This window comes from Brachyspira murdochii DSM 12563 (genome assembly GCF_000092845.1).
Taxonomy (GTDB): Bacteria; Spirochaetota; Brachyspiria; order Brachyspirales; family Brachyspiraceae; genus Brachyspira; species Brachyspira murdochii.
In genome coordinates, this window is record NC_014150.1 from 1,787,815 (window position 1) to 1,845,485 (window position 57,671).

Annotated in this window: 46 protein-coding genes and 1 tRNA gene (2 of these 47 only partly in view); 17 read left to right on the forward strand and 30 right to left on the reverse strand. The window is 27.6% G+C overall.

Features of this window, described 5'->3' with window-relative positions; genetic code table 11:
• On the forward strand, positions 1-1,863 hold the 3' portion of the coding sequence (locus BMUR_RS07830; RefSeq protein WP_013114062.1) for a PD-(D/E)XK nuclease family protein. The gene continues 1,239 nt to the left of window position 1, outside the view; 1,863 of the gene's 3,102 nt are visible here — the last part of the coding sequence; its start codon lies off the left edge, out of view; the stop codon is at positions 1,861-1,863.
• 9 nt (positions 1,864-1,872) lie between these two features.
• Here the strand turns inward: BMUR_RS07830 and BMUR_RS07835 are convergent, their stop codons facing one another.
• From BMUR_RS07835 to BMUR_RS07850, 4 genes are all read right to left on the reverse strand, one after another.
• A complete protein-coding gene (locus BMUR_RS07835; protein WP_013114063.1) occupies positions 1,873-3,228 on the reverse strand; it encodes an McrC family protein in 1,356 nt (451 codons plus the stop codon).
• Positions 3,229-3,270: 42 nt separating this feature from the next.
• Complete coding sequence (locus tag BMUR_RS14980) at positions 3,271-5,082, reverse strand: McrB family protein (protein WP_013114064.1); 1,812 nt, start codon at positions 5,080-5,082, stop codon at positions 3,271-3,273.
• A gap of 133 nt (positions 5,083-5,215) precedes the next feature.
• Entirely contained in the window at positions 5,216-7,027 is a 1,812-nt protein-coding gene (gene lepA / locus BMUR_RS07845) for a translation elongation factor 4 (RefSeq protein WP_013114065.1), read from the reverse strand.
• A gap of 100 nt (positions 7,028-7,127) precedes the next feature.
• Positions 7,128-10,532, reverse strand: a complete 3,405-nt coding sequence (locus tag BMUR_RS07850; protein WP_013114066.1) for an N-6 DNA methylase — start codon at positions 10,530-10,532, stop codon at positions 7,128-7,130.
• A gap of 184 nt (positions 10,533-10,716) precedes the next feature.
• Here BMUR_RS07850 and BMUR_RS07855 point away from each other — a divergent pair, with 184 nt between their 5' ends.
• Positions 10,717-11,481, forward strand: coding sequence for a transporter substrate-binding domain-containing protein (locus BMUR_RS07855; RefSeq protein WP_041749995.1), 765 nt, complete (start codon positions 10,717-10,719; stop codon positions 11,479-11,481).
• 105 nt (positions 11,482-11,586) lie between these two features.
• The gene (locus BMUR_RS07860; protein ID WP_041750098.1) at positions 11,587-12,345 is read left to right on the forward strand and encodes a transporter substrate-binding domain-containing protein; all 759 of its coding nucleotides are present in this window, start codon (positions 11,587-11,589) and stop codon (positions 12,343-12,345) included.
• Here the strand turns inward: BMUR_RS07860 and BMUR_RS07865 are convergent.
• The 9 genes from BMUR_RS07865 to BMUR_RS07905 form a co-directional block, all read right to left on the reverse strand.
• On the reverse strand, positions 12,342-14,135 hold the full coding sequence (locus BMUR_RS07865; protein ID WP_013114069.1) for an SWIM zinc finger family protein: 1,794 nt from the start codon (positions 14,133-14,135) through the stop codon (positions 12,342-12,344). The genes BMUR_RS07860 and BMUR_RS07865 overlap by 4 nt on opposite strands.
• 16 nt (positions 14,136-14,151) lie before the next feature.
• Positions 14,152-14,811, reverse strand: a complete 660-nt coding sequence (locus tag BMUR_RS07870) for a DUF3226 domain-containing protein (protein ID WP_013114070.1) — start codon at positions 14,809-14,811, stop codon at positions 14,152-14,154.
• Positions 14,812-14,815: 4 nt separating this feature from the next.
• The gene (locus BMUR_RS07875; RefSeq protein ID WP_013114071.1) at positions 14,816-15,880 is read right to left on the reverse strand and encodes an AAA family ATPase; all 1,065 of its coding nucleotides are present in this window, start codon (positions 15,878-15,880) and stop codon (positions 14,816-14,818) included.
• A gap of 153 nt (positions 15,881-16,033) precedes the next feature.
• Positions 16,034-16,972, reverse strand: a complete 939-nt coding sequence (gene secF / locus BMUR_RS07880) for a protein translocase subunit SecF (RefSeq protein ID WP_013114072.1) — start codon at positions 16,970-16,972, stop codon at positions 16,034-16,036.
• A 72-nt stretch (positions 16,973-17,044) separates the two neighbouring features.
• On the reverse strand, positions 17,045-18,556 hold the full coding sequence (gene secD, locus BMUR_RS07885) for a protein translocase subunit SecD (RefSeq protein ID WP_013114073.1): 1,512 nt from the start codon (positions 18,554-18,556) through the stop codon (positions 17,045-17,047).
• Positions 18,557-18,586: 30 nt separating this feature from the next.
• Positions 18,587-19,015, reverse strand: a complete 429-nt coding sequence (yajC, locus tag BMUR_RS07890) for a preprotein translocase subunit YajC (protein ID WP_013114074.1) — start codon at positions 19,013-19,015, stop codon at positions 18,587-18,589.
• Between the two features lie 171 nt (positions 19,016-19,186).
• The gene (locus BMUR_RS07895; RefSeq protein WP_013114075.1) at positions 19,187-20,164 is read right to left on the reverse strand and encodes an ABC transporter substrate-binding protein; all 978 of its coding nucleotides are present in this window, start codon (positions 20,162-20,164) and stop codon (positions 19,187-19,189) included.
• Positions 20,165-20,210: 46 nt separating this feature from the next.
• Complete coding sequence (locus BMUR_RS07900; protein ID WP_013114076.1) at positions 20,211-20,921, reverse strand: ABC transporter ATP-binding protein; 711 nt, start codon at positions 20,919-20,921, stop codon at positions 20,211-20,213.
• On the reverse strand, positions 20,911-21,666 hold the full coding sequence (locus BMUR_RS07905) for an ABC transporter permease (RefSeq protein ID WP_041749996.1): 756 nt from the start codon (positions 21,664-21,666) through the stop codon (positions 20,911-20,913). The genes BMUR_RS07900 and BMUR_RS07905 overlap by 11 nt, the downstream gene beginning before the upstream one ends.
• Before the next feature lie 190 nt (positions 21,667-21,856).
• On the opposite strand from BMUR_RS07905, the gene BMUR_RS07910 reads away from it, so the two are divergent.
• The 3 genes from BMUR_RS07910 to BMUR_RS07920 all read left to right on the forward strand — a co-directional run bounded on the left by BMUR_RS07910 (position 21,857) and on the right by BMUR_RS07920 (position 22,942).
• A complete protein-coding gene (locus BMUR_RS07910) occupies positions 21,857-22,486 on the forward strand; it encodes an NYN domain-containing protein (protein ID WP_013114078.1) in 630 nt (209 codons plus the stop codon).
• Positions 22,487-22,580: 94 nt separating this feature from the next.
• Positions 22,581-22,665: transfer RNA gene (locus BMUR_RS07915), tRNA-Leu, on the forward strand.
• A gap of 76 nt (positions 22,666-22,741) precedes the next feature.
• Positions 22,742-22,942: a hypothetical protein gene (locus BMUR_RS07920; RefSeq protein WP_181039099.1), complete on the forward strand. Its 201-nt coding sequence runs from the start codon at positions 22,742-22,744 to the stop codon at positions 22,940-22,942.
• A 3-nt stretch (positions 22,943-22,945) separates the two neighbouring features.
• Here BMUR_RS07920 and BMUR_RS07925 read toward each other — a convergent pair whose 3' ends face one another.
• From BMUR_RS07925 to BMUR_RS07940, 4 genes are all read right to left on the reverse strand, one after another.
• Positions 22,946-23,233 carry a DUF6506 family protein gene (locus BMUR_RS07925; RefSeq protein WP_013114080.1) on the reverse strand — a complete coding sequence of 96 codons (288 nt, stop codon included), beginning with the start codon at positions 23,231-23,233 and terminating at the stop codon, positions 22,946-22,948.
• A gap of 613 nt (positions 23,234-23,846) precedes the next feature.
• Entirely contained in the window at positions 23,847-26,987 is a 3,141-nt protein-coding gene (locus BMUR_RS07930; protein WP_013114081.1) for an efflux RND transporter permease subunit, read from the reverse strand.
• Positions 26,988-27,018: 31 nt separating this feature from the next.
• Positions 27,019-28,209, reverse strand: a complete 1,191-nt coding sequence (locus tag BMUR_RS07935; protein WP_013114082.1) for an efflux RND transporter periplasmic adaptor subunit — start codon at positions 28,207-28,209, stop codon at positions 27,019-27,021.
• Positions 28,210-28,219: 10 nt separating this feature from the next.
• Positions 28,220-29,584, reverse strand: coding sequence for a TolC family protein (locus tag BMUR_RS07940; protein ID WP_013114083.1), 1,365 nt, complete (start codon positions 29,582-29,584; stop codon positions 28,220-28,222).
• A gap of 505 nt (positions 29,585-30,089) precedes the next feature.
• Between BMUR_RS07940 and BMUR_RS07945 the strand changes: the two genes are divergently transcribed.
• A complete protein-coding gene (locus tag BMUR_RS07945; RefSeq protein WP_013114084.1) occupies positions 30,090-30,347 on the forward strand; it encodes a hypothetical protein in 258 nt (85 codons plus the stop codon).
• A gap of 85 nt (positions 30,348-30,432) precedes the next feature.
• Here the strand turns inward: BMUR_RS07945 and BMUR_RS07950 are convergent, their stop codons facing one another.
• Positions 30,433-31,260, reverse strand: coding sequence for a CAP domain-containing protein (locus BMUR_RS07950; RefSeq protein WP_013114085.1), 828 nt, complete (start codon positions 31,258-31,260; stop codon positions 30,433-30,435).
• A gap of 205 nt (positions 31,261-31,465) precedes the next feature.
• Between BMUR_RS07950 and BMUR_RS07955 the strand changes: the two genes are divergently transcribed.
• From BMUR_RS07955 to BMUR_RS07965, 3 genes are all read left to right on the forward strand, one after another.
• Positions 31,466-33,025, forward strand: coding sequence for an NAD-dependent epimerase/dehydratase family protein (locus BMUR_RS07955; RefSeq protein ID WP_013114086.1), 1,560 nt, complete (start codon positions 31,466-31,468; stop codon positions 33,023-33,025).
• A gap of 27 nt (positions 33,026-33,052) precedes the next feature.
• Positions 33,053-34,000, forward strand: a complete 948-nt coding sequence (locus BMUR_RS07960; protein WP_013114087.1) for an EFR1 family ferrodoxin — start codon at positions 33,053-33,055, stop codon at positions 33,998-34,000.
• Between the two features lie 92 nt (positions 34,001-34,092).
• A complete protein-coding gene (locus tag BMUR_RS07965; RefSeq protein WP_013114088.1) occupies positions 34,093-35,025 on the forward strand; it encodes a tetratricopeptide repeat protein in 933 nt (310 codons plus the stop codon).
• Between the two features lie 361 nt (positions 35,026-35,386).
• Here the strand turns inward: BMUR_RS07965 and BMUR_RS07970 are convergent, their stop codons facing one another.
• Positions 35,387-36,625 (reverse strand): RsiV family protein, encoded by a 1,239-nt coding sequence (locus BMUR_RS07970; protein WP_013114089.1) that lies wholly within the window; start codon positions 36,623-36,625, stop codon positions 35,387-35,389.
• A 168-nt stretch (positions 36,626-36,793) separates the two neighbouring features.
• Here BMUR_RS07970 and BMUR_RS07975 point away from each other — a divergent pair, with 168 nt between their 5' ends.
• The gene (locus tag BMUR_RS07975) at positions 36,794-38,395 is read left to right on the forward strand and encodes a peptide ABC transporter substrate-binding protein (RefSeq protein ID WP_013114090.1); all 1,602 of its coding nucleotides are present in this window, start codon (positions 36,794-36,796) and stop codon (positions 38,393-38,395) included.
• A gap of 341 nt (positions 38,396-38,736) precedes the next feature.
• Here the strand turns inward: BMUR_RS07975 and BMUR_RS07980 are convergent, their stop codons facing one another.
• Positions 38,737-39,387, reverse strand: coding sequence for a hypothetical protein (locus tag BMUR_RS07980; protein ID WP_013114091.1), 651 nt, complete (start codon positions 39,385-39,387; stop codon positions 38,737-38,739).
• A gap of 167 nt (positions 39,388-39,554) precedes the next feature.
• On the opposite strand from BMUR_RS07980, the gene BMUR_RS07985 reads away from it, so the two are divergent.
• Positions 39,555-41,147, forward strand: a complete 1,593-nt coding sequence (locus BMUR_RS07985) for a peptide ABC transporter substrate-binding protein (protein ID WP_013114092.1) — start codon at positions 39,555-39,557, stop codon at positions 41,145-41,147.
• A 270-nt stretch (positions 41,148-41,417) separates the two neighbouring features.
• On the opposite strand, the gene scpB is transcribed toward BMUR_RS07985, so the two are convergent.
• The gene (gene scpB, locus BMUR_RS07990; RefSeq protein ID WP_013114093.1) at positions 41,418-42,020 is read right to left on the reverse strand and encodes an SMC-Scp complex subunit ScpB; all 603 of its coding nucleotides are present in this window, start codon (positions 42,018-42,020) and stop codon (positions 41,418-41,420) included.
• A 667-nt stretch (positions 42,021-42,687) separates the two neighbouring features.
• Here scpB and smpB point away from each other — a divergent pair.
• Positions 42,688-43,167 carry an SsrA-binding protein SmpB gene (gene smpB, locus BMUR_RS07995; protein ID WP_013114094.1) on the forward strand — a complete coding sequence of 160 codons (480 nt, stop codon included), beginning with the start codon at positions 42,688-42,690 and terminating at the stop codon, positions 43,165-43,167.
• Between the two features lie 5 nt (positions 43,168-43,172).
• Here the strand turns inward: smpB and BMUR_RS08000 are convergent, their stop codons facing one another.
• The 5 genes from BMUR_RS08000 to BMUR_RS08020 form a co-directional block, all read right to left on the reverse strand.
• Entirely contained in the window at positions 43,173-43,451 is a 279-nt protein-coding gene (locus tag BMUR_RS08000; protein WP_013114095.1) for a hypothetical protein, read from the reverse strand.
• A gap of 12 nt (positions 43,452-43,463) precedes the next feature.
• A complete protein-coding gene (locus tag BMUR_RS08005; RefSeq protein ID WP_013114096.1) occupies positions 43,464-44,642 on the reverse strand; it encodes a hypothetical protein in 1,179 nt (392 codons plus the stop codon).
• A 246-nt stretch (positions 44,643-44,888) separates the two neighbouring features.
• Positions 44,889-45,155, reverse strand: coding sequence for a co-chaperone GroES (locus tag BMUR_RS08010; RefSeq protein ID WP_013114097.1), 267 nt, complete (start codon positions 45,153-45,155; stop codon positions 44,889-44,891).
• Between the two features lie 98 nt (positions 45,156-45,253).
• Positions 45,254-45,766, reverse strand: coding sequence for an adenine phosphoribosyltransferase (locus tag BMUR_RS08015; protein ID WP_013114098.1), 513 nt, complete (start codon positions 45,764-45,766; stop codon positions 45,254-45,256).
• A gap of 92 nt (positions 45,767-45,858) precedes the next feature.
• On the reverse strand, positions 45,859-47,241 hold the full coding sequence (locus BMUR_RS08020) for an MATE family efflux transporter (protein WP_013114099.1): 1,383 nt from the start codon (positions 47,239-47,241) through the stop codon (positions 45,859-45,861).
• A gap of 342 nt (positions 47,242-47,583) precedes the next feature.
• On the opposite strand from BMUR_RS08020, the gene BMUR_RS08025 reads away from it, so the two are divergent.
• Positions 47,584-48,033: an RrF2 family transcriptional regulator gene (locus tag BMUR_RS08025; RefSeq protein ID WP_013114100.1), complete on the forward strand. Its 450-nt coding sequence runs from the start codon at positions 47,584-47,586 to the stop codon at positions 48,031-48,033.
• Between the two features lie 12 nt (positions 48,034-48,045).
• On the forward strand, positions 48,046-49,695 hold the full coding sequence (gene hcp / locus BMUR_RS08030) for a hydroxylamine reductase (RefSeq protein ID WP_013114101.1): 1,650 nt from the start codon (positions 48,046-48,048) through the stop codon (positions 49,693-49,695).
• Between the two features lie 603 nt (positions 49,696-50,298).
• Here hcp and BMUR_RS08035 read toward each other — a convergent pair.
• From BMUR_RS08035 to BMUR_RS08050, 4 genes are all read right to left on the reverse strand, one after another.
• On the reverse strand, positions 50,299-51,222 hold the full coding sequence (locus BMUR_RS08035) for a thermonuclease family protein (RefSeq protein ID WP_013114102.1): 924 nt from the start codon (positions 51,220-51,222) through the stop codon (positions 50,299-50,301).
• Positions 51,186-51,890, reverse strand: a complete 705-nt coding sequence (thiE, locus tag BMUR_RS08040; RefSeq protein ID WP_013114103.1) for a thiamine phosphate synthase — start codon at positions 51,888-51,890, stop codon at positions 51,186-51,188. The genes BMUR_RS08035 and thiE overlap by 37 nt, the downstream gene beginning before the upstream one ends.
• Before the next feature lie 206 nt (positions 51,891-52,096).
• Positions 52,097-53,701 carry a peptide ABC transporter substrate-binding protein gene (locus tag BMUR_RS08045; protein WP_013114104.1) on the reverse strand — a complete coding sequence of 535 codons (1,605 nt, stop codon included), beginning with the start codon at positions 53,699-53,701 and terminating at the stop codon, positions 52,097-52,099.
• A 350-nt stretch (positions 53,702-54,051) separates the two neighbouring features.
• Positions 54,052-56,466 carry a tetratricopeptide repeat protein gene (locus BMUR_RS08050; RefSeq protein WP_013114105.1) on the reverse strand — a complete coding sequence of 805 codons (2,415 nt, stop codon included), beginning with the start codon at positions 56,464-56,466 and terminating at the stop codon, positions 54,052-54,054.
• 284 nt (positions 56,467-56,750) lie between these two features.
• Between BMUR_RS08050 and BMUR_RS08055 the strand changes: the two genes are divergently transcribed.
• A complete protein-coding gene (locus BMUR_RS08055) occupies positions 56,751-56,984 on the forward strand; it encodes a 4Fe-4S dicluster domain-containing protein (RefSeq protein WP_013114106.1) in 234 nt (77 codons plus the stop codon).
• Positions 56,985-57,671: the 5' portion of a 3-methyl-2-oxobutanoate dehydrogenase subunit VorB gene (locus tag BMUR_RS08060; RefSeq protein ID WP_013114107.1), read on the forward strand. It continues 369 nt past the right edge of the window; 687 of the gene's 1,056 nt are visible here — the first part of the coding sequence; it begins with the start codon at positions 56,985-56,987; its stop codon lies beyond the right edge, outside the window.

Consider the following 57,671-nt stretch of genomic DNA (forward strand, 5'->3'; position numbering starts at 1 on the left):
AAAACTTATAAAGAAATAGGGCTTGCTTATATAAATATTTTAAAATTTTTAAAAATTGGTTCTATGTCTTATGATGATGAATATGAAAAGGAATATTATAATAGAGATAATGAGGCATTGGCAATTTTTATTGATTTAGTGCTTACAATATCATATACTGAAGAGATAGAAACTATAGAAAATGAGAGTATAAGTCATTTTGATTTTCAAACTGCTTTGAATGTATTATTAAGAGATAAGTCTCTTATGGACAATGATGATAAAGAAATTTCTCTTACTGTAAGCAATTTATATGATGCTAGGGGACTTAGATTTAAGCATTTATTTATATTGGGCATGAATAATGATTTTATAAACAGAAGACCTAATGTATTTTTTATAAGTGAGAAATTGAGAGAAAGTATCAATAAAGATTTGAAAAAGCATGCATTTAATACTCAGCATTATTTATCAGATATTTCTTATGCTTTATTTTTGAATATATTATCTTACTGCTATGAAGAAACTCATGTTTATTTTTCTTTCAGATTAAAAGATGATAATGGTAATTTGGAAGTTCCTTTTTATTATCTGGAAGATTTATATAATGAAATGTATCATAATGATTTTAAATTTGATAATTTAAAAGAAAACGGACTTATATACAGAAAAGAATATATACAAAAAGAAAATAATATTCACACTAATAAAGAAAATTTAATGAGTTTATTTTTTAATCATGATGCGGCATATTATATAGATGATGTAAAAAGCATTATGAATAAAGTATATCATAAGAGAAATAAAAACGGATATAATAATTTTGATAATAAAAGCGAAGAGATAAAAACATTTTTCTATAATATTTTTAAAAGTCCAGTTTCAGTTACAACTCTTCAGTCTATAATGGAATGCTCTGCAAAGTTTTTTTATTCGAGTTTATATCAAAAAGATTCTGTTGAGGCTAAAGTTCAGGGAATAAATCGTGCTGATAAAGGTATTACTTATCATAGATTTTTTCAGAAGTTTTATGAAGATGTTAAAGGCAAATCAGCTATTTTTGACTGCTCGCTTAAAGAAGAAGAGTTTAATACTTACTGCAATATAGCTGATGAAGTAGTAGAAGAGCATATTAATAAAATGATAGAATCATACTCAAAAAAAGATTTGGAGGAGAGGTATTTTATTGAGTATCAGTTAGATCAAAATATTATAAAAAAGGAAGCATTAAATGTTATGCATGCCTTTATAAGAAAAGAAATTATTACAAATAAAGTTAAAGATATGAACGAGGGTTATCATTATATACCTTTTGATTTTGAAAGGAGAATAGGATTTGATGAAAAAGAATCTGTAATATATAAAAAAGGTGATTTCACATTAAAGATAAGAGGTGTAATAGACAGAATAGATTTCAGCTATAAAGATGATAAATATAAAAATATAAATGGTGTTAGGATAGCGGATTATAAAGGAAGCCCTAGAACAGAAAAAAAAGAGAAAAAAGAAAAAACAAATATAGAAATTATAAAAGAAACAATACTTACATATCTTCAGCCTATACTTTATTTGAAATTAATTTTAAGCGAATATATAAAAAATAATGTAGCAGAAAAAATAGAACACTGTGAAGTGGTATTTACTATATACAGAGAAAAAGATGTTATAGATGAGAATACTGAAATAAATGAAGTATATAATGACAGGGATTTTTTACTTTCAGTATGCGGATATATAGAAAGCGAATATAATTTGAATGATTATTTTGATGAAGTATTTGAAGATATTTTAAATGGAAAACTTAAATATAGTCCAAGTATAAGTAACTGCGATGGCTGTTATAATGCACCTTACTGCGAACATGTATATCAAAAAGAAGAGTAAATAATATTTTTAACTCTCTAAAGTTTTTAATAATTCTTCTTCGATTATACGCATATAACTTGCAAAATCTTTTATACTTTCAAAATTATTATTTTTTGCTGAGGGAATTTTTAAGGCGTATTTATATATTTTACAATTAATGTTACTGTATTTATTGTTTAAATTTCCTATATAATCATAATCTTTATAATTATTATTTTCAGTAGGATAAATAAAACCAGCCTTTTTAGCATTAAGTGTATAAGCGTATGATACTATTTGATGTTTGTCATTTCTATCTATATTTTCACTGATGTAATTATCAAGCCTTTTATATTTGGCATCAAGCACTATATTATTATTTTCTGATAATTTATAGAAGTCTGGATAAACTATCCAAGCATTATTAAGTAGGTTTATACCATTTTTTGAGGTTCTATTTTCGGCATGAATAAAATTTATTTTGCTTAAAAAAGTATTTAAATACTCTTCAAAAATCCAAGCACCATCAAATAATAATCCATATACAGTGTTATCATCACTTCCATATTTTAATTTTTCATGCCTTAATATTTGAATGCATATTTTTCTTAAAGGCTCATATTCATAATAGTAGGGGTGCGATAATTTTTTTAAGTTTTTATTTATAATGCTTTCTCTTTTATTTTTCTCATAACTAGGAGTTGAATAAAATATCTGCTGAATATAATTTTTTATTTCATTGTCATAGCCTAAAATATATCTGTTTTTCGTGTTTATATATTCTATAGTGTGCCTTATTAATTGTGTCATATTATTATCATAGCTGTATTCTCTGGTATTGTACGAAATTTTACCATTAAAAGGAATATTATTTTTGATGTATCTGTTAATATCAATAGTTCCTTTTACATGACAATCATTATGTTTTATTAATTTGTACTGCTTAAAAAGTCCCTGTCTTAATGCTTTCTTAAAAAAACTAATAAACATGTAAATCAAAAAATCAAATGAATTATCATAATCCTTACTATGCTCCAAATTAATAATATTAAGATTAAGAACTTTCATAAGTATGTAGTGCAGAAAATAATCATTATCATCATCTGCAAATCTTGAAGATATTTTTATTTGAATATTTTTATAGCTAATAAATCCCATTATATTATTGGTGCATATACTGTCATTAATAATATCAAATATTTTACTTTCTTCTTCCAAGTCTTTACTTTCTTTTCTAGAGTGAGGAAATATTATAATACTATCTCTCACACTAGAAAGAGTTTTGCCTGCAATTTCTTTAATTGAGCTTATATCTTCTTCAGAAATATTTTCCTTTATACTTATTAATTTTTCATGTTTAGTATTATCTTTTAATTTAACAATTTTATTATTTGTGTTATTCATATTATTATTTTTATTATAAACTTATAAAATTATATATAATAATTAATTATCATCATTTAAGTAATAAGCACTTTTTAATTCATCAAGTTTATTTTCAGCATCAGGCATACCCCTTAAATACTCATATAAAAGTCCTTTCAAATGATTCTCCCACGAATTATTAAATGCCTCTTCTTTATTATCTATTGAATTGTCATAATAATTTTTTAGTTTCAGAAAATAGGAAGCCCCTATATGATATGAAGAATTAAATCCTTCAATTTTCTCTATTGCCTCATTTAACTTGTTCATTCTGTCTTTAGCTTCATCTAGTATTCCATTATCTAAAACATTATCAAGCATATATTGTGTGTCTTTAGCTTTAATTTCTTTCCAAGCAAATCTCCTACGCATAGCAAAGTCCATACTCTCAACGCTTCTATCAATATCATTCATAGTTCCTATTATATAAACATTCTCTGGTACAAAGAAACCATCTTCAAATTCATCATCTGTTTCATCATTACTAATCAAATTATTATATTGTGTTTTTACTCTTCCTATTTCTCCTCTGTATCCAGTATCAATAGCAAAAAATAATTCTCCAAAAATTTTGGAAATCTCTCCTCGGTTAATCTCATCTATTATAAATACAAAATTTTTCTTTTGAACTTTTTCTATTGTTATATCATTACTATTTAATTCTTTTTCTATTTCAGAATTATATTTTTCATAGAATGCTTTTAAAAAACCATGAATATATGTATGCTTTCCTTTATATCCAAATTCATTAATGAAATCCTGATATTCCAATTTATTTTTTACTTCAAATACTTTAATAAATTTTTTATAAAAATCTATAATGGTATCTAAAGTTAATGTAATATACAATCTAGATTTTATTTGAGGTGCAAAATACACTGAATCATTATTTAATTCTATTTCTTTTAATGGAGATGCTTTCCTATCAATACCATCAATTTCGAAATATCCTTTTTCATTTATTATATTAGAAACATCGTCTATAAATTTAATTAAATTATTTTTGATAATAGTATCTTTATTTAATTCTGAAACATCTTTTTGACTATCAATTAAATTCTTCAATGCTCTTTTACAAAATTCTTTAAAAACTCCATCCTTTCTTTCAAATACCATATTGCCATTACTATCTTTAATGGGTCTTAATCCTTCAACAAAATCTGTGTAATCATAAGAAGGGTGAAACTGCACAAACTTGCATTGATTTTTGAAATTATCATCATCTTCCAAATCTTCTGTGTATTCCTTATTATTGCCAAAAATCATTTTAGCTGCAATTTGTTTAGCCAAATAGGTTTTTCCTGTACCCGGAGCTCCTGTGAGTATGAGATTATAATTTTCTTTAAGAAGTTTGATGCAGTTTTCTTTTAGGTTTTCCATATGCATATTTCCTGAATATTTTTTTAATAATTTATCTATATTATCTTTAGTGATGATGTCTTTAATATTGCAGAATCTTCTTGCCTGAGAGCCGAAATTAAATTCATCTTCCAAACTTAACTTGTATAATTCGGCTTTAACGCATAATATAGTATCATCAATATAAGAAAGATAATTTTTAATTTGCTCTTTATCTTTATTGTTATATTCTTTTATTAATTTATCTAATGTGATAGAATCTGAAATAGCTATACCTACAGCTTTTACTTTTATACCTTCAGCAATGACTATTTTTGTGCCTTTTTTGATGTATGTATTTTTTACTTTTTCTAAAGCCTTTTTATAATCTGCATCATTATCTTTAAATCCCACAAATACTATATTATATTTGAGAAATATTTCATCTAAAAGCGATTTATCTCCCCATCTGCTTCCAAAATAAACATATGACATTAAAATATCCTAACACTTAATATTTTATAAGTATATAAAAACAAACTATAAAATCAATGTTCTTGTATAGTAAATTATTTGTTATATGGTTAAAAAAACATAAGTTATATAAAAATAGTTTTGTAGTTATAAACTATTTATTATTATCATCAGTTTTAAGTACGCTTATGAATGCATCTTGAGGTATCTCCACGCTTCCGATGGCTTTCATTCGTTTTTTACCTTCTTTTTGTTTTTCAAGAAGTTTTCTTTTTCTTGTGATGTCGCCTCCGTAACATTTGGCTGTAACATTTTTTCTTAAAGCACTAATATTTTCGCGTGCTATAATTCTTCCTCCTATTGCCGCCTGTAATGGAATCTGAAACATATGTTTTGGAATGAGATGTTTTAATTTTTCTATGATTTGTCTTCCCCGGCTTTCAGCATTGCTTCTATGTGCCATAAATGATAAAGCGTCTACCACTTCTCCATGAACAAGTATGTCAATTTTTTCTATTTGGCTTTCTCTGAAGTCTGAAAAATCATAATCGAATGAAGCATACCCTCTTGATATGGATTTTAATTTATCGTAAAAGTCGTAAACTACTTCTATTAAAGGCAAGTCAAATTTAATTTCTGCTCTTTTATCATCTAAATAATTTAATGATGTCTGCGTACCTCTTCTGTCTATACAAAGAGATATAATATTACCCAAATAATCGGTAGGCACTATTATAAGAGCATTTATAAAAGGCTCATAACATTTTTCTATATACTGTGCAGTAGGAAAATCTGCAGGGTTGTCAATAATTTTCTCTTCGCCGTTTGTGAGTTTTAATTTTACCTCTACCGAAGGGCTAGTTATTACAAGATTGAGATTAAACTCTCTTTCAAGTCTTTCCTGCACAATCTCCAAATGTAAAAGTCCTAAAAATCCGCATCTGTATCCGAAGCCCAAAGCTATAGAGCGTTCTGGTTCATATACTAAAGAAGCATCATTTAATTTTAATTTTTCTAATGCCTTCTGAAGACTAGTATAATCTTCATCTTCAGCTGGAAATATGCCGGCAAATACCATAGGTAGAACTTCTTTATATCCTATTAAAGGCTCATCAGAAGGATTTTCTTCAAGCGTTATTGTATCTCCTATTTTTATATCGGATATATTTTTAATGCCTGCAATAATGTAACCTACCTCTCCGCTTTTAAGTTCATTAGCTGATTTAAGCCCAAGTAAAAGTGTGCCGCATTCTTCAACTTCGTACTCTGCTTTAGTTTCCATTAAAAGAAGTTTATCATTCTTTTTTATAGAGCCGTCAAATACTCTCACTATCATAACAGCCCCTCGGAAAGGATCATAATAAGAATCAAATATTAATGCTCTAGTTTTTTTATTAGTATTGTCTTTTGGAGCAGGTATCATCTTAACAACTGCTTCAAGTATTTCATCAATGCCTATATCATTTTTAGCACTTGCAAGTACAACATCGTCTTTATTAACGCCGAACTCTTTTTCCATCTGTTCCTTACAAAGTTCAATATTGGCAGCCGGCAAATCTATTTTATTAATAACAGGGACAATCTCCAAATTATTTTCAAAAGCAAGATAAAAGTTAGAAATAGTCTGAGCTTCCACCCCTTGAGCAGCATCCACCACTAATATAGCACCCTCGCATGCAGCAAGTGAACGGGAAACCTCATAATTAAAGTCAACGTGTCCGGGAGTATCTATCAAATTAAGAGTATATATTTCTCCGTCTTTAGCCTCATAAGAAAGTTTTACGGCTTGGCTTTTTATAGTTATTCCTCTCTCTCTTTCTATATCCATAGAGTCTAATATCTGAGCTTTCATCTCTCTGCTTGATACTGCTTTGGTATGCTCTATAATTCTATCGGCTAATGTACTTTTACCATGGTCAACATGTGCTATGATACAGAAATTTCTAATTTTTTCAGCGTATGACATTTATAAAATATATCCTTAAAAATAAAGTATAATTATATTGATGATATATTATAATATAGTGAGTGCGTTTTTGCAAATTATTTTTTACAATGAGTATTAATTATTCAACTTGAAATATATCGTCCATTATTTCTCTTTGCTTAATTTTAGCATTATCTATTTTTAATTGAGCTTGATCTATTTGTTTTTTGCAATCTAAAATAGTATTTGATATTTCATTTTGTATATTTAAATCAGGTATAGGAATTTGTAATTTTTCTATTCTATCTATAGAAGCTCTCAAATTTCTATTAAAACCGTATTCCTTTCCAACTATATTAAAAGCATAATTAAAATATATCATGTTTACAGAATTATCAATACATTTTATAACACCGCAATGATCTGTAGGATAAAAAGGATTATTTGGGAGTATATAATTTGTCATCCAATCACCATCTATGCCCCATAATACAAATGTGAAATCAAAATTATCAAATAACAATTCATCAATATATCCGAAAGGTTTATATACATTTGCACTATAAATAGGGTACTTACCATTTTCTTTGATATTCTTTTGTAATACTCTTTTACCTATAGTTATTTGAAATTTAGTTTTATCAGATAACTTACATTTATCATAATTGACAAAATCTAAACTATTAATTTTATCATTTAATTCTTTAATTATTTTTTCTTGTTCTAAAATGATATTTTCCTGTTCGTCCATAAGAGAAACTATTTCTTTCTGCTTTTCAATATTTAAATTTGGTATTTTTATTTTAGATAAATCTTTTTCATATACATGCGGTTGATTGGAACCTGTTTTTAAATCATAGATTAAATCCTGCAATTTTTTTAATGAATAATATATATATTTAGTAATATATTTTTCTTCATCAAGTGAACGTATTACATTACAATCTGATGCCCAAATTTTATAATTATGGTACCATACATATCCTGCACTTCCAGAAGCACTTACAGTTATACAATTCTCATTTTGATTATATTCTGAATGAGAATATGGAGAAGTTTTTCCGCCAGCTATAACAGGTATATTTCCATTTTTTACTTTATTTTTTGTTATAGATTTTCCTTTTACTATAGATGATATTGCCCCTAATAAAATTAATCCATATTCAGTTAATATTTTTTTTTTAATATTTAAATTAATTCTATTAACAAAATTATCAGCCTCAAAATTAAAACAATCCTTTAAATCTAAAACATATATATTTTTTTCTAATTCTTTAACTACTTTAGGATAATTATCATAAAAAGCTTGAATCATATAATAATTAGCTTTATTTATATTATTATTATTTATATCGTTTTCATCTAATAAACTACCTAAATATGTACCTTCTTTATTTCTTTCTTCTGTTATTCCTTCACTTCCCCTTCTATTACTGAAACTATATCCCAAAAATTTTTTTTCATCATCTTTTTCACCTGTATCAATTATCAAAATTTTTTTATCTTTACACATATTTATATAACTTTCTTTATTCTCTAAACGAATAGGTTTTTCCCTTTTTTGTAAAAATAATACAACAGTATTTGTGCCTGTAGCTTGAAATGCATTAGATCCTAATTTTACAATTCCTTTTAAATAAAAATTTTCAAATATGATAGTTCTTGCCTTTTCATAAAGTCCGTCATTTTGAAGTATAGAAACAGGAAGTATAATTGCAGCATACCCATTAGGTTTTAATAATTGTTTCATGCGCTCTATAAATATTACTTCTATTTCTTTACTGCTATCTGTTATATCTTTATACAAATCAAAAGCATTATTAGAACTCCTATCCATTATAGCTTTAAATCCGCTTACAGAATAAGGAGGATTTGAAACAACTATATCAAATCTTTCATTTTCTTTATTTATAGTATCTAATAATGTACCTCTGTAATCATCATGATTAAAAGGATAAATACCTGAAGTTTGAAGTATTTGGGCTTCACCATCTCCATTAAAAAAACATGATAGTTTAGTTGTCTTTACAAGTCTGTAATCATTTTCTATGCCATATATATTTTTTTCAGCCCAAATAAATTGATCAGGATCATCATTATATCTTTCTAAAATAGTTCTAACTGTTTTTAATATATCTAAATTTTCTTTTCCTATTTCTAAAAGAGATTTTTGAATTATGTCCATAACTTCTGTTAAAAAGTGTCCGCTTCCGCATGCAAAATCTATAACTTTTGGAATAAAATCTTTATTTCCAGAAAGAATTTTTTCTTTAATAATTTTTTTTATTGGAATAGATTGTACAATGAATCTAGTTAATATTCTTGGTGTAAAGAATTGTCCCACTTCCTGTTTAAAACCTGTATTTAAAAGATTTTCAAAAAAGTCTCCTAAAAATTGATGTTTTTCTGTATATCTGAATTGATATCCTTGTAATAATTCAACAACTTCTTTAACTATAGATGTATTTCTTTTAAAGTCTCTTTCATCAAATATATCAACAAATGAAAACTCTTGATTTTTATAAATCATAGCCTGCATTAATGACTCTCTTAATTCTTTTTCATTTTTTTGTTTGATATCATCGAGTTTTATATAAAAAATAATTTTATTTAAATAATCTTTCATTCCGCTTTGAAATAATTGATTGAGTCTATCAATAAATATTTCATAATTATCTGTAGCTTCACGCCATTGAAAACATAATTCTTCATTTTCTTTTGTATTATCTTCATCAAATACTTTACATACAAATAGATTAAATATTTTATTAAATGCATTAGGTTTATCTGAAACTACATTGTGTCTTAATATCTCTAAAAATTGGTTGTATATATTTTTACCATCTTCTGGTGTTATTGTTTTCAAATCCTTTTTTAAAAGAGCTTTTGCTTGTATTCCATATGGTAAAATATCTTCTTCAAATATTCCATTAAATGAAAATTGTTTATTCCATCTATTATATATTTCTTCTACATTAGCAAGTGTCTTTAATTCTTCATCAATTTTTACTATTTCATTTTTGTACTCTATTTTTTCAATATCATTTAATCTTGAAGTATATAAGCATAAATATTCAGCATTTCTATCTTGATTATAATAACTAAATAGTTGTCCTCCTTTTTTATCCTTATCCAACATATTTTTATATTCTTTGTTAAACTCATTACCCCAAGTTTTACATTCTATCATCAAGTATGATACATTATATTTTGAAACAAGTATGTCTAGTTTGCCTTTCTCTTTTCTACCCATTTCCCACTTTTTTTCAAGTGTTATACTATCAGGACTGTATCCTTTTTCTAAAAGTCTGTCAACACATTCCAAAACAACAAAATTTTCACTATTTTCAAAATTAGATGTAGTTTCATCTCCTAATGTTATTTTTTTATTAAAATTATTGTCTGAATAAAAAATTTTTTCTTTTTCAAAATCCACATTTATAGTGTAATTATTTTTATATTTTTTATTAAATATTTTAGAATTGATTTCTTTATATCCTAAAGCATATAATAGTTTTTTTATATATTCAATAGATAATTTCAATTTATAGTCCTAGTTTTCATAAATACAATGTTTATTATTATAATATATAAATACATTTTTGCAAATGATTTTTATTCATTACTTATGCCTATATTAACATATATATTATAAAAAAATAGCTTGACTTTTTTATAATATTTTATATTTTATAATAAATACCTATCGTATGTATATTTATTTGTTTATGAATAAAGTAATTATTTTTGTATTATCTGCATTATTTATTCTGATTTCTTTATCAGCATGCCGTAATAATTCTAATAAAGCTGAAGATAAAAAAATATATAATAATACTTCTGTAAAGGTTGGAATATATGTTTATGATTATCCTCTTCTTTATTTGAGCAATGATAATTTAGGCGGCTTTGATTATGATATAATGAATGAAATAGCAAAGGCAGAAAACTTAAAATTAGAATATATACAAACTCCATTTTCTGAGCTTATACCTTCTTTGCAAAATGATATGATTGATATTGCTATAGCTGGAATAAGCATTACCGAAGAGAGAAAAAAACTTGTGAGTTTTTCAGATAAATATTATAGTTCATCTCAAAGCATTATTGTGCTTAAAGATAATAATGATATAAAAGTATTTGATGATTTGATTGGTAAGAGAGTAGGTGTTATAAAAGATACTATTTCGGATACTATTATATCAGCCTCAAATAATATTAATGTTGTAAGATTTGATATTGCAGGCAGTGCTTTGCTTTCTTTGAAAATAGAAAATGTAGAAGCTGTTATGCTTGACAGAGTTACTTGCAATAATTATATAAGATATGATAATGATATAAAAATAGCAGAGGATATTATATTTCCAGAACTTGATTATGCTATAGCTTTAAAAAAGAATAATAGTATTTTACTAAAAAAAATTAATAGCGGTCTTAATACAATAATGAGTAACGGAGTGTATGAAAATCTCATAAATAAGCATTTTAATTAAACATTAATATATTAATAAATTGCTTGACTTTTTTTATATATGAATTACTTTTATATCATCTTATTAAATCCCATATGCATTTATTTTAGGAAGAAAATAATAATGATAAAGAAAATCATTTTAATTATATCAATTATTTTATTTGTATCATGCACTAATAGTTCTAATAATACCGCTTCTAATATAGATAATCTGAATAATAGATATATAAATGTAGGCATATATGTTTATGATTATCCTTTTGGTTATATTTCTAATGGTAATATAGGCGGATTTGATTATGATTTGATGAATGAAATTTCAAGAATATCAGGTTTAAAGATGAATTTTAATCCTATGAAGTTTGAAGAGCTTATGTCTGCTTTGGAATCTCATAAGATTGATGTTATTATAGCTGGAATGACTGTAACAGAAGAGAGAAAAGAGCTTGTGAATTTTTCAGATAAATATTATACGACTAGTCAGGCTGTAATTGTAGAGAAGAGCAATACAAATATAAATAAAGAAGAAGATTTGATAGGTAAAAATGTAGGTGTAATAATAGGAACTGTAGCAGATAGTATGATTTCAAAGATAGATGCAATTAATATAGAAAGATTCGATACAGGAAGCAGTATTATACTTGCTTTGAAAGTTAGAAAGGTAGATGCGGCTGTATTTGATAAAACTACATGTGAGCATTTTGCTGCTTATGATAATGACATAAAAATAGTGCAGAAAATTAAATTTCCTGATGAAGATTATGCTATAGCTTTTAGAAAAGAAGATACTAATTTATTAGATACTGTAAATAAAACTTTAAAAGAGATTATGACAAGCAGTTTTTATGATGAGCTTATGGCAAAACATTTAAATAGCAATTAATTATTAGTATCTTCAAAAAATATATTAATAACAGCATTGATATTTATTATGCTTATTGGGCGTATATAATATTTAGTCTTTTCTAATAGTATAAATTTATCTTTATCTATTTTTGAGTTTTTATAATTCATTATATATTTAATCCCGTTTGAATGAATTGATGTATATTTTATATTTAGGGTTAATCTCTCTTCATCATATTTTTCTGTATAATTTACTATATCAAAATAAAGTATTTGTTCTGTTTTATTAAATTCTATATTTTCTATTTTTTGGAATTTTGCTATTATAATTTTTGCTCTGTCATTTTTATTGAAGTAGTCATATTTAAAATCTATATTAAGTATATCATTATAGCTTTCAGCAAATAATTCTTCATTGTTTTTTGATATTCTTAATTCTTCTAAAAGTTTACAATTAATTCTATCATTTAGTATAACGGAAGTTTTTTTGCTTGATGATATTCTCTCTTCGTTATTGACTTTATAATTTATAAATTTAAATTTATGTTTGGAAATTTCTTCTATTGATATATTATTTTCAAAATGAATTTTTTTTCTGTAATTGCTTCTGATATCATCATATGATATTTTTGCATTATCGTAGAATGTAGGTATTACATAAGAGAAGAAAGATACTTTTTTGGCATTAATATTATATAAATAAGCACTAGCTCCCAAATATCCAGTAGAACTTATCCAAGGATAAGCCCCAAGTCCTAAAAACTCTCCGCTTGTTCTGTTTATATATTTACTTCTAATCTCTCCAGTAAGCATTTTCACTGTTTTATTATCATTTTCTTTCTTTGCTTTTTCTATTACATGTATTGTATTATAAAGTCTTGATAATGATGCAAATGCAAACAATTTATTAAAAGAAGCTCTTTTATTTATCATAGCATCAATACTCTCAGCAATACTTCTAAATATCTTTGCTATTTCAGGCATATTTTTTACCTGAAGTTTTACACTTAATTGTTCTGATATATCAAAGTCTTTTTCGCTGCATGAGTAAAATCCTTTTTCAAATATATTTTCTGCAAACTCTTTTGCAAATTTTAAAATATTTTCATCTATCTCTTTATCTTCTTCTTTTATATCTTCTAAAGTTCCGTACGTTTCTTTGTATTTTAATATCGCTATTATTTTATGTGCACAAAGCGAGGAATCTTTGCATGAACATACTGCCTTTTTTATACTGTCTTTTTTAGGAAAATAAATAATTGTATTTTCTTCTGGAATATTAATTTCAAGCATAGCATTTTCGTTAATCTCTGCCTCAATATTTTCATAAAACCTGTCTAATGCATATTCAAAATTTATTTTAGTGCTTAATTTTCTAATTTCATCGAAGCTTATATTTTTAACTTCATCAAATGTATTATTTGTTATATCATTGTTTTTTTCTTTTGTTTCTTTATTATTATTTTCATTGTTATTTTCATTGTTATTTTCATTGTTATTTTCTATATCATCATCTGCTTTATTTTCTGTATCAAGATGTTCTATATATAAAAGCGACATTATAATATGTTTGCAAATATCTTTTGACGGGCATGTACATTTGCTTGATTTTATATCTTCATCATTAAGTATTACTTCTATTTTCTCTCCTGTATCTATTGTAACTTTTATTTTATTATTATCTTCTTCAATTTTTATTTTTTCAGGTGTATTATTTATAATATTATCAATATCTTTAACAGAACGATTGTATATACCTTTATTTGTTAGAGTAAGAAGAAATGTTTCATTTATATATTGTTTCAAGTTGTTAATTTTTTCAGTCATTTTATAAGCCTATTTTTTATTTGAACATATTATTTAAAAAATCAATTAAATAATATAATACATTTGAATCTAAATAATGAGAGCATTCCTGAAATAATCCGCCTATTGTATTTCTCTTTTTGCATCTTACCGATATGAATGCAAGTATTTTTGCTTTTAATAAATGGGCTTCATTACTGCCTTGATTAATATAATTATCTGCACATTTAAAAAAATTATTAACGCAGTCATTATATAAGTCTTTATCATTTTCTAAAATTATTTTTTCTACTAAATGTTCTAAATATCCAGAAGTTTTATCATCAGTTTTAGTTGTTATAAATAAGCCTTTATAATCATCATAATAAATATTTTTGTTTTGATTATATTCACATTTTATAATATCATTAAAAATATTAAATCTTTTTTGAGCATTACTTTCTGCATCAACTACTATTGCAAGTTTTTCTATATTGTTGTAGTTGGAAGTTTTTATAAATGAAGTAATATGATTTTTATTATCAACTTTATTGATTGTTATTATATGTATAGTGTCATCATCTTCTATAAAGTTTTTTATATTTTGACTTGATTCATATTTTAAGTTTAATTTTTCTTTAATTATAAGTGAGCATAAATCTCTCTCATCATTTCCTTCAACAAGAAGAACTTTTTTAGCCATAGGGTTATTAAGCATTATTTTATCTTACCTCCCAATTATCCATAGCATTATTTAATTCTTCATTGCTGTATGTAATAGTATGATACTTATATTTTTCTTTTTTGTCAGCTTCTATTCTTATACCTTGAATATCATCATTTGAATTGTATTCATCTTTTTTCTCATTATAAACATCATTAAAAGCCTTTATACATTCATAAGAGTGAGTAGTTGCAAAAATCTGTATATTACCTAAATAAGACACTTTAAATAGAGATAACCATAAATTTCGTAAAGAACTGTAATGAAATCCATTATCGATTTCATCTATAAATAAAACTCCATTTGGAAGAAATGAAGCATTAACTATATAATTGAATATTTTTAATATACCGCTCCCCAATGCATTTATTGGTAAATATCTGTCAAGACCGATATCAACTTCGCAAACTTTGTCTGAGGATATTCTTATTGATTCTATATTTGGTATTATAGCTTTTAAACTTTCTACAACTGTTTTATCTATTTTTAAATTTTGGAGTCTATTAAACGCTCCTATTGTTTCGTTTTTTACTTTTGTTTCAGAAGTACTATAATCATTTAAAAAAGAAAAATTAAATAAGGCAGCATTAATAATAGATGATAATATTTTTTTGTTGTCAAATATAAAAGTATTATTAATAGGAACAAAGCTATTATCAAGATGTCTGTTATTATTTATAAGCATTGGAAGTTTTATAGTTTTTCCATTATTATTTTCTACCTGATAATAAATTCCATCTAATAGACTATTTGTTAATGATTTTATAGGATATATATTTAATTCTCTTTTATTAGTTTTTATATTTATAGGTTTTGTATAATCAAAATTATGAAAAATTAATTCCAAATTATTATTTAGAGGTATATCCCTTTGCAAAAAAGAAGATAATATTGTATCACTTCTAAACATATTTGAGTATAAATATAATGCTTCCAAAAGATTACTTTTTCCAACACTATTTTTACCGAATATTAAATTGAACCTTTTAAAACAGTCAATAGAAAATTCTTTGAAGCATTTAAAATTACTTATACTAATATTTGGTATTTGAATATCACTCATAATTTTTATTCCATTTTTTGTTTATATTTGATAGCATAAAAATAATATATTAAAATAAATATCTTGTCAAAGATTAAAAAAATAATTCAAATAAAAAAGAGCATACATAATAATGCATACTCTTTTTTATATTATTAAAAAGTTAAAATATTTTTATGCTTTTTTAGTTTTCATAAATAATATTAAAAGACCGCTTGCTATAAAGTTACTAGCATAAGTACCTATAATAACACCGCAGAAAAATGTAAAGGCAAAATCATAAAGTATGAAGCCGCCCCATATCATAATGGCAAGTGCGGCAAGAAGTGTTGATATACTAGTTATTACAGTTCTTCCTACAACATTATTTAGGCTTATATTAACAATCTCTTTAAATGGTCTTTTAGTGTCAGTATTTTCTCTTATTCTGTCAAATACTACTATAATATCGTTAATAGTGTATCCGATTAAAGTAAGCATTGATGAGAGTACAAGTACGGAAAACTCTTTATTTAAGAAAAGCAGTATTCCAAATACTATAACAACATTATGTATAAGTGTAATTATAGCAGGTAATGCATATCTGTAATTAAATCTTATGGTAATGTATATCATTATGATAATCCAAGAAACAATTATAAGTATGAATGCCAGTTTCAAGTTATCAGAAGATACCACACCGCTTATGATGTTGCTTCCTATTAAATTAACTTTATCAGTACCGTATTTGTCATAAAGTACCTGCATAGCTCTGTCAGATTCTTCATTAGAACCTCTGAATCTTAAAAGAAAAGCATTAACATTAGCTTCTCCTTCAAGCTCCTGAATATTAACAGTTTCAGCTCCAAAGTTATTGTATAAAGCTCTTATTTCAGCAATATTTATAACTTCAGGATTATTTATCTGTACCTTTAATTCCACACCGCCTGCAAAGTCAATACCCATATTAAAACTATTAGTGCTTAGCTTGCTTACAAATAAACCAATAGAGGCTATAAACAATACAGCAGATATAACAGCAGCAATAGGCATAAATTTAACAAAAGGTATTTTATTTTTTGTTAAATCATTATTTTCTTTTTTATCATTTTCTTTTTTAATGTCTTCACTCATTATAAAATCCTATTTATTTTAAGCAATTATATATAAATAATTTTTATTCTTTTTATCTTTATATATAAAGAATTATATAAAGAAGAATCCTGCTTTCTTAACCATTTTTGTGCGTATAAGCTCTTCGTATATATATCTGGTAATGAATACAGCAGTAAATAAGTTTATCAATATACCAAAGAATAAGGTAATAGCAAACCCTTGTACCGGACCGCTTCCGAATATCCAAAGTATTAAAGCTACAATAATAGTTGTAATGTTGGAGTCAAATATTGTAGCAAATGCTCTGTCATAACCAGATATAATAGCATCAGCAACATTAGATTTTACTTTTAATTCATCTTTTATACGTTCAAATATAATAACATTAGCATCAACCGCCATACCTATAGTAAGGATAAGTCCGGCTATACCCGGTAATGTTAAAGTAAATCTTAATGGTGATAATACCGCTATAATAAGTATAACATTTACAATCATTGCTATAGTAGCTAAAACTCCGGAAAGTCTGTAAACAGCTATCATAAATACAGCAACTAAAATAGCAGCCATGAGTAAAGCAGTAGCTCCAGCTTTAACAGAGTCAGCACCAATAGACTGCCCCACAACCTCTTCTTCTACTATACTTACATTAAGCGGCAAAGCACCTTCTTTTAATATTCTAGCCAAGTCCTGAGCTTCTTCTAAAGTAAATCTTCCAGTAATAACGCCTCTTCCGCCTCTAATTTCATCATTGATATTAGGAGCACTTATCACTTTATCATCTAATACTATAGCGAGCATTCTATCTATATTTTGAGCTGTAACTAAAGCAAACTGTTCTGCCCCTTCATTATTAAGTTCAAACTCAACAGTGACCTCTCCGAATTGTCCGCCTCCTACTTGGGCATTAACCAAAGAACTTCCCTCAAGAGAAGGCTCTTTATTAACTATAACAGGGGCTCCTCTTATTCTTCTGCCGAAATCATCTTTTTCGCTGTAGAAATAAAGAAGCTTTCCATATTCAGGTACTTTAGCCATATTTGTAAATACACCCATAAGCATATCATTGGTAGTTAAAGCAGCAGTAGCCCGTTCATCTACCAAATTAAATGTTAAAGCTCCCTGACTTAATACTACGCTTTTTATTCTGTCTGGGTCTCTGGCACCCGGAAGTTCAACAACCACTCTGTCTTCGCCCTGTTTTCTTATGCCTACCTCACTTACTCCAAATTGATCAATTCTTCCTCTAAGTCTTGATATAAGTCTGTCCATAGCATCATTTTTTTCTTCAGCTGTAAGAGAAGAAGCATTTCTATCTAGTCTTGCAGCATATTCTTCAAAATCTGCCTGAAGTACTATTCTTATACCGCCTTGCAAATCCAAGCCCATATTTACAGATTCGCTTCTTAAGCGTTTAAGAGCTTGAATATCATCAATTTGTTCTTTAGTGTAGCCTTTAGCTATCATTTCATCTAAAGACAAATTGCTCTCTTCTTTTTTATCTTCAGATGTAAAAAAATACCATCTTACTGTAGGAGTAATAAACCAAGCCATTACGGCAAGTCCTATAATAATGAATGCTAGTCTTAAATTATGACTCATATTATATTGTCCTGTTATTATTAATTTTTATCAGTCTTTTTTATCTTCTGCCTGAGCTTTTTCTAAATCTTCTTTTATTTGATTTTTATCTTCTATAGCTTTTTTATCTTTTTTCTCTTCTTTTTTAGGAGGATTTAACATCTCTTCAGTAACAACAGCTGATATAGACGATTTTATTATTTCCATTTTAGTGTTTTCACCTACTTTTACTACAGCAATTCTTCCGCCTTCTTTATCTGATATATATTCAGCTATAATTCCGCCTGATACTATTATTTTATCTCCTTTTTTTAATTCAGCTATACTTTGAGCCAATTTTTTCTGCTGCTGTTTCTGCGGTCTTATTAGTAGGAAGTAGAAAATAGCAAATATAACAACCATCATACCGATGGATACTAATGGGCTTCCTCCTGCCTGTGCTCCTTGGGCAGTTTGTGCATATAATGTGGCTGTGAACATTCTTTAATTACCTCTTGATTTTTTAAAATTTTTTAATTATAACATATTAACAATATTTTATACTTATGTCAATATTTATTTTATAATAAAAATTGTTAGTTAATATACAGGCATTAAATATGCTAATGAATGTAAATGACTAACAATTTCTATTTTATATCTTAAATATTATTATTTTATTATCAAATCATCTATATTAACTTCAGTTTCTATCATATTATTATTTCTCATAAACTTCTCAGTTTTTTTCATAGAGTTTATATCATTATCAGTAATATCTATACTAAAGTCATACATAGTATACATCTCTTTTACAGCCTCATCGCTAAGTCCTGTTTCTTTTGCAGAAATTGCCATAGCATCATCATAATTATTTTCTATATAGCTTAAAACCTCTCTTTGAGCATTAATAAAATCATCTACCAATACTTTATTGCTATTGTAAAAACTTTCACTTACAGCAACTGCTATAGCGGCATCAACTAAACCTTCTCCTGTAGTTACAACATTGTAGCCGTCTTTTATCATATTATATGCAGAAGGACCAGCTAGCAAAGCCATATCAACAGAACCTCCCGCCAAAGCAGCCTGAGATTCTGGTATCCCCATTGATATAAACTCTACATCGCTTTCTTTTAATCCTAATGTATTTAAATATGCTGTCAAAAGTTCATGAAGTATAGTTCCTTTCGGACCTGCTATTTTTTTCCCTTTAACTTCATCTGCTGTTGTAAAAGATGTTCCATTTTGAGAAAATAATGTAAAAGCCTTTGGAGATCTGCTGTACATATTGATAATTTTTATATCAGCACCATTTGCTTTTGCTAATATTACTGAAGTAGCTCCTACGGCATATAAAAATTGAATATCGCCTGATGCTAATGCCTGAGTTTGTTCTGGGCCTGTTGTAAGTTCAGAATATGTTACAGGTATATTATATTTGCTGAATGTATTACTGAATATTGCTTTTTCTTTTTCAACTATTGATGGAACATTTAATGGTGATTTTACATATGTAATAGCTATTTTTTTAGCCGTAAAATTAGTTTGCGAATTATTTGAGTTGTTTGAAGATTTATTATTACAAGACAAAGTAAATAATAATAAAAATACTGTTATAATAGTTTTAAAAAAAATTTGTTTTTTCATTTTTATAACTCCTTAAAAAATTTTATATTTATTTGATTATCAGTTTTTATTTAATAGAAAACAAAATATCTTTTTTTATCTCTATAAACTCATTTGAAAGTATGTTTCTTTTATAAGGCTTATCAATTAAATTATATTCTTTTTTTATACTTCCATTTTCAAATATTATAATCTTACTTCCTAAAATAATTGCCTCATCAATACTATGTGTTACAAATATAATAGACTTTTTATTTTCTTTAAAAATATTAATAGTTTCATTCTGCAGAGTTTCTCTAGTAAAATAATCCAAGGAAGCAAAAGGCTCATCCATTAGTATAATATCTCCATCGTATGCTAAAGCTCTTGCAATAGACACTCTTTGCATCATACCTAAAGATAGTTCATAAGGATAAGCTTTATCAAAACCGTTTAATCCTATCATATTAATAAGTCTGTATATTTTATCTTTATATATATTTTTTTCTTTTTTGTTCATATAAAAAGCTATATTATCAAATACATTAAGCCAAGGCATAAGTCTTGCCTCTTGAAAGACTATCGATATTTTAGCATTGTTTTCTGCAATTACATTACCGCTGTCTGCTTTTTCTAATCCTAATAATAATCTTAAAAAAGTAGTTTTGCCGCATCCGCTTTTTCCTAATATTATTGTAATACCGTTATCTGCCGATTCAAAATTAACATTTTTTATAACATCAATTTTTCTATTATCAACTATAAATGATTTTGAAATATTTTTGGTTTTAATTTTCAATGTATACTCCTTTAGAATAAGGAAGCTTTTTGATAAGATAAGAAAATAAAATATCAAATATATACCCCAAAACACCTATTGTGATAATTCCAGCTATAACCTTATCAGACCTAGAAAGCTGCTGGGCATCTAGTATCATATAACCCAAACCACTGGAAGCTGCTATCATTTCAGCCCCTATTATAGCCCTAAAGCTATAACCAAGTCCTATTTTCATTCCTGCAAGTATGCTTGGCAAGGCACTAGGAAGCATTATTTTAAAAAATATTTTTAATTTTGTAAATCCTAGAGAGTATCCCACTTCTATAAGTTTTTTATCAACAGTACCTATAGATTGTCTTATATTTATAAATATAGGAAAAAAAGAGGCTAGTATTATAATTATTATTTTAGATTTTTCGCCTATTCCAAACCATAATATCAATATAGCTATCAAGCTTATAGGAGGTACATTTCTCATAAACTCTATTATATTTCTAAAATATTCAAATCTCTCAGGCTTTATACCAAGAATCATTCCAAATATAAAAGCAAAAACAAAAGCTATAGAAAAACCGATTATTACTCTCAAAAGGCTAACATATATATTTTTTATCAAATTGCCATTCATTATTTCTATATAAAAAGCTCTAATTACACGCTGAGGCGAAGGCAGAACATAGTTACTCCATATATGGCTTTCACTTGCTATAAACCAAAGTATTAAAATTAATACCAATATAATATTTTGTTTTATGATCTTCACACTATTATCAATTTGTAAATTATATATGTTATAAGAGGCTAACATATATAAATAATTTGTCAATACATCATATTTTTTATAAAATAAAACTTGATTTTTTATAATATAAAATATAAAATAATAACCTAAATAAGCGTAATGGTTCCTCTGGAGCCTTACTCCCCATCATAGGATGGGGTTTTTTATTTTTATGGATAAAGTTAATTTCTACATAGACGGATTTAATATATATCATGCCATTGATAGATTAAATAATAATAAGTTAAAATGGATAAACTATTATGATTTATGTAAGAGTTTATTAAAAGATAATGAGATAATAAATAAAGTATATTACTTTTCAGCATATGCTTTTTGGAAACCATATAGTCAAAATAATCATTATATATTTATACAAGCACTTAAATATTTTAATGTAGAAGTAGTTCTTGGTAATTTTAAAAAGAAAAGTAAAAATCTAATTATAAATGATAATAATGGTAATATAATAAAATATAATTATGAATATCATGAAGAAAAAGAAAGTGATGTAAATATAGCGATATATTTAGTAAGAGATGCATGTAAGAGAAATTGTGATAAAGCTATATTGTTATCTGGAGATAGTGATTTAGTACCTGCTATAAAAATGGCAAAAGAAGAGAATGCAGACTTAAAAGTAGGAGTTGTTGTTCCGCCTAATGTTCAGGCAAGCAGTTTAAAAAATATTTCTGATTTTGATATAAAATTATTAAAAATTGATATATCTTCTTTTTTACTTCCTAATTCTATTAAATTAGAAACGGGGCATACGATAACTTGTCCTAAAGATTGGCAGTAATTTTATTTGATTGTATAAAGACAAATAAATGTTTTTTTATAAAATAAAACTTGATTTTTTTTTGATAATATGATAATATATAAAGCAACTACCAGCTCGGGTGATGGAATTGGTAGACATAGCAGATTTAAAATCTGCTGGTCCTTGTGACCGTGCCGGTTCGATTCCGGCCCCGAGCAAATAAACCTAAAGAACGGAGTAAATAATAAGGTTTATAGCAATATTTAAGCTATGAACTTTTTTTGTATATTGAATATGATAAATAATCATGATAAACTTTCTAAACAAAATTTAATTATCCTAATTATAGGACTTGTAATATTTGCTTTAAGTTTTTTATTTATAGCACTTGTAGGGCAGCACCCTGAAGGTTTTATGGGGTTTCTAGCTCCTTTTACTATGCTTGTAGGAATTATTGTTATAGTTACAGGATTCTTGTATAAATCAAATTCTTAATTTTTATTTGCCAAAAAGTTTTTTATAAATATCATTTTGCTCTTCTAAGTGCACTGCAAACCCTACGGCTATTTTATTTTCTGTAGCTTCTATTATTTTTCTAGCTCCTTCTTCTCCAAAGCCTCCGCATAGCTCTATACAGTCAATACCTTCACTTTTAAGTTCTTTTGCAATTTTACAGGCTTCTTCTATATCAGATACTCCTATAATTTGAGATACTTCATTATGTATATATGCTCTGTCTTTACTGCTGTCGAAAATTGTACCCATTATTAAATAAGCGAATTTCATATTTTATTGCCTCAGGTGTAAAAATTATTTTTTATATCATACAAGATAAATATATAATTTCAAGTTTTAAAATCTATTTTCACTCCCACCCTCTAAATTTTTGGGTGCTATTTGTTATTTTTGTGTAGTTTTTCTTTTTTAGCTTTATCTGTTATTTTTGGCTGCCCACCCAAGTGCTTTTTTTATTTATAATTCTACTCAACGCACGTTAAATTTAATTTTTATAAATAATAAAAATTGTAATTATCAATTAAGCAACATTAAAAAAATCCGCTCTGCGTGCGTTTAGGAGAGTCTTAATTTAAATAACGCTTTGGGCGGGTGTACTTGAAAAATATAGACTCATAGATTTAATTAAAACCTATATAAAAAATTAGGCTTTTAAATCTAAATGGGCGGGGATTAAAATAAAGTTTTAAAATTTATTCTAATTCCCACCCTTTAAATCTTTGTGTGCTATTTGTTATTTTTAGCTTCTTTTTATTTTTTAGCTTTATCTGTTACTTTAACTGCCCACCCAAGTCTTTTTTAGTTTATAATGCTATAATATAAGGTTAAAATAAAAAGGCTCAAGTATTAAACTCAAGCCTTTATTTATTATTTAATTATTAATTTATTTTCCCGGCGTACTTAAAGCATTATCAATGTTTCCTGTGGTTTCAACACTAGCTAAGTCTTTAGCATCATAGTCTTTAAGAGGTATTCTGTTTCTAATAGCAGCATAAACAGTAGGTACTATAACAAGAGTAAACATAGTAGATACTGTCAACCCTCCAAGTACAGCAAGAGATAAAGGCTGATACATTTCATTACCTTCACCGCTTGATAATGCCATAGGAAGAAGTCCAAGTATTGTAGTAAGAGAAGTCATAAGTACAGGTCTTAAACGTCTAGGACCCGCTATTAAAGCAGCTTTATCACCGTTAATTTTTTTCTCATGCATAAGCTGATTCATATAGTCAATAAGTACAATACCATTATTAACTACAATACCAATAAGCACTATAACTCCTATTCCGCTGTATACACTCAAAGTCTGTCCTGTAACTAATAACAAAGTAAGAGAACCGGCAAAACCAAAAGGTATAGCAAGAGCAATAACAAAAGGAGCTATGTAAGATTCAAACTGACTTGCCATAATAGCATAAACTAATACCAAAGCCAAAAATAAAGCCTGTATAAGCTGACCGAAAGCTTCATTCATATCCTCATAATCTCCAGAATAAACAATAGAGAAACCAGAAGGTAAGAATACTTTTTCATTAATAGCAGCCTGTACATCATTCATTATTTGGTTCATAGGTCTTCCATATCCTGAAGCAGTAATTGAAGTTATTCTGCTGTCATTTTTTCTCTCTATTTCTGAAGGAGCAAAACTTTTATCTACATTTGCTATAGCAGATACCGGAACCATTCCCGCAGAGGTAGGTATAAGCATTCTTTTAACATCATCTATGTTGATTCTGTCTCTTTCATTAAGCTGAACTATAACATCAATATCAGTAACATCAGAATTGTCCGGAGTCATTCTAGTAGCAGTAGTACCGCCGAAACTTGTTTTAATGGAGTTAGCAACAGTATTTATATTAAGTCCCATTTTAGAAGCTAAATCCCTATTAACAGTAACATTAAGTTCAGGGCTGGCATCGCTTTTTTTCAAACGTACATCACGCAAACCTGGAACATCTTGCAATGCGGCTATTACACTATTTGCAAGTTCCCTAGCTCTTACCAAATCCTCTCCTACTATATCTATATCAATACCGCTGGAATCGCTATTTCCGCCTCCTCTCATACTGCTAACTGTATCTACGTTAATAGTAGCAGGGTAGCTCGCTAATTTTTTTCTAACAAGCTCAACATATTCTGCTGTTTCAATAGTTCTTCCGTCAGATTTGTCTATAAGTTTGGCTCGGATTTCTCCTTTATTAGCATCAGAACCGGATCTTGCTCTAGTCTGAATTCTGCTTAAATCTTTTCCTACAACTTCTTCTACATCTTTTCTCATTCTATCAACGAAAGCTCCCGTCTGCTCTTTTCTAGTACCTATAGGCATAGTAATGCTTGCTCTAAACTGTCCTTCATCAGATTCAGGGAACCCCTCTTTACCTATAAATATTAATCCTACAATGATTACAGCAAATACTATAGTGATAACTGGAATTAATACTCTGGCTTTATGATGAACTGAGTATGTTAATACTTTCTCATATATAAAGTTTACTTTTGAGTGGAAGTGCTTATCAAAAAAATCTTCAAATTTTGATAAGAATTTAGATTTTTTAGTAGTTACAAGTCTTGCCCCAAGCATAGGTACAATAGTTAAAGCAACAGCCAAAGAAGCTATCATAGAAACAGTAACAGTAATACATAAGTCTCTGAACATCTGACCAGTCTGACCTTCAACAAAAAGGAAAGGCAAAAATACCGCTATTGTAGTAAGAGTAGAAGCAGATATTGCAAGTGCCACTGTAGAAGTACCGTCTATAGCAGAAGAATATTTACCATATCCGTTATTTCTATAGAAGAATATATTTTCAAGTACAACAATAGAGTTATCCACCATCATACCAATACCAAGTACAAGTCCTGAGAGCGAGATAATATTTAAAGTAGTACCAAAGAAATACATCAAAGTAAATGTAACAATAATAGACATAGGAATAGATATTGCTATTATAAGTACAGTTCTAACATTCCATAAATAAAGCATAAGTATTATAACAGCAAATAAACCTCCCTGCCAAGCAGTATCAAGAACGCCTTTTATGGCATTATTAACATTATCAGCACTGTTAAATAACACTTCGTATTTTATACCTTCAGGGAGATTAAGAGTATCAAGTCTTTTCTTTATACCTTCAGAAACGGCAACAGTATTAGCTCCGGATTCTTTATTGATAGAAACGTTAACAGCAGGAGTACCATTAACTTTAATAACGTCTCCGTCTTCATCATATCCTTCATAAATAGTAGCCAATTCTCTAAGTCTTATAGGAGTATTATTGTCTTTTAATGCCACAACAACATTACCTATATCATCAACGGTTTTAAACTCACCAGTAGTTCTTAAAGTATATTTGTAAACGCCTTCATAAGTTTCACCGCCTGAAATATTCTGATTTTCTATAGCCAATGTGTTTACAATAGTATTAATATCAAGTCCGTAAGCCTGAAGCCTATTCATATCTACATCAACTTTAATCTGAGTTTTAAGACCTCCTCTAATTTCGGCCATAGCAACACCGCCTACCTGCTCTATACTAGTTAATATTTGATTATCAACTAAATTGTATAATGCAGATAAATTATCAGTACCATAAAATGATATTTCCATAACTGGAATGTTGTCGGTGGAGAATTTATAAACGGCAGGGCTTTCAGCATCATCAGGCAGCGATTTTCTTATTCTATCTATTGCCTCTCTAATATCTGCAGTAGCAGAAGCTAAATCACTTCCCCAGTTAAACTCAATAAAAACTCTTGAGTCCTCTTCTTCTGAAGTAGAACTTACCTCCTTAATATTATTAACTGATGAAACAGCTCCTTCAATTATTTTTGAAACAGATTTTTCAACTTCTTCAGGACCTGCATTGTCATAAGTAGTTCTTATACTAATAAAAGGAAGCTCCATGTCCGGCAGAAAATCGACAGGAAGCCTAGATAAACTTACAATACCAAGTATTACAACGGCAACTATTCCCATAAAAACGGCAACAGGCCTTTTTACTATTAGTTCAATAAAACTTCTCATAAATAAATCGCTCCTTTAATTAAATATATAATTAACCGCCAATGGAATAAATACTATTATCACTGCTATTATCTGCAGTTTTTGATGTATTAGTAGTTGTTGTTGTTTGTTTAGCAGCAGCTGGCTTAGATGCTGTTGTAGTTTGTTTGGCAGTAGTTGCTGGTTTAGATGTATCTTCTTTTTTAACTGCAGCAGTTTGATTTGCAGATGTATTTTGATTAGTATTAGCCGAAGCAACTGCTGTAGCCTGAGGTGTGATATATTCTAATATAGTAGGGTCATTTTCTATTCTATTAACCAATGAACCGTTTTTTAAGAATTCACGTCCGAACATAACAACCTCTTCTCCCTCTTCAAGTCCGCTGCTTAAAGCAACTTTATCTTTTGAAGTAAATAATATATTAACTTCTCTTGAATATGCTCTGTATTGTTTGTTTGTACTTTGAGCAAGTTCCTGAGGCGGGTTATTAGAATTATCCTCTTTTACAACATATACATAGTTTTTTCCTAAATCATCGCTGAATATTGCACTGTTAGGTATAACAAATACATTATCAGCAGAGTTTAGAAGTATTGAAACATCGGAAAACATACCGGGAAGTAAAAGTCTGTCTTTATTATCTATTAGAGCTTTAACCATCAATGTACGTGTTGAAGGATTAACAGCATAATCTCTTTTTGTTATTTTAGCTTCTATTTCTTTATTAGGAGAAGAAGGCACTCTTATTAATACTTTCTGACCCAATTCTATTCCAGATATAGATCGTTCTGGAACTTGTATTTCTACTTCTAATTGGTTTATGTCAGCAACATTTGCTATTGGAGTGGATGCTGCTATTGATGCTCCTACTGCCATATAAGTAGTAGTAACATATCCGGAAATAGGAGTTCTTGCTGGGGCATAAGCATAATTAGCACCTATTACGAATCTGTCAATTAATGCTATAGTATCTCCCTTATTAACAAAACTTCCTTCATATTTAAGTATATTAGCTATTTTACCCGGAACATCTGAAGATATTTCTACTTCTTTAGTAGCTTTAATTTCAGCAGAAAGCTCTAAGTATTCATCTAGGTGCTGTTTTATAGGGGCTGCTACCAATACACTTATAGGATTTTCTTTCTTTTTTAAGTCTGCCTGTGATTTTTTACATGAAACAGATAAAACAGACAAAACAAAAAGACATAATATAAAAATTTGTACGCTTATTTTTTTTATCATCACAATCTCCTTAAGCACCTAAAAGTTTTAACACTTGTAAAGTACTTGAAAAATATTCATATATAGCCTGCAGATAAGCAAGCTGTGCATTTAAATATACTACTTCGGCATCATTTACTTCGAGCATAGATATAGTACCTCCTCTATACTGTCTTTGTGCCATCTGCAGGGCATAAGCTGCTGTTCTTGCATTTTCAGCCTGCGACTGTAAGTTTAAAGCCTGAGACCTAGCAGTTGATATTAAGTCCCTGCTGCTTACTTCTATTGTATCTCTTAATTGTTCGTAACTTACTTCCATCTGCTTTATGCTTAATTCTATTTCTTCAGCTCCTTTTGCAGTAGAAGAGAAAGGAAGTAATGAATCAAGTGCATAGTTTAATGAGAAGCCTACTCCCCAGTTAAACTCGCCTCCTCTGTTTTTTGTAAAAGTGCCGTTTTCCATTTTTACTTTATCTACTGTAGTTACTCCTACATTAGCACTTGCTGATAATGTAGGCCATAAATAACTTCTTGCAACTCTTCTGTTATATTCAAGCATTTCCAAATTACTGCTCATATTTTTTAATTCTATATTATTATTCATAATAATAGTAAGCAAATCATCATATGCCATATCTGGAAGTGTAATATTAGTAGCATCTAGTATGCTTCCTATCAAATCTACATCATCAGCTGCATTTGTAAGTCCAATTTGTCTTATAAATGTTAATTTCAAACTCTGATACTGATTGCTTAATGTTACAACCTGAGGTTTTGTAGTTTCATACTGTACTTTAGCATTTAAATATTCATATTCTGAAACCTGACCATTTCTGTATTTTACATATGTTTCTCTCATTCTGTTGCTGTAGTTCATCTGCTGCTGTAAGTATACTCTGTAATTTTCCTGTGCTACGAATGTATTGTAAAAGTTTAATTTTGTATTGAGATCAACATTTTTCTTTTCATCATAATATATATCTTTCTGCATTTGCAGGTTAACATCTCTGGCTTTGTCAGTGTTCCAATTTCTAAAACCATTAAAAAGAGTTTTTGATAAAGAGGCACTAGCAGACCAAGTATCCGGACTTGAATAAACACCTGTTGGTACATTATTCACATTATATTCCTGCGATTCGGATAGATTTAATCCTCCGCTTATGCTTAAAGAAGGCATAAATAAATCAGAGAATGAGGCATCTTTTTGAACTTGTGCTATGCGTACATTATATTCAGCCTGTTTTAATGTTTTATCATTATCAAAAGCTATAGTTAAGGCATCTTCCAATGTTATAGCAATCTTATCTGCTGTATTAATAGTATTTGTATCTGCTTCCTGAGAGTATAAAGCAAAACTGAATATTAAGCTTAAAAATAAAGTAGCATAAAATCTCACTATCTGCTCCTGCATAAGTTTATATTAATTTTACATTTTTATTATAAAATTTTATATTATAAACTTAGGGTAAAAAATATCAAGTTATTATAAATAATAATATCTCTAACTTCCGCATGTTAGACGAATAATTATGAAAATAGTTCCCGTCATTCTTTATAATTCAATTATACAATTGTAAAAAAAACTTACAATACCTAAAAAGATAATTTTTCATAAAAATATATAAAAACATTAATAAATATATAATATGTACATATCTATAGTACAAATTATACAAACATATGTATGAATTGTTCATTTTATGTGTATTAAGCTTGATAAATACTAATTTATTATCATTAATCATTATTTTAATGAAAATTAATAAAAAGCATTATGCCGGAAATTTTATTATTTTTTATAATTTTTTATTAAAAAAAATTATTTGAGACATTTTCTGTCACTGCATCGTATTATATTTTTGTTAGTCATTTTATAAAATTAGGGGGATTATAATATATATATGAGTTTAATAATTCTTATAATTTTTTCATTAGCAGCATTATTAATTGTTTTATTTATGTTTGAAGATTTTTTAGATTTGGTTACTGATATTATCTTAATGCTTCTTACTTGTATATTTGTATTTTTTTACAGTGTATGCTTTTTGATTGTTGATATTTTTTATGTATTTATAGCGGATTATCTTTTGGCTTTTGTTAATTTTATCTTCATAAGACCTTTTATTTATTTTTATAAGCGTTTATTTTTAAGACAATAGTTATTTTTCTTATTTTCTCACTAATAAAAAGGGCAGCATTAAATTATTATGCTGTCCTTATTTTTATTATTGTTTAGTAATATAATCAGTCTGTAAATATTTGAACCCAATATATTCTATTATTGTATTCAAAAACACCTACGCCTATTTTTCCAAAACTTTTATTAAGTATATTTGCTCTATGACCTTTAGAATTAAGCCAAGAGTTCATAACATCATCAGCATCTACCTGACCATTTGCTATATTCTCTCCAGCTGTTTTGTAAGTGATATTATATTCTTTTAATATAGTAGAAAATGCCGTTTTATTAGGTCTTGTATGTGAAAATAGGCTCTTTAACTCTTCTGCTCTTTTTTGTGCTGCCTCACTTAATTTACTGTCAAGCACCAATGAAACAGTTACATTATTCTCTTTTCTCGCTTCATTGCATAATTCAGTTACTCTTTCTCTCTCTTTTTGTATATTTAATTCTCTTTTTATTATGTCCCCATTTCTTGAAGATGCATAGAGCATAACCCAATATTTTTTGCCTCCTTTTTCATAAACTCCTGCAGCAGCATGTGTAAATGTTTTATTTAATACCAAATTTTTTTGGCTTTTCATTATCTGATTAAATATTTCTTCTGCAGTCATATCAGCAATAATAGAGCCTTCGGAGTATGATGCAAATTGTATATTATTTTCTTGTAAAGCTGTTGATTTTCTTATACCTTCTGCTATTTCTTTAGCTCTTTGGTTTGCAGCATTTTGTAATTGTGTTTCTGTTTTGTATTCATTAAGAGATGATTTTTTTCTTTCGCTGTTTATTAATTGAAGTAATTGAGATGCTTCATCATTGTTCTGTGAAAAAGATGTTTGAGCATAAATAATAAAACTAAATAACACTAAAGATAATATTTTTAATAATTTCATTTTTTTGATACCTCCCAACACTTTATTTACAAAATTTTTTTTTCAATATATAATCTGTAAAATAAAAAAACTATTTATATATGTTTATGTAAAAATAATGATGAATTAATTAAAAAGCGTTAAACTGTAATTTGCTTTTTAGTCATTAATCATAATTTAAGTTTATCGCTGTTAATATTAAGGATAATAAAAAAAGGATAATAAGATGAAATATACAATAGCCTTAACAGGTGCTACGGGAAATATGGGTCTTGAAACATTAAGACAATTAATGGAGATAGAAGATATTAAATTAGTAAAGGTGCTTGTAAGAAAAGAAAGCAAAAAAGCGGCTGATAAGTTTAAAAGGCAGTACGGAAAGAGAGTTGAAATTATTATAGGATATTTATATGAGAGAGATGACTGCGTAAAATTATTAAAAGACTGCGATTATATACTTAATCTTGCGGCAGTTATACCTCCTAATTCTGATAAATACCCAAAACTTGCACATCTGACTAATTTTGTAGGTGTTAAACATATTGTAGATATATTAGAAGAAATGCCTAAAGATAAACGTCCAAAACTTGTACATATATCAACAGTGGCTCTTTACGGCAACAGAAATGAAAAACACCCTTGGGGGAGAGTTGGGGATCCTTTATTAATAAGTCCTTATGATGCATATTCTTTTTCAAAATTAAAAGGCGAAAGATATGTTCTTGATTCATCATTAGAAAACAGGGCTGTAATAAGACAAACTGCTATGCTTCATAATAGAATGCTTACTGACAATATGAGCGACGGGCTTATGTTTCATACTTGTTATAATGCTCCTCTTGAGTGGGCTACTGCAAGAGACAGCGGTCTTTTGATGAAGAGAATTATTGAAGAGGATATTAAAGGAAAATTAGACGATTATTTTTGGAAAGGCTGTTTTAATTTGGGAAGCAAGGCAGAAAATAGGCTAGTTGGATACGATACTTTTAATGACGGCTTCAAACTCATCGGAGGCTCTACAAAAAAATATATGAAGCCTAATTGGAATGCTACAAGAAATTTTCATGGACTTTGGTATTATGACGGATACAAATTAGAAGAATTATTTTCTTATCAGAAAGAGTCAGTTACTGATTACTGGAATGAAATAGGAAAAACTCATTGGTATTATGCTTTCGGTAAACTTGTGCCTCCTTCTATAATATCGTTTTTTGCTATACAGAGACTTTTATCTCACCCTAATTCACCTACATATTGGAGAAAAAACGGAGAGAAAGGAAAAGTTATAGCAACATTTGGAAGCGAAGAGGCTTTTGATAGCTTACCTAAAAAATGGGAAGATTTTAATCTGCTTTTTGAAAATAAAGATTCCAAAGGCAATTATATAGACTATAAGGCTTTGCTTGATATAAAAAATGCTGAGCTTCTTAATCATGGCTATGATGAAAATAAAAAAGACAGTGAAATAGATTTGGAAGATTTGAAAAAAGCTGCAGAGTTCAGAGGCGGAAAACTTTTAAGCACTAGTATGATTAAAGGAGATTTGCATACAAAATTAAGATGGGCTTGTGCTGAAGGACATGAATTTGAGGCTTCTCCATTTACTGTTATAAAAGCAGGTCATTGGTGTATGGAATGTATGCCGGATTATACTTGGAACTTTGATATTTTAGCGAAAAAAAATCCTTTCTTTGCTCAGGTTTGGTATGATTCTCATGATAAAGATGAAAATATACTTTATTATTTTGATGAAGATTTTAATGCTCATTACAAAAAAATTGATTAATTATAATAATTTATAAAGGTAATAAATATGTCTGAAAATAAAAAGGCTGTAATATATTGTTTTTCTGGTACTGGTAATACTGAAAAGGTTGCAAGAGAGTATAAAAAAATATTTGAAGAAAACGGCGTTGAAACTTTGCTTTATAGTGTAAGCGATAATTTTGATAATATGCCTAATATAAAAGATTATGATTATGTTGGTATTGCTTATCCTATACATGGATTTAATGCTCCTTATCCTATTTTTGATTTGATAAAACTCTTTCCTAAATTTGAAAATGAGAAGAAAAAAATATTTATTATAAAAACTTCAGGAGAGCCTCTCACTATTAATAATATATCTTCAGAGCCTTTGATGGCAAGACTTAAAAATAAAGGCTATATTCTTACTAATGAATATCATTATGTAATGCCTTATAATATTATGTTTAGGCATACTGATGAGTTTGCTGCTAAGATGTGGAAGACTGCTAAGGCTTTATGTGTTATAGAGGCTAATGAGGTTTTGGACGGCAGAGAAAGTTTTTTAAAGAAATTTCCTTTCGGCAGATTTATAGCATTTTTATTTAGAATAGAACACCCTGCTATGAAAGTTAATGGGCATTTATTTAAAGTTAAAAAGATTTGCACTCATTGTAATTTATGCGTTAAGAAATGCCCTGTTCATAATATTTATAATGATGAAAAAGGCGATATTAAGTTTAAAAATAAATGCGTAATGTGTACAAGCTGTTCATTTAGATGTCCTGTTGATGCTATAACTATAGGCATACTTAATGGCTGGAGAGTTAATGGAGTTTATAAATTTGAAAATCCTCCTGTAGGTATAAAAACTAAACATGACAATTACTGCAAAAAGGCTTATGAGCGATATTTTGCCGATGCTGATAAAAAAATACAGGATTATGCTATTAATTCTAAAGTAGAATATAAACAAAAATCATACTACAAAAATATAGAAAATTATACATCATAATACTTATTATACAATTATTTGTTCTAACGCTTTTTTTGTATTTTCCGAGAAATAAAAATAAACAATATTAAAAAATAGTTTTGGAGCAAAAAATGATTAAACAATCTTTAGCAGTTCTATTAGTGATTTTATTGTCCTTTGCATTATCTTGTAAAAACCCTAATAATCAGAATAATTTGGAAGAGGATTATATTAATGAGATAGAAAAAGAGTATCAAAACTCATCAAGCAATGATGTAGTAGTAGAAACTAATGATTATACTGATGATTACATGAATAGTAATAATGATAATACTCAGATAAATAATAATTCTAATAATAATTATCAGCCGAATAATAATAGTTCGGTAAAAGATACCTATTCAAGTTCTTCTTCTTCAAGCAGTTCTGTTAATGCTAAAAGAAGACCTTTAAAAGCTACTATAGATACTTTTTACAGCCCTTGGACTTCTAAAGATGACCCTCTAATTATTAGGGAAATTAGAGTTATGATTGCTAATAATGAATATACTCAGGCTTTAGATTATATTAATAAATTAGATTTTAATAATCTTCCTGCCGATGTAGATGTTGGTCAGTTGTATCAATTTAAAGGAATAGTGCATTATTTTCTTGCTAAAGGCGGTTATAAATCAAATAATATTGTAGCGAAAAATAATATTGTTTCAGCTGATGAATGTTTTAAAAAAGTGGAAGGACTTACAAAAATAGAAAAGTTTAAACCGCTTTCATTATTATGGAATGGAATGCTCTATCAAACTTATTCTAATGATGAAGCTCAATTGCAGGAGGCTATAGCTCTATTTGACAGAGTAATTACTGAATATCCTAGAACTAGATTTGCTAATGATGCTGTATTTTATAAGGCTGTAACTATGAAAAAATTGGGAATGCCTGAAAACGAATATAACGATCTTTTTCTCTCTATAAAAAGAGGAGGATTTGTTGATACTTTGGTGTTCTCTCAGGTTATAAATGACTATGTTCCTGCTAATGATTTAGTAGACAAAGAGATGGTAAAATAATTTATATTATTAATTTTAAAAAATATTTGCTGCTGTATATTTTTGATTATTTATATATGAGTTGGCTTAAAAGTGACGTGAAAAATTATTATTGTTGATTTTTATATTTTAGAGTGATAACCTAATTATATATGGGTTATCACTTTATTATATATTTTCATCTTTAAAGAAAATTATTAAACTATTTAATACGCTGTGATTTTATTGTTATGCTATGCAAAACTTTTGGTATTATTACTTAATTTTTCCAGATTTTGAATGATATTAAAGTTAAATCTTTTTTATTGCACTTGTATGATAAGCTATATAGTTTACTTCATAAAAAAAATTGACAAACTTAAAAAAATTTACTATATAAAAATTATTCCAGTATATATGAATATTCATCTTTTATAAACGGTCTAATTTCATTAAAGCTTAAAGCTATTTCTGTTTCGCCTAAAACATAAGGAGTTATAGTATATATAGGCCATATAAAATACATACCATCAGCATAGATGTAAAAAGATGTATCAGCTAAAGTTATTTCATCTAAAGGAACTAAGTAACTTTCTTCATTTCTATCTTCTATTGATAAAAGTTTTTCTATCATAATGCTTTTTAATTCAGTATCATCAAAATCTTTTATAAAATTAGTAACTTCTATTTTTTCGCCTGTTTCTAATGAATATACTAAATTATAATTATTGTACACTCCATGTGCTCCGCCTAAATATAGTGTTGAAGTTCTTCTTATAGATATAGTTTTATCATTAAAATAAGTTATGTTGATAGATTTACTTGATTCATAGCTGCCAACTGAATTTGTTAACCATTCATTATAGAAATCATTCATATCGTTTTCAAATAATTTTGATATGCTTCCCTTTTTATCATCAAATTCTAAATTTTCATTTCTTTTTATATTATTTAAATTAAAATCTTCATTTATATCAAAAGAAATTTTATCATATACTTCCAATTTGTTAGCGTCATCAGGTATAAGCAAAAATATAGAATCTTTATATGAGAATGTAGATGCACTTCCGTATTCATTAGTTTCAGATACATCTGAGTACACATAGTTATATACTGCTGCTTTTAATGATGAAGTAGTATTTATTTCTTTTGATGAACTGTTTAATGATTTTGATGTCATTTTAAATGATGTGATATTTGAATATGTACTTTCTATACTGTTTCCGTTTTCAGCTTCTGCATATATTTTATTGTTAGTTATATCAAGAATACTGTTTTTATCATAGAATTGATTTATATCATTTAAATTTTTATAATTAAAAGCTGCCTTTATTTTTTTATAATTAGGTATTAATTCAGAATCGTTATTTATATAATCGGGCCATCTGTCATTTAAATATACAGAAAAGAAATCTCCTTCATCATTTTTCATATAGTAGTAATGAGATATCCATTCTATATTTTTTGTATTGTTATTGTTTAATTCTTCGTCTTGTTTTAATTCATTTGTTTTTGTTTCATTAGTTTGAGTTTCTATTAAGTTAGTATTTGTTTTATTATTATTAATTTGATTATTTTTATTATTATTTGAACATGATATTATTAAAAGCATAAGAGATAATGTAAGGATATTTTTTATCATAATAAATTGTTTCCTCAAAAATATTTAGTATAATTAGTAAACATAATATTATTTTTTTTGTTTTTTGTCAATATTGCAAGATAACAGAGGTTACTGTATAAAGAATTATTTATTGACACAAAAAAAATTATAGTATAACATAGAATAAATTTATATAAGGACAAAAATATGAAAAAAATATTAGTAATTTTATCTGTTATACTTTTGTTTGTTTTTTCATGCTCAAAAACAGATAATAATGAAGAATCATCAATATCAATAAATTTGGGACCGGAACCAAAAACAATAGACCCAACATTAAATTCTTTAAATATGGCATCATGTTATATACATCATGCATTTGAAGGACTTACAAAAATAGATTCCAATAATAATGTAAAGCCGGGTATGGCAGAAAGTTGGAATATATCTGATGATGGATTAACTTATACTTTTAATATAAGAAGAAATGCTAAATGGTCTGACGGCAAACCAGTAACTGCTAAAGATTTTGAATATTCTTGGAAGAGGGCAGTTGATCCTAATACTGCAGCTGAGTATTCATATATGATGGAAGTAGTGAAAAATGCCAAAGAAATAAATTCAGGCACTATGGATTATAATAATTTGGCAGTAAAAGCAGTTAATGATTATACATTTCAGGTAGAATTAGCAAATCCTGCTGCTTATTTTTTAGAGTTTATAGCATCTACTGGTGTATTTTTCCCTGTCAGAAAAGATATTGTAGAAAAGTACGGCGATGAATGGACTTTAAAACCAGAAACATATATTGGAAATGGATCTTACAAAATGAAGGAAAGAGTACCAGATGAAAAAATAGTTTTTGAAATAAATACTAACTATTATGATAAAAAAGAACAAACATCAAAAGAAATAAACTTCGTTCTTATGAGCGATCCTAATACTGCAATTGCTGGCATAAGAGGCGGAACTATAGATTTTTCTGCATTAGAGCCTCCTTCTGCTGAGATAGAAACTTTAAAAAATGACGGATATATAGTAGGTAATAATGCTATAGGTACTTATTATATAGAGTTAAATATTACAAATAAAGCATTTGAAGATAAGAGAGTAAGACAGGCTTTGTCGCTTGCTATAGATAGAAATTATATAGTATCAAATGTTACTAAAGGCGGACAAGTTCCAGCTGGTGCTTTTGTACCTACTGAGGTAAGAGGATTAGAAACTACATTTAGAAAAGAAAATAAAGAATATATAGATGTTAATAACTATGAGGCTAATGTTCAAAAGGCAAAAGCATTAATGGCGGAAGCTGGATATCCAGACGGACAAAATTATCCGGTAATAGAATTAAAAGTTTCACCAGGTATTTATGTGCTTGTAGGAGAGGCTATTCAGCAGATGTGGAAAGAAAATTTAAATGTTAATGTTTCTTTAGTTCAGGAAGAGTTTCCTATTACTCTTCAATCTTTACTAGAAAAAGATTATCAAATGGCTAGAATGGGCTGGACTGGGGATTATAATGATCCTATGACTATGCTTGATGTTATGCTAAGCTACAGCGGAGTAAATCATACTGGTTTTAACAATGAAAATTATGACAGTCTTATATTAACAGCAAAAGAGTCTGCTGATAATACTGTGAGAATGAAGTCTATGGCAGAAGCTGAAAATATATTAATGGAAGAGATGCCTATAATTCCTCTCTATTACAGAGCTGATTCTTTTATAAAAAATCCTAAATTAAAAGGTGTGGTATTAAACCCTTTAGGAAGACATAAATTTAATTACGCTTATATAGAAGAATAATACTAAATAATAATATTATAAAAGGGGCTTTATTCTATGAGCCTCTTTTTTGTTATATAATATATTTTTAATTAAATAAATTTAACTGTTCATTATCATCTGGATTTTCAATATCATTAATTACACTTACAATGTTTATTTCATCTTTAATTACTATGAAATAAACATACATAACATTAGGATAATTTGATGGACAGGATCTATAATATAAGTCTATACTAATATCATCATTTATTTTTAGCGGAGATTTTCTAGATTTCTTTATAGTTGGATCTTATTTTATAGTCTTTTCTAATCCATCTAATACTAAATTTAAATAAGGATCTTTCTCAAATTCTTTTTTATTTTGAAGTGCATATTTTGTGTAACAAATCTTCATCTTCTAATATTCCATTTCTCATATTTTCGATATGCTTTTCTAAATTAATAGGTTCTTTATCATTATTTTTATTTTTTTCTATCATTTTATCAATATTATCTGACAAAGTCTTTTTTACTATTGATATTGTTTTTATCACACCAATCAATGAAAAAATAACTGTGGATGAATATTTTTGCTTACTGTTTTTTTTCCTTGGTATTCTAAGTACAATATTTTTATTACTAAAAAAATTATTTTCTTCAGCTATTGAAGTTATTCTATGACTATATATATTATACACTTCTTTTATCATATCAGAAACGATATATGGGGGATATTGGCATATTCCTAAATTATTTAATAATTTTAATTTTGAATTTTCTTTATTTAATTTTTCAATTTCTAGTTTCAATTCTTTATTAGAATCTTCCAAATTTTCATTAGATTTATCTAATTCCCCAAATAAAGTATTTAAATCTTTTATTTGGCTTTGTAAAACAGGTATTGATTCTAAATCATCTATTATTTTATTGTATAGAGGATCATTTATTTGTTTCCAACTATCTATCAATTCTTTTTCTCTTTCTTGATATACTATACTATCTTCTATATTATTTATAATATCTTCCACAATTTCACCCTCTATAAGGAAATTACTACTATTAATATATATAATAATAAAAAAAATCAATATTATATATTAAGTTTATAAAAAAAATATTCAATTTATTGACAAATATTAATATTATGTATATAAATTATATTGTTAACATAATATTTTAATATATGGACAAAGTTATGAAAAAAAGAATCTATTTATTAATTATCATTATTTTATTATTATTAATTTCATGTAAAAATAAAGATTTATCTAATGAAAGCATAAGAGTAAGTATAGGAGCTGAGCCTCAGAGTATAGACCCGTCATTTTTATCAGCAATAGATAGTATGATATATGCAGCACATGTATTTGAAGGGCTTACTACAAAAGATAAAGATAATAATTTGGTAGGAGGTGTTGCTGAGAGCTGGGATATTTCCTATGACGGGCTTACTATGACATTTCATTTAAGGGATAATGCTAAATGGTCTGACGGTAAAGATGTTACTGCTTCTGAGTTTGTATATTCTTTTAGAAGACTTGCCGACCCAAAAACAGCTTCTTCATATAGTTTTTTAATAAACCCTATAAAAAATGCTTCTAAAGTAATATCTGGTGAATTGCCTATAGAAGAACTTGGGGTAAAGGCAGCAGATGATAAAACTTTAGAAGTATCATTTGAAGTACCTACTGCATATTTTTTGGAATTAGCAGCAGTACCAATATTTTCTCCTCTTAGAGAAGAGTTTATAAACGATAATTGGACTTTTTCTCCAGATACATATATAGGAAACGGACCTTATAAGATGACAGAGAGAAGAGCAGATGAAATAATATCTTTGGAATTAAATACTAATTATTGGAATAAGGATAATATAAAAGCTAAAAAATTAGACTTTATAATGTTTTCTGATGTTTCTACAGCATATGCAGCTATAAAAGAAGGCTCTATACTGTATTCATATAAAATTCCTCCTAATGATATAGACTTACTTAAAGAAGAGGGATATTTGGTTATAACACCTTCTTTAGGAACAGCATATTATGCACTTAATAATACAAATGAAGTTCTTAAAGATAAGAGAGTAAGAAAAGCATTAGCACTTGCAATAGACAGAAACTATATAGTAGAAAATATTACCAAAGGAGGGGAAAGACCTGCAGCAGCATTTATACCTTATGGGCTTAAGGATATACAAGGTGATTTCAGAGAAAATGGAGGCGAATACTACAGCGTTAAAAAAGAAGACTATAATAAAAATATCGAAGAGGCAAAAAGACTTTTATCTGAGGCTGGATATTCAAACGGCAGTAACTTTCCAGTGCTTGAGTTTAAGACCAATCCGGGTACTGGTGTAACAATAGCGGAAGCCATTCAGCAGATGTGGAAAGAAAATCTTAATATAGATATGACTATCACTCAGGAAGAGTGGTCTGTATTTCAGAAAAATAGGCAGACTAGGAATTATGTAGTTTGCAGGGCTGATTGGATAGGCGATTATCTTGACCCTATGACTTTTGCTGATCTTTTCGTAAGCAGCAGTTCTGGAAATAGGGTAGGGTATAATAATGCCGATTATGACAAACTTATACTAGAAGCCAAAAATACTTTGGATAATAAAATAAGAATGAGTAATATGCATAAGGCAGAGGATATGCTTATAGGTGAAGATATGGCTTTTATACCGCTTTATCATTATACTTCTCCTTCTATGCAAAGTCCAAAACTTAAAGATGTAATAGCTGATACTTTAGAAATAAGGAGATTTTTTTACTGCTATACAGAATAAATTAAATAGAATAAACTAAATAATAAATAAAAACTTTTAAATATTATATTAATTTTATAGTATAATTTTTCGATTATTTAACAAAGCATAATAATGAAAAAGTTAGTATTTAAAAATGTAAATGCTAACTTTTTTATAAATTCGATATTTAAATGATTTTGTGAAATTAAAAAAATAAAAAGCCCCATTTATCATTATATGCTAATGAGCAATTGGGACTTATATAAATTAAGATTAATAAAAATGTTTAATATTTAAAAGAAATAACTTTTATTCATTTTTATTAAACTCTAAATCTTTCAGCTCTCTTAATTTTGGAAGATCATCTAAACTATTTATTCCAAAATGCATTAGGAATTTATCTGTAGTTCCGTAAGTCTGTCTTTTGTCTAAATAATCTTTTCTTCCTTTCCAAGTGATAAAACCGTCTTCCATTAAAGCTCTTAAATGATATCCGCTGTCGCTTTGCCTTATATCATCAATTTCAGCTTTTGTAAGAGGCTGTTTGTATGCTATTATAGAAAGAGTCTGAAGCATTGCTTTTGATATTTTTTTCTTACGTTTCTTATCATATATAGCTGATAAAGTTCCGAACGTAGAAGGTATTATCGTCATAATGATAGAATCTCCTACTTCAAGTATCTCTATAGCACTGCCTGCATTTCTGTATTTACTATTTATACTTTCTATATAGTTTCTTATGTCAGAATTTTCACATTTAAAAAGTGTTCTGAGTCTGCCTATAGGAACACTGCCTTCTACATATATAACAGCTTCCATTACCTTTTCAAGTTCTTCTCTGTTGGAAAGAATAGAATCATCTATTTCAAAGGCTGTTTTTTCAGATGATTTGTTTTCTGCCTGAGCTTCCATGCTTTCATTATTTTCTTTAAGTTGTTTAATATCGTCCATAATATTTATATCCCTAAAAACAAAAATCCTTTTTTATTTTTACATATTTAAATTATAACATAGATAAAACTTTTTTCAATAATGTATGGAAAATATGAAATAAAATTATAATTGATAAATTTATATATTAGTATATACCTAAATAAGTATAGGTTATAAATAGTATAATTTTTTTAAATTTAAAAAGCATTTGGGTGGTAACAGTTAAAGCTAAAATATAAAAATCATTGATAAATAACAAATAGTATCAAAAAATTTAAAGGGTGGGAGTGAGTAGAAATTTTAAAACTTTATTTAAATCCCCTCCCTTTTAGATTAAAAGCTTTGTTTTTTAGTATATTAACTTTGATTAATTCTGTAAGCCTATACTCAAAAAGCAGCCCCGCCCAAAGCTTAATTTAAATTTGCACTTTACTCCACGCACGCAGCATTAAACATTTATATATAATAAAAATTAAAATTAATAATCGGTTTATATGTAAGAATCAATTAAACGTGCGTTAATAGATATTATGAATTTAAATATTTTTTTCTAATTTTAATTATAGTGTGAACATTATATAATACTTAAACATATGAAAATAAAACTGCAATTGACAAATTAATTATATTTTGTATAATAAAATCCATGGCTAAGAAAGATAAAAAAGGAAATAATACTATCTCATCTGGAGAGATAACAAAAAACAAAAAAGCTCTTTTCAATTATGAGCTAATAGAAACCTTTGAAGCTGGTATTGTTTTGCTTGGTACAGAGGTAAAATCATTGCGTGAAAGAAGTGTTAATATGGCTGACAGCTATGCTTCTTTTAAAAAGGGAGAGCTTTTTATAGTTAATATGCATATTTCACCTTATCATTTCGGCAACAGAAATAATCATGAGCCTCTTCGTGAAAGAAAACTCTTAATGAAAAAAAGAGAATTAAAACGCCTATATGGAAAAATAAAAGAACAAGGTCTTACTCTTATTCCAGCTAAACTATACTTTGCAAGAGGAAAGGTAAAGGTAGAATTAGCTTTAGCTAAAGGTAAAAAACTTCATGACAAAAGAGAAACTCTAAAAAGAAAAACTTTAGACAGAGAAATGGAAAGATATATTAAAAGATAATATTGTTATTCTGATGATAATGCATTTTTTATATAGAACTCTATTTTACAAATATAATCAGATACTTCTTTAATATTTTCTTTTTTATTATTATCTGTTTTGTATTTCTTTATTGATAATACAAACTCATCAAGAAGTTCTTTTAAATTATCCATAGATATTTTTTTAAATTTATTGGATAATACTTCTATTTTTTCTATAGTAGTATAATCTATATTATTAATTCCGCTGAATACTATATCGGATATAATAAGTTCTAAATCTCTAAGCAAATCAAAAATCATATTATCATTCTTTTAATCTTTTATCTTTAATAAATTAATAGAGTATAAAAATGGTATATTTTTCTTAACCTTTACAATATAAAGAATTGATGATACCAATATACTTGCTAAAGCAATAGCCAAAGATAAATCACTAGTAATAAATGCTATCTTATACAATACTAATAAACATAGCGGTATATATATTCCTCCTGATAATGCTGTAATAAAGAAAAATAAAAAGAATATAAATACAGGGTTCTGCATTACATTATTATTAAGTATATATTCTATTGACATATATCTTGTAAATGTTTCAAGGTATAGATATATCATAGAAATACAAGATAATATAAAAAATGCTATAGCATACATTTTCTCTCTTTTTACCAAAAAACCTGCTATAAAGAATGCTATTAAAATGACTGAGAAAATATAGCTGTCTAAAAACATAAAGCAGCCTGCTATAATTAATTCGGCAAGTATAATAAATATCATCAATCTAAAATTCTTTTTAATAGAACTAAATCCGAAAAAAGTATACATTACTATCTTTGACTTTGCATTTCTGTATTCATCATATATATGTCTGAAATAACTTATTAAGATTAAAGCTATTGATACAAGAAAAAGACTTGGGAAGAGTGTTACAGTCATTATAATTGAACTTTTAGCATTTAAATTTTCTATATCTCCGTTTATTAATTTTGAAGATATGCCTCCTGTTTTGTCTTTTGCAACATTAACATAAGCATATTCCTCATATGATATATTAGTGTTTCCAGTAGATCCCACATAGAGTATATGCATAAGTACTACTCCGCTTCCTTGCTCTTTTAAATTAAGCTTAACCTTTGCTGTTCCATTTTCATCGGTTGGAACGATGTATATATCAGAAGTATTTATAATAGAAGTATTAGTATTACTATTATCATCTTCTAAATCTTTTAATAATATCTCTTCATTATTAGCAGGTATTTCAAAATCAAATACATCAGGTTTAAGAGAAATAAATCTTACTAGTCTGTTTACAAGAGGAAGTCCTCTTCTTTCTATCATTATGGACACTTCATTAGAAGAATTTGTATCGGATATATTAAAATATTTTTCTTTTTCGTATATAAATGTGTATTCCGAAGTTTTATTTGTATTTTCTTGTGCATATACTATATTGAATGCTAAAATAAGAAAGATGATAAAGTATCTATGCATTAAAAAATATCTCCCGATTAAAGAATGAAATGTATTATCTGTATAATAATTATCGAAACAAATTAATAAAATTAAATAATATAATTTACTATATATTATTTAACCTTATTAATTTTTAATGATACGAAAAAAAGTTTTATTAACAATAATAATAACATGATAAAAAGCGAATAAGTAAAAAAAGAACACCATCTTTTTTAAGATAAGTGTTCTTTTATTTAGTTATCGTTCTTATATAGCTATTAATTATTTTATAAGAGCAACTATCTCTTCATTCTTTACTATTAAATATTCAGTATCGCCTTCTTTTATTTGAATGCCTGCATATTTATCATATATAACGATGTCGCCTTTTTTTACTTTGATATCTTCGCTGTCGCCTATTTCTACAACTTCAGCTTTTTGAGTTTTTTCTTTAGCTGTATCTGGAAGAAGTATTCCGCTTGAAGTTTTTTCTTCTTGTTCTAATACTTTTAAAAGCACTCTGTCTGCTAATGGTTTAATAGATGGCATATTCCTTTCTCCTTATTAATTGTATTTATTTCAATAAAATTTTTCTTAAATAATTTTCTGATATTCTATAACAAAAATCATTAAAAGTCAATAATATATTAATACTCTATCAATACATGCACTGGATATTTGGATATCTCTTTTCTTCCGTTTAATTCTTTTAATTCTATTAAAAAGGAAGAACCTACTACAATACCGCCGAGTTTTTCTGCCATTTTTATCATAGCAAGTGCAGTACCGCCTGTCGCTATTAAATCATCTACTATTAAAACTCTTTCCCCTTTTTTAATAGCATCTTCATGCATAAATAAAGTATCTGTACCGTATTCTAGGGCATATTCTTCAGATATTGTTTTGTAAGGAAGTTTGCCTTTTTTTCTTACCGGTATAAAGCCTGTATTCATTTTATAGGCTAATGCTGAACCTATTAAAAAACCTCTGCTTTCTGCTCCTATTATATAGTCTATTTTTTCGTTTTCTACTTGTTCCGCCATTTTGTCTATTGCGTATTTAAAAGCATCTTTGTTTTGAAGTAAAGTTGTGATATCTCTAAAGAGTATGCCTGCTTTAGGATAGTCTTGAATATTTCTTATATAGTTTTTTAATTCCATATAATACCTCGTTATAATAAATATTATGTAAACAACACAATCTATGATTATAATACTTTTATAAAAAAAAGCAATTAAAAACTAAAATATGTTTAAATATTATGCTCTGCAGCAGAATGCGATGCAATATTCGCTCCTTTCTTCCATTTGTTAGAGAAATAATATATCAAACTAAAGCTCATACTAAAGAAATTACTTATTGCCATAGCAGTCCATATACCCCATAATTCCATCTTTGGAGATATCATATAGGCTAATGGTACTCTTATTATAATATGTGCAAAAAAAGCAAACAGCATAAGCATAAAAGTTTTACCTGCTCCGTTAATGACACCGTTAGAAGAAAACATAACAGCCAGCATTATTATAGAAGGCATTACTACATATATATAGCTTTTTGTATATTTTAAAACACTCATATCATCTGTAAACATTCGTACAATGATTTCTGGAAATAGCACAGAAAAAAGTGCCATAAAAGCTGATATTCCTACAGAAAGTTTGATTCCAGCCTTATATATTTCTTTAACTCTCTCCATTTTACCTGCTCCAATATTCTGTGCTGTCATAGTAGCTATACCAGCAGATAATGCTAGAAGCGGTAAAAAAGATAATGAGTCTACTCTCATAGATACAGCAACCGAAGCAGAAGCCAATTCTCCATATGTATTTATAAGCCTGTTTAATAATAGCCAGCTTACAGATACTATGAGCTGCATAGCGGCAAATGGAAGACCTATTTTAAACATGAGTTTTGTAATATTAAAATCAAATACCAAATTAAAAGGATTAGCCTTTACAATACTGTTTTTAATTTTTAAATATATCATACTCACAGCCACAGAAACAAACTGAGAAAAAGCGGTTGCATAGGCAGCTCCGTTTAATCCCATAGCTGGAATTGGTCCTAGTCCTTTTATCATAATAGGGTCTAGTATCAAATTGAGTACAGAAGCTATAGCCAAAAATATTAATGGTCTTACAGTATCTCCCGTTCCTCTAAGTAAAGCAGATACTAAAAAATAATAAAACATAAAAGGAAAACCTATCATACTTATTCTAAAGTAGCTTACAGAATATTCCATAATGCTGTCTGCCGTATTTAAAAATCTCATCATCGCAGGGGCAAATATATATCCTATAATTGCTAAGCTCAAAGAAGTTATCAAACTAATTGTAGTTGCAACTTTAGAAACATATACTACAGAATCCTCATCATTAGCTCCAAAATACTGACCTATCAATACATTAGCAGCTACAGTTACTCCAGATGCTATAGCCAAAAGTATTAATATAATAGGAAAACTCACAGCAATAGCTCCAAGTCCTTTAGGTCCTACCATCTGACCAATCCATATTGTATCTACTATATTGTATGCTATATTTAATAGATTGCCCAGTATCATCGGTATAACAAGCTTTATTAATCCTTTATTAACATTACCTTCTGTAAGCTCATGCATTTTGTTATTCATTATAAAATACCTCTAATTTTGTAATAATTTGTATAAAAAGTAAAATTTCAAGACACAAGGAAAAATCTTATATGCATAAAAAAATAAAGTCAATAGGCTTTTTTATTGAAATATGATATTTTTTATTTTAGTATTAAAAAAGGAGCTTAGCTTTTAATTTAAGTTAAACTACTTCTGCCATTTATTGATAACAATTTTAAGATTAAATATATATCACATTTTAATGACAAAAACTGCCGTAAAAAATAAAAATTGAAAAAATATTTTTTAATCACTATTGACAGAAAACTAATTTGGTATTATAGTACCAATACACTGAATTGCTAATGGCAGGAATAAAAAATGATCCCAATATCTGAAGCTTCAGCTATAGCTCTTCACTCTGCAGTGTATATATCTATTAAAGAGTTTGCATCTCTTAAAGATATAGCAGAAAGATTTGATGTTTCGTCCAATCATTTATCTAAAGTTCTTCAGGCACTTGTAAAGGCTGGGTATCTTACTTCATCTAAAGGACCAGCAGGCGGATTTAAAATTGCTGAGGGTAAAGAAAATACTTCTTTTTTGGAGATATACGAAACTATAGAGGGTAAAAATTGGCAGAGAAGCTGTTTGTTTCATTCTAAATGCGATAAGTACTGTTCAAACTGTATAATGGGTGATTTAGTTAATGATATAAACAGAAAGTTCAAAAACTATATGGAAAGCCATACAATCAAAGATCATTATTTATTAGATAAGGATTTCAAGATAAATAAAACAGATGATAAAAAATCAAAACAAAAAAGATAAATGGAGGATTAAATGGATAATAAAATGTTTTGTTATCAATGTCAGGAAACAATGAATAATACTGGCTGTGTTACTTCTGGAGTATGCGGTAAAAAACCAGATTTAGCCTATTTAGAAGACTTACTAGTTCATGTAACTAAAGGGCTTTCTAATATAACAACTGCTATAAGAAAAGAGGGCGGTAAAGTAGATAAAAAAGTTAATCATGATGTAACATTCAATTTATTTACTACTATAACAAATGCCAACTTTGATAAAGAAGTTTTTTATAAGAGAATAGAATACACTGCAAAACTTTGCAATGAATTAGCAAATCAGGTAAAAGACAAATCACTTATACTTGAAGAATCTCTATGGACTCCTAAAAGCAAAGAGGATATGGACGCTAAATCAAAAACAGTAGGCGTATTAGAAGAGAAAAACGAAGATATAAGAAGCCTTAAAGAAACAGTTATATACGGAGTTAAGGGATTAAGTGCTTATATGAGACATGCTAATATGCTTGATTATGAGAATGAAGAGGTTGATGCTTTTATACAGAGAGCTTTAAATGAAACATTAAGAAATGATATAAATGCCGATGAACTTTTATCTTTGGTGCTTGAAACAGGTAAAAACGGTGTTGATGGAATGGCACTTCTTGATAAGGCTAATACTTCTACTTACGGTAACCCAGAAATTACAAAAGTTAATATAGGTGTAGGAAAAAATCCGGGAATATTAGTATCTGGTCATGATTTAAAGGACATAGAAATATTATTAAAACAAACAGAAGGCACAGGAGTAGATGTATATACTCACTCTGAAATGCTTCCTGCTCACTACTACCCAGAATTAAAAAAATATAAACACTTTGTAGGCAATTACGGCGGAGCTTGGTGGGATCAAAGAAAAGATTTTGAAAGTTTTAACGGACCTATTTTAATGACTACAAACTGCATAGTAACTCCTTTAGCAAGTTATAAAGACAGAGTATACACAACAGGAGCCGCAGGTTTTGAAGGCTTAAAACATATAGAAAGCCATACTGGTAAAGAAAGCGATAAAGATTTTACTCCTATAATAGAGCATGCCAAAAAATGCGAAGCTCCTAAAGAAATAGAAAGCGGTTTTATAGTTGGAGGATTTGCTCATAATCAGGTATTATCTCTTAAAGACAAAATTGCTGAAGCTGTAAAATCCGGAGCTATAAAAAGATTTATTGTAATGGGCGGATGCGATGGAAGACATAAAGAGAGAGAATATTATACTGAGTTTGCAAAAAAACTTCCTAAAGATACTGTAATATTAACTGCAGGCTGTGCTAAATACAGATACAATAAATTAGATTTAGGAGATATTAACGGTATCCCTAGAGTGTTAGATGCAGGACAATGTAATGACTCATACTCATTAGCTGTTATTGCTTTGGGACTTAAAGATTTATTCGGTTTAGATGATGTTAATGACTTGCCTATAGTTTATAATATAGCTTGGTATGAACAGAAGGCTGTTATAGTTTTACTTTCATTATTATATTTGGGGGTAAAAAATATACATTTAGGACCAACAATTCCGGGATTCTTATCACCTAATGTGGTTAATATATTAGTTTCAAAATTCGGAATTGGAGGAATAGGAAGTGTTGATGAAGATTTGAAAAAATTCAATTTAACAGCATAAAACTCCAACGATAATGGAAAGGGCTTAACTTTTATAAGTTAGGCTCTTTTTATTATAGAAGTATTTATAGATTAATTAAGCTATAAGTGTTTTTAGAAAAGTTGATTAAATGATTGTATATAATACATATCAGAAATTTATTTTCATTCCCGCCCTTCAAATTTTTTGATACTATTTTGTTATTTCTGTATAGTTTTTATTTTTTAGCTTTAACTGTTATTCTGGCTGCCCACCCAAGTGCTTTTTAAATTTGTAATTCTCTTCAACGCACGTATAATGAAATTTTATATATAAGATAAATCAGTATTTTAAATTAATTTATATTAAAAAAATGCGTTCTGCGTGCGTTTAGGAAAGTGCAAATTTAAATAACGCTTTGGGCGGGTGCACTTTATAAACTGAAGACCTACAAATTTAATCAAACTAATATAAAAAACAAAGCTTTAAAATCTAAAAGGGCGGGGATTAAAATAAAATTTTGCAAATTATTTTAACTCCTACCATTTAAATTTTTTGATACTATTTTGTTATTTCTGTATAGTTTTTATATTTTGCTTTAACTGTTATTCTGGCTGCCCACTCAATCGTTTTTTTTAATTAATATTATCTGTTTTCAGCTCTAAACCTAGCGGGATCTGTAAAAGGACGCCTTCCTTGAAATTTTGATAAATAAACTATGTTGCTTGCTATATTGACAAATCCGTTATCTCCATACTTCATTATAGTTTCTTTTGCCTGCTTATCTTTCATCATATAATATGCTAAAGGTACATCATCTATAAATAAATGGCATAATATACGATCGAAAATATCATAAGAAGATACAAGCATACTTACATTTGAAGCATTATTAATTTTTTCTATTACATAGTTTTTTACATTAGTTCCATAATTCTGCTTGAGTTCTGGGGCATCAACTCCTATAAATCTGTAATAATTATTTTTGTATTTTATGGTGTCGCCGTCTGATACTTTTATAAAATCTTTATTTAAAGAAACTAAATATTTGTAGTTAATATTATTGGTGTCTATCTCTCTAAAATCTTTGTTTGTTATAGATAGAAAGAGCTTTGTATTATTACTGTCTTTAAGAGTTAAATATTCTTCATTATTTATATTATCTATATTTAATACAACCCTGCAGTATTTTATATTAAGAACTTTTAATTTATTAATAATGCTGTCATCAGAAGCATAAAACATAATCTTATCTTTAAAAAATAATGAGTAAATAAAAAGCCTTAAAAAACCAATATATTTTATACTTGGAAAATGACCGCTTATATATTTTTTATCCTGATTAGTTAGAGCATTATAAACATATACTTTATCACGGTTTTTTATATAGTCATAAATAATAGAAGTTTTATTATTTTCTATCATACTTATTAAAGATTTGCTGTCTATGAATAAATCTCTTGTTTCTTTAAAGTTTAGCAATTGTATAAGAAAATAAAAGATTATAATAAAAGAACAAATAAAAACTATTATTATAATCTTTTCATTTTTTTTATTAAAAGTTCGCATTTAGCTTTTATATCCTCAGAAGACACTATTTCGGTGAGCATACATAAACTCATAGCCTTATGTTCTATAAGAATATCCATGTTATTTAACTTTATACCGCCAATGCATACAAAAGGAATATCAATATTTTTTACTACATAATCAAGATAATCAATACCGGTTGCAGTATTAGCATCAGGCTTTGTCTGAGTAGAAAATATAGGACCTATTCCTATATAGTTGCAAGAAGTATTAACGGCACTTAAAGCCTCATTCTTATTCGTAGTAGAAAGTCCTATAATAAGGTCATCGCCTACAACTTTTCTTACAGCCTCAATAGGCATGTCTTTCTGCCCTATATGCACCCCATCAGCTTCAACTGCTAAAGCTAAATCAGCGTAATCATCTATCAAAAATAATGCTTCATATTTATTTGTAAGCTCTCTAATCTCTAAACATTCATTATATTTTTCACGCATATATTTATTGGGATTATCCTTTTCTCTGTACTGAATAATTTTTATACCTGCTTCAAGCATTGATTTTACTACTTCTATATTACTTCGTCCGTTGGAAAAATCTTCAGCAGTAACACAGTATATAGAACTATTAAAATATTTTTGTTTGAGAAACTCTCTCTTATCTTTTTTATTTTTTATTGTCTTGAAATATTTCATAAAACTAATCATTAATGATCTCCGATATTTAGGCATTGATTTTATTAATTGGTATACAAATATTTTATTATAATGTATGTATTTTTTCAATAAAAAATTAAAATGTTAAAAAACGCTTTTGTAAATAAATTTTAACTCTTTGTATTTTAATCTATATGTCTATATTAATTTACTTTTCTGTCAATACAATTTTATAAATTATTTTTTATATTCTGCAGTTAATTCAAATAAGCATTAAAAAATCTGTATAATCCTTGAGAATCATATTCTATTCCCTTTAATTTCGGAGACACTAATAATGCTTCAGAATAAAAATATATTGGTATTACAGCATTATCTTTTATAAATATATCCTCTGCCAAATGAAGTGCATGCATTCTTATATCATTATTTTTATTTGTAGAAGCTATATCAATATAATCATCAAAGGCATTATTTGAATAAGAGCCGTAATTGTTAGGAGCATCGCTTTTAAAAATATTCAAAAAATTAATAGGGTCATTATAATCAGCGTACCATAAATAAACAGCCATATCAAAATCTTTATTATACATATTCTGAAGATAAGAAGCCCATTCATATTTTACTATTCGTATATCAATATTAAGAGCATCTTTAATCATGTTCTGCACAGCATCGGCTATATTTACATCAAACTCTCTAGTTGCTATAAGCAAATCAATCACAGGAAAGTTTTTTCCGTTTTCATATCCTGCTTCTGCCAATAATTTTCTAGCCTCTTCAATATTTTTTTTATAATCATCAATATTTATATTATTCCCTCCTTTTTCTCTAAAATCCCCGTTTATATCATTAATACCATAAGGAACTAAACTTCCTGCAGGACGCTCGCCGCATTTTGTTATTGATTTTACTATATAATCTCTGTCTATAGCTAAAGATAATGCCCTCCTTACTCTATTATCTTTTAATTCTTTTTTATTATTTAGATTAAATCTATAGTAGTATGAAGCAGCTACTGGTACTATATGAATTATTCCTTTTTTCTTTAGAGTTTCTATATCATTTCTTGGGAAAGGTTTTGCAAAATGAATAGAACCATTAAGAACACCTGCAAGCGAAGTATTCGGCTCTTCCATTAAAAGAAAATTTAATCTATTAGGCTTTATATTTTCATTATTCCAATAATTAGTATTTCTTTCTAGTATTATGCTTTTATCAAAGTTTCGCTCTGTCATTTTAAAAGCACCGTTACCAATATAGCTTTCAGGTTTTAATGTCCATTCATCGCCGTATTTATTTATTATATCCTCACGTACTGGATAGAAAGGAGGGTATGCTGTAAGCTCTAAAAAATATGCAGTAGGACTGTTCAACTCTACTTCAAAAGTATAGTCATCTATTGCTTTAACTCCAAGCTCCTCTAAAGCTTTTTTCCCGGATATCACTTCCTTAGCATTTTTTATTATTTCAAAATAATAGCTGTATTTATTAGCAGTTTTCGGATCAACGGCACGTCTCCAAGTATAAACAAAATCTTTAGCTGTAACACTTTTGCCGTCGCTCCATTTAGCATTAGTTCTTATATAAAAAGTATAAATATTTCCTTTGCTGTTAATATCCCATCTTTCTGAAGCTCCTCCTATTATTTTATTATTTTCATCTTTTTTTGTAAGTCCTTCAAAAGCATGAAGAATATATATCATTGTAAGATTGTCTGTATTTAATGTTGGGTCAATAGTTAAAGGTTCAGGTGCCAGATTTATAACTATATCATTATTATTTGTTTTGTTAATTTCTTTTTTTGAGCATGATATAATTAAAAGTATCAGTAAATTAATAGTAATTATTTTTTTTAGCATATATTTTCCTTTTAATATTTTAATTCTTATAAAAAGTATTCTGTAATTATTAAAAATTTTTAAGTTTATCAATTTTTATGTTTTTGTAAATATATTATCAGCCTTATCTAATGCTGATTACTTTAGTCTTCGCCTCACGAAAACTTATTACAAGAATGTAAAACACAATACCTATATTTTTGTCAAAAAATGCAGTCTTTTTGTTTTTTACATTCTAACAGAAGCATTTTTTAAGATATGTATTGCTTACTGAGGCATATGTTTTTAATGGGATAATTATCTTTATAAATTTCAAATATTATATTTAAAATTACTATAAATAAATTCATTTATATAGTTTTAAATTAAGTTTAATTTAAATTATTTTTATTTATAAACTCCAAAGCTGTTTTTATATTTTCTTTGGCTAATGAAACAATACATTTTAATATCAATTTTTTATCATCTTTATTTGACATATTATATGCTTTTTCAAAGTAATCATAAGACTCTTCATTTAGTTTATCAATTATATTATTCATCTTATCAAGCTGTATTTTAATATATGCTATGCTGTTATGAGCAAGTGCATGTTTATTATTTAGTTTAATAGCTTCATTAAAACAAAATAATGCCTCATCATAATATTTTAAAGCATTTTCTTTATCATTCATAGTCTGATATATATTAGCCAATTTTGTAATAGTATATCCCATACTGTCATATATTGAGGCATTGGTTATATTATCATCTATATCTAAAGCAAGCCCTTTATTATAATAAACTAATGCATCATTAAGTAGTTCTATAGCTTTATTAATGTTTCCTTTTTTAAGTTCATTATTAGAGTATTTTGTCTTTGAAAAACCTATTCCATTATAGGCATTTAAATAATTAGAGTTAATATCAATTGCTCTTATAAAGTCTTCAAAAGCTTCATTGTATAGTTTTAATGCTACCTTGCTTAGTCCTCTGTTATAGTATGCGTCTAATGCTTTATTATCTATCTCTATGACTTTGGTATAATATTCTATTGATTTATTATATTCTTCCATATAGTCATAGCATATACCTATATTAAGATAAGCGTCTGTATTTTCTTTATCAAGTTCTATTATTCTTTTAAAATCTTCTATAGCTTCATTATATAGATTAATTTCCATTTTTGCTAAAGCTCGGTTATAGTATGCCTCTAATGAATTATTATCAAGCTCAATAACTTTAGTATAATATTTTACAGCATTATCATAATCTTCCAAACATTCATAAGATAAAGCTAAATGATAATAAGCATATACATTTTCATTATCAAGTTCTAATACTTTTTTAAAATCCTTAATAGCTTCATCATAATTTTCAGTTCTATAATATATAATTGCTCTTTCATTATAAGCGTCTATATATTCATTATTTAATTCAATAGCTTTGTTAATATATTTTAAAGCCTCATCAAATTCATTTAAATAAAAATTGGTAAGCCCTCTGAAATAGTAAAACTCACTGTTTTCATCATATAGAGAAATAGCCTTGTCAAAATCTTCTAAAGCCTCTCTGTATAAATGTATTCTTCCCTTTAATAAAGCCCTATTATTGTATAAATAAGCATCATTTTGTTCCAGCTCTATAGCCTTGTTATAATCTTCTAGTGCCTCATCATACATCTGCATTTCATTTTTGATAAGTCCTCTGTTATTGTAAGAATATGTGTCGTCTGGATTAAGCTCTATAGCTTTGTCATAATCTTTTAATGCATCTTCATACAATTCTAATGCCTCTTTTGCTAATGCTCTGTTATAATAGATATATGATATATATTCATCTTTTTCTATTATTTTTGTATAGTATTTAATAGCTTCTTTATAGTTGCCCAATTTATATTCAATAAGTCCAGCATCATTATAAATACTGATTATATTTTCTGGGTCAAAATCTATTGCTTTTTGATAATCTTCTCTAGCTTCATCATATAACTCCAAATTACTTTTTGAAAGCCCTCTGAAATAGTAGGCATTTGATGCATTAGAATCAAGCTCTATAGATATATCAAAATCATTTATTGCCTCTTCGTACAAACCTAAATAAAACTCAGTTAATGCTTTAAAATAAAATGCTTCGCTATCATCTTCTCTTAATTGTACAAGTTTATTAAAATCGGATAAAGCCTCTTCATATCTTGTTAAATATGATTTAGAATGTCCTCTGTAATAATAAATATCTGCAATATATTCTTCTTCTGTTTTTTCTATTAGATATAAAGCCAAGTCAAAATTCTTAATAGCCTCTTCATAGTTTGCCAAATAAAAATATCCAAGTCCAACATAATATACAGCCTCAAAATCATCTTCATCAAACTCTAATACTTTTTTAAAATCTTCAATACCTTCTTCATATCTCTTTAAATATGATTTTGAATGACCTCTGTTATAATATGCATCTGTTTTGTCTGGAGATAATTCTATTACCTTGTCAAAATCTTTTATGGCTTCTTCATAATTTTTTAAATTAAACTTTGATATAGCTCTGTTATAATATGCATCTACTAATGTATTATGAGTAATATTTATCTCTTCATCATCTATATTTCTCTCTTCATCTTCATTTTTATTATCATCATAAGAATCGCTGTATATGATAAACTCTCCGTCAGAATATGCTATAATATCTTTATTATAAATATCTATAATTTCATCTAAATAATTTATTGCTTTGTTATAGTCGTTATTACTAAATGCTTCATGTCCTAAATTGAATAATCGCTCTATATTTGATTTATCATCATTATTCATTATAATAAACTCACATTTTTTTAATATTATTGTTTTTTTACTATTATATATAAAAATAATAATAATTACTATATATAATATAAAAAATCTCATAAAAATACTTTAGATAGTTATAACTATAATAAAAAATAGTTAGTATTATTCATTGACGTTTTTTCATTTTCACTTTATATATTGTACCATGGATTTTAATAGTATAAATTTTTGACAAAGTTTTTTTTAAATATAATATATTATATATAATATTTTTAAGAAAACTAATAAAAAATGGAGGTAATAATATAATGGCCAAAGGTAGAGTGAGCATTGATAGAGAGCAATGCAAGGGCTGTTCTAATTGTATATCAGTTTGTCCAACTAAGATATTATATTTAGATAAAGAAAATATGAATTCTTGGGGGTATTATCCTGCAGCAGTTACAGATATGGAAAAATGTATAGGCTGTGCTAATTGTGCTATGATGTGTCCTGATATATGTATAGAAGTTGAGAGACTGGATAGAGAGGGGGATAAATAAATGGCTAGAAAATTAATGAAAGGAAATGAGGCTATGGCAACAGCAGCTATTACAGCAGGCTGCAAATGTTTTTTTGGTTATCCTATTACACCGCAGAACGAAATACCAGAGTTTATGTCTAAGGCTATGTATGAATCAGGCGGAGCTTTTGTACAGGCAGAAAGTGAGGTAGCTGCTATTAATATGGTTTATGGTGCAGGAGGTTCTGGTGTAAGAGCTATGACTTCTTCTTCTTCACCGGGTATTGCTTTAAAGCAGGAGGGTATATCATATTTGGCTGGAGCTGAAGTTCCTGCAGTTATACTTAATGTTATGAGAGGCGGACCTGGTCTTGGAAGCATACAGCCTGCCCAAAGCGATTATAATATGATGACTAGAGGCGGCGGCGACGGAGACTATAACTGTCCTGTTTTGGCACCTGCTAATTTGCAGGAAGCGGCTGATATGATAATGGAAGCATTTGATATAGCCGATCATTACAGAACTCCTGTTTATGTGGCTGCTGACGGGTATATTGGTCAGATGATGGAGCCTGTAGAAATTATTTATAAACCCAAATATGAGCTTAAAGAAAAAACTTGGGCTACTACTGGTATGCGTGGTAAAAGAGAAAAAAATGTAGTAAACTCTCTTTATTTAGAGCCGGAATTATTATACAAGCATAATATACATCTGCAGGAAAAATAT

What these genes read in the sequence shown, in the direction of transcription:
- BMUR_RS08005 (WP_013114096.1), bottom strand. Translation starts at nt 44,642, where the DNA reads ATGCATAGATACTTTATCATCTTTCTTATTTTAGCATTCAATATAGTA.
- smpB (WP_013114094.1), top strand. Translation starts at nt 42,688, where the DNA reads ATGGCTAAGAAAGATAAAAAAGGAAATAATACTATCTCATCTGGAGAG.
- BMUR_RS07970 (WP_013114089.1), bottom strand. Translation starts at nt 36,625, where the DNA reads ATGATAAAAAATATCCTTACATTATCTCTTATGCTTTTAATAATATCA.
- BMUR_RS07865 (WP_013114069.1), bottom strand. Translation starts at nt 14,135, where the DNA reads ATGACTGAAAAAATTAACAACTTGAAACAATATATAAATGAAACATTT.
- BMUR_RS08035 (WP_013114102.1), bottom strand. Translation starts at nt 51,222, where the DNA reads ATGCGAACTTTTAATAAAAAAAATGAAAAGATTATAATAATAGTTTTT.
- BMUR_RS07925 (WP_013114080.1), bottom strand. Translation starts at nt 23,233, where the DNA reads ATGAAATTCGCTTATTTAATAATGGGTACAATTTTCGACAGCAGTAAA.
- BMUR_RS07965 (WP_013114088.1), top strand. Translation starts at nt 34,093, where the DNA reads ATGATTAAACAATCTTTAGCAGTTCTATTAGTGATTTTATTGTCCTTT.
- BMUR_RS08025 (WP_013114100.1), top strand. Translation starts at nt 47,584, where the DNA reads ATGATCCCAATATCTGAAGCTTCAGCTATAGCTCTTCACTCTGCAGTG.
- BMUR_RS07835 (WP_013114063.1), bottom strand. Translation starts at nt 3,228, where the DNA reads ATGAATAACACAAATAATAAAATTGTTAAATTAAAAGATAATACTAAA.
- BMUR_RS07975 (WP_013114090.1), top strand. Translation starts at nt 36,794, where the DNA reads ATGAAAAAAATATTAGTAATTTTATCTGTTATACTTTTGTTTGTTTTT.
- BMUR_RS08045 (WP_013114104.1), bottom strand. Translation starts at nt 53,701, where the DNA reads ATGCTAAAAAAAATAATTACTATTAATTTACTGATACTTTTAATTATA.
- lepA (WP_013114065.1), bottom strand. Translation starts at nt 7,027, where the DNA reads ATGTCATACGCTGAAAAAATTAGAAATTTCTGTATCATAGCACATGTT.
- BMUR_RS08055 (WP_013114106.1), top strand. Translation starts at nt 56,751, where the DNA reads ATGGCCAAAGGTAGAGTGAGCATTGATAGAGAGCAATGCAAGGGCTGT.
- BMUR_RS07945 (WP_013114084.1), top strand. Translation starts at nt 30,090, where the DNA reads ATGAGTTTAATAATTCTTATAATTTTTTCATTAGCAGCATTATTAATT.
- BMUR_RS08010 (WP_013114097.1), bottom strand. Translation starts at nt 45,155, where the DNA reads ATGCCATCTATTAAACCATTAGCAGACAGAGTGCTTTTAAAAGTATTA.
- scpB (WP_013114093.1), bottom strand. Translation starts at nt 42,020, where the DNA reads ATGGAAGCTCAGGCAGAAAACAAATCATCTGAAAAAACAGCCTTTGAA.
- BMUR_RS08050 (WP_013114105.1), bottom strand. Translation starts at nt 56,466, where the DNA reads ATGAATAATGATGATAAATCAAATATAGAGCGATTATTCAATTTAGGA.
- secD (WP_013114073.1), bottom strand. Translation starts at nt 18,556, where the DNA reads ATGAGTCATAATTTAAGACTAGCATTCATTATTATAGGACTTGCCGTA.
- hcp (WP_013114101.1), top strand. Translation starts at nt 48,046, where the DNA reads ATGGATAATAAAATGTTTTGTTATCAATGTCAGGAAACAATGAATAAT.
- BMUR_RS08015 (WP_013114098.1), bottom strand. Translation starts at nt 45,766, where the DNA reads ATGGAATTAAAAAACTATATAAGAAATATTCAAGACTATCCTAAAGCA.
- BMUR_RS07875 (WP_013114071.1), bottom strand. Translation starts at nt 15,880, where the DNA reads ATGAGTGATATTCAAATACCAAATATTAGTATAAGTAATTTTAAATGC.
- secF (WP_013114072.1), bottom strand. Translation starts at nt 16,972, where the DNA reads ATGAGTGAAGACATTAAAAAAGAAAATGATAAAAAAGAAAATAATGAT.
- BMUR_RS08000 (WP_013114095.1), bottom strand. Translation starts at nt 43,451, where the DNA reads ATGATTTTTGATTTGCTTAGAGATTTAGAACTTATTATATCCGATATA.
- BMUR_RS07870 (WP_013114070.1), bottom strand. Translation starts at nt 14,811, where the DNA reads ATGCTTAATAACCCTATGGCTAAAAAAGTTCTTCTTGTTGAAGGAAAT.
- BMUR_RS07930 (WP_013114081.1), bottom strand. Translation starts at nt 26,987, where the DNA reads ATGAGAAGTTTTATTGAACTAATAGTAAAAAGGCCTGTTGCCGTTTTT.
- BMUR_RS07955 (WP_013114086.1), top strand. Translation starts at nt 31,466, where the DNA reads ATGAAATATACAATAGCCTTAACAGGTGCTACGGGAAATATGGGTCTT.
- yajC (WP_013114074.1), bottom strand. Translation starts at nt 19,015, where the DNA reads ATGTTCACAGCCACATTATATGCACAAACTGCCCAAGGAGCACAGGCA.
- BMUR_RS07935 (WP_013114082.1), bottom strand. Translation starts at nt 28,209, where the DNA reads ATGATAAAAAAAATAAGCGTACAAATTTTTATATTATGTCTTTTTGTT.
- BMUR_RS07920 (WP_181039099.1), top strand. Translation starts at nt 22,742, where the DNA reads ATGATAAATAATCATGATAAACTTTCTAAACAAAATTTAATTATCCTA.
- BMUR_RS07895 (WP_013114075.1), bottom strand. Translation starts at nt 20,164, where the DNA reads ATGAAAAAACAAATTTTTTTTAAAACTATTATAACAGTATTTTTATTA.
- BMUR_RS14980 (WP_013114064.1), bottom strand. Translation starts at nt 5,082, where the DNA reads ATGTCATATGTTTATTTTGGAAGCAGATGGGGAGATAAATCGCTTTTA.
- BMUR_RS08020 (WP_013114099.1), bottom strand. Translation starts at nt 47,241, where the DNA reads ATGAATAACAAAATGCATGAGCTTACAGAAGGTAATGTTAATAAAGGA.
- thiE (WP_013114103.1), bottom strand. Translation starts at nt 51,890, where the DNA reads ATGATTAGTTTTATGAAATATTTCAAGACAATAAAAAATAAAAAAGAT.
- BMUR_RS07960 (WP_013114087.1), top strand. Translation starts at nt 33,053, where the DNA reads ATGTCTGAAAATAAAAAGGCTGTAATATATTGTTTTTCTGGTACTGGT.
- BMUR_RS07950 (WP_013114085.1), bottom strand. Translation starts at nt 31,260, where the DNA reads ATGAAATTATTAAAAATATTATCTTTAGTGTTATTTAGTTTTATTATT.
- BMUR_RS07855 (WP_041749995.1), top strand. Translation starts at nt 10,717, where the DNA reads ATGAATAAAGTAATTATTTTTGTATTATCTGCATTATTTATTCTGATT.
- BMUR_RS07985 (WP_013114092.1), top strand. Translation starts at nt 39,555, where the DNA reads ATGAAAAAAAGAATCTATTTATTAATTATCATTATTTTATTATTATTA.
- BMUR_RS07910 (WP_013114078.1), top strand. Translation starts at nt 21,857, where the DNA reads ATGGATAAAGTTAATTTCTACATAGACGGATTTAATATATATCATGCC.